At 64.1% G+C, this 54950-nt stretch carries 63 protein-coding genes (2 of these 63 only partly in view); 34 read left to right on the forward strand and 29 right to left on the reverse strand.

All coding sequences use genetic code 11. From position 1 onward, the window contains the following. On the reverse strand, positions 1–64 hold the start of the coding sequence (pyrC, locus tag P8R33_RS01395; protein ID WP_278327197.1) for a dihydroorotase. The gene continues 974 nt to the left of window position 1, outside the view; 64 of the gene's 1038 nt are visible here — the first part of the coding sequence; its start codon is at positions 62–64; its stop codon lies off the left edge, out of view. A gap of 10 nt (positions 65–74) precedes the next feature. Next, positions 75–899 carry a patatin-like phospholipase family protein gene (locus P8R33_RS01400; protein ID WP_278327198.1) on the reverse strand — a complete coding sequence of 275 codons (825 nt, stop codon included), beginning with the start codon at positions 897–899 and terminating at the stop codon, positions 75–77. A gap of 38 nt (positions 900–937) precedes the next feature. On the opposite strand from P8R33_RS01400, the gene ygfZ reads away from it, so the two are divergent. Further along, complete coding sequence (gene ygfZ / locus P8R33_RS01405; protein ID WP_278327199.1) at positions 938–1678, forward strand: CAF17-like 4Fe-4S cluster assembly/insertion protein YgfZ; 741 nt, start codon at positions 938–940, stop codon at positions 1676–1678. Here ygfZ and P8R33_RS01410 read toward each other — a convergent pair. Continuing rightward, on the reverse strand, positions 1662–2261 hold the full coding sequence (locus tag P8R33_RS01410; protein WP_278327200.1) for a TetR/AcrR family transcriptional regulator: 600 nt from the start codon (positions 2259–2261) through the stop codon (positions 1662–1664). The two genes, ygfZ and P8R33_RS01410, sit on opposite strands and share 17 nt — an antisense overlap. 115 nt (positions 2262–2376) lie before the next feature. On the opposite strand from P8R33_RS01410, the gene P8R33_RS01415 reads away from it, so the two are divergent. After that, complete coding sequence (locus P8R33_RS01415) at positions 2377–3255, forward strand: metal-dependent hydrolase (RefSeq protein WP_278327201.1); 879 nt, start codon at positions 2377–2379, stop codon at positions 3253–3255. A gap of 58 nt (positions 3256–3313) precedes the next feature. On the opposite strand, the gene P8R33_RS01420 is transcribed toward P8R33_RS01415, so the two are convergent. The 3 genes from P8R33_RS01420 to rplU form a co-directional block, all read right to left on the reverse strand. After that, positions 3314–3853, reverse strand: coding sequence for a GNAT family N-acetyltransferase (locus P8R33_RS01420; RefSeq protein WP_278327202.1), 540 nt, complete (start codon positions 3851–3853; stop codon positions 3314–3316). A 217-nt stretch (positions 3854–4070) separates the two neighbouring features. Beyond that, entirely contained in the window at positions 4071–4340 is a 270-nt protein-coding gene (gene rpmA / locus P8R33_RS01425) for a 50S ribosomal protein L27 (RefSeq protein WP_278327203.1), read from the reverse strand. Positions 4341–4352: 12 nt separating this feature from the next. After that, complete coding sequence (gene rplU / locus P8R33_RS01430; protein WP_278327204.1) at positions 4353–4865, reverse strand: 50S ribosomal protein L21; 513 nt, start codon at positions 4863–4865, stop codon at positions 4353–4355. Between the two features lie 177 nt (positions 4866–5042). On the opposite strand from rplU, the gene P8R33_RS01435 reads away from it, so the two are divergent. After that, positions 5043–5573, forward strand: coding sequence for a hypothetical protein (locus tag P8R33_RS01435; protein WP_278327205.1), 531 nt, complete (start codon positions 5043–5045; stop codon positions 5571–5573). After that, on the forward strand, positions 5570–6250 hold the full coding sequence (locus P8R33_RS01440) for a Crp/Fnr family transcriptional regulator (protein ID WP_278327206.1): 681 nt from the start codon (positions 5570–5572) through the stop codon (positions 6248–6250). The genes P8R33_RS01435 and P8R33_RS01440 overlap by 4 nt, the downstream gene beginning before the upstream one ends. Before the next feature lie 6 nt (positions 6251–6256). Here P8R33_RS01440 and P8R33_RS01445 read toward each other — a convergent pair whose 3' ends face one another. The 15 genes from P8R33_RS01445 to coxB all read right to left on the reverse strand — a co-directional run bounded on the left by P8R33_RS01445 (position 6257) and on the right by coxB (position 17621). Further along, positions 6257–6682 carry a hypothetical protein gene (locus tag P8R33_RS01445; RefSeq protein ID WP_278327207.1) on the reverse strand — a complete coding sequence of 142 codons (426 nt, stop codon included), beginning with the start codon at positions 6680–6682 and terminating at the stop codon, positions 6257–6259. A 74-nt stretch (positions 6683–6756) separates the two neighbouring features. Then, entirely contained in the window at positions 6757–7224 is a 468-nt protein-coding gene (locus P8R33_RS01450) for a molybdenum cofactor biosynthesis protein MoaE (protein ID WP_278327208.1), read from the reverse strand. After that, a complete protein-coding gene (locus P8R33_RS01455) occupies positions 7217–7459 on the reverse strand; it encodes a MoaD/ThiS family protein (RefSeq protein WP_278327209.1) in 243 nt (80 codons plus the stop codon). The genes P8R33_RS01450 and P8R33_RS01455 overlap by 8 nt, the downstream gene beginning before the upstream one ends. Before the next feature lie 3 nt (positions 7460–7462). Beyond that, positions 7463–7762: a Rossmann fold domain-containing protein gene (locus tag P8R33_RS01460; protein ID WP_278327210.1), complete on the reverse strand. Its 300-nt coding sequence runs from the start codon at positions 7760–7762 to the stop codon at positions 7463–7465. Then, positions 7759–8133, reverse strand: coding sequence for a dihydroneopterin aldolase (locus P8R33_RS01465; protein WP_278327211.1), 375 nt, complete (start codon positions 8131–8133; stop codon positions 7759–7761). Before P8R33_RS01465 ends, P8R33_RS01460 begins: the two co-directional genes overlap by 4 nt. Positions 8134–8143: 10 nt before the next feature. Next, positions 8144–9034 (reverse strand): RsmD family RNA methyltransferase, encoded by an 891-nt coding sequence (locus tag P8R33_RS01470; RefSeq protein ID WP_278327212.1) that lies wholly within the window; start codon positions 9032–9034, stop codon positions 8144–8146. Then, positions 9034–10425, reverse strand: coding sequence for a threonine synthase (gene thrC / locus P8R33_RS01475; RefSeq protein ID WP_278327213.1), 1392 nt, complete (start codon positions 10423–10425; stop codon positions 9034–9036). The genes P8R33_RS01470 and thrC overlap by 1 nt, the downstream gene beginning before the upstream one ends. 59 nt (positions 10426–10484) lie before the next feature. Then, the gene (locus P8R33_RS01480; RefSeq protein WP_278327214.1) at positions 10485–11111 is read right to left on the reverse strand and encodes an SURF1 family cytochrome oxidase biogenesis protein; all 627 of its coding nucleotides are present in this window, start codon (positions 11109–11111) and stop codon (positions 10485–10487) included. Positions 11112–11189: 78 nt separating this feature from the next. Continuing rightward, positions 11190–12011 (reverse strand): cytochrome c oxidase subunit 3, encoded by an 822-nt coding sequence (locus tag P8R33_RS01485; protein WP_278327215.1) that lies wholly within the window; start codon positions 12009–12011, stop codon positions 11190–11192. A gap of 67 nt (positions 12012–12078) precedes the next feature. Then, positions 12079–12651: a cytochrome c oxidase assembly protein gene (locus P8R33_RS01490; protein WP_278327216.1), complete on the reverse strand. Its 573-nt coding sequence runs from the start codon at positions 12649–12651 to the stop codon at positions 12079–12081. 7 nt (positions 12652–12658) lie between these two features. Continuing rightward, positions 12659–12778 carry a cytochrome c oxidase system small membrane protein gene (locus P8R33_RS14840; RefSeq protein ID WP_512700359.1) on the reverse strand — a complete coding sequence of 40 codons (120 nt, stop codon included), beginning with the start codon at positions 12776–12778 and terminating at the stop codon, positions 12659–12661. Beyond that, on the reverse strand, positions 12775–13692 hold the full coding sequence (locus P8R33_RS01495; protein ID WP_446532493.1) for a heme o synthase: 918 nt from the start codon (positions 13690–13692) through the stop codon (positions 12775–12777). Before P8R33_RS01495 ends, P8R33_RS14840 begins: the two co-directional genes overlap by 4 nt. A 23-nt stretch (positions 13693–13715) precedes the next feature. Then, positions 13716–14687, reverse strand: coding sequence for an alpha/beta fold hydrolase (locus P8R33_RS01500; protein ID WP_278327219.1), 972 nt, complete (start codon positions 14685–14687; stop codon positions 13716–13718). 76 nt (positions 14688–14763) lie between these two features. Next, positions 14764–16488, reverse strand: a complete 1725-nt coding sequence (ctaD, locus tag P8R33_RS01505) for a cytochrome c oxidase subunit I (RefSeq protein WP_278327220.1) — start codon at positions 16486–16488, stop codon at positions 14764–14766. Between the two features lie 35 nt (positions 16489–16523). Further along, positions 16524–17621: a cytochrome c oxidase subunit II gene (gene coxB / locus P8R33_RS01510; RefSeq protein ID WP_278327221.1), complete on the reverse strand. Its 1098-nt coding sequence runs from the start codon at positions 17619–17621 to the stop codon at positions 16524–16526. Positions 17622–17843: 222 nt separating this feature from the next. Here coxB and pyrE point away from each other — a divergent pair, with 222 nt between their 5' ends. Genes pyrE through P8R33_RS01555 form a run of 9 tightly spaced genes read left to right on the forward strand, consistent with a single transcriptional unit; the run spans position 17844 to position 24224 of the window. After that, a complete protein-coding gene (pyrE, locus tag P8R33_RS01515) occupies positions 17844–18425 on the forward strand; it encodes an orotate phosphoribosyltransferase (protein WP_278327222.1) in 582 nt (193 codons plus the stop codon). Further along, positions 18425–19180 carry a pyridoxine 5'-phosphate synthase gene (locus P8R33_RS01520; protein WP_278327223.1) on the forward strand — a complete coding sequence of 252 codons (756 nt, stop codon included), beginning with the start codon at positions 18425–18427 and terminating at the stop codon, positions 19178–19180. The genes pyrE and P8R33_RS01520 overlap by 1 nt, the downstream gene beginning before the upstream one ends. Next, positions 19177–19578, forward strand: a complete 402-nt coding sequence (gene acpS, locus P8R33_RS01525; protein ID WP_278327224.1) for a holo-ACP synthase — start codon at positions 19177–19179, stop codon at positions 19576–19578. Before P8R33_RS01520 ends, acpS begins: the two co-directional genes overlap by 4 nt. Then, a complete protein-coding gene (gene lepB, locus P8R33_RS01530) occupies positions 19575–20459 on the forward strand; it encodes a signal peptidase I (protein ID WP_278327225.1) in 885 nt (294 codons plus the stop codon). Before acpS ends, lepB begins: the two co-directional genes overlap by 4 nt. Before the next feature lie 26 nt (positions 20460–20485). Beyond that, on the forward strand, positions 20486–21589 hold the full coding sequence (locus P8R33_RS01535) for an AI-2E family transporter (RefSeq protein WP_278327226.1): 1104 nt from the start codon (positions 20486–20488) through the stop codon (positions 21587–21589). Positions 21590–21593: 4 nt separating this feature from the next. After that, on the forward strand, positions 21594–22835 hold the full coding sequence (locus tag P8R33_RS01540) for a DUF3089 domain-containing protein (RefSeq protein WP_278327227.1): 1242 nt from the start codon (positions 21594–21596) through the stop codon (positions 22833–22835). Continuing rightward, complete coding sequence (gene ruvX, locus P8R33_RS01545) at positions 22814–23299, forward strand: Holliday junction resolvase RuvX (RefSeq protein ID WP_278327228.1); 486 nt, start codon at positions 22814–22816, stop codon at positions 23297–23299. Before P8R33_RS01540 ends, ruvX begins: the two co-directional genes overlap by 22 nt. Before the next feature lie 57 nt (positions 23300–23356). Beyond that, positions 23357–23815, forward strand: coding sequence for a PaaI family thioesterase (locus P8R33_RS01550; RefSeq protein ID WP_278327229.1), 459 nt, complete (start codon positions 23357–23359; stop codon positions 23813–23815). Then, entirely contained in the window at positions 23808–24224 is a 417-nt protein-coding gene (locus P8R33_RS01555) for a PaaI family thioesterase (RefSeq protein ID WP_278327230.1), read from the forward strand. Before P8R33_RS01550 ends, P8R33_RS01555 begins: the two co-directional genes overlap by 8 nt. On the opposite strand, the gene P8R33_RS01560 is transcribed toward P8R33_RS01555, so the two are convergent. Next, positions 24221–26446 (reverse strand): transglycosylase domain-containing protein, encoded by a 2226-nt coding sequence (locus P8R33_RS01560; protein WP_278327231.1) that lies wholly within the window; start codon positions 26444–26446, stop codon positions 24221–24223. The two genes, P8R33_RS01555 and P8R33_RS01560, sit on opposite strands and share 4 nt — an antisense overlap. 49 nt (positions 26447–26495) lie before the next feature. Beyond that, positions 26496–27488: a cobaltochelatase subunit CobS gene (cobS, locus tag P8R33_RS01565; protein WP_278327232.1), complete on the reverse strand. Its 993-nt coding sequence runs from the start codon at positions 27486–27488 to the stop codon at positions 26496–26498. Positions 27489–27543: 55 nt separating this feature from the next. On the opposite strand from cobS, the gene P8R33_RS01570 reads away from it, so the two are divergent. Continuing rightward, positions 27544–28389 (forward strand): oxygenase MpaB family protein, encoded by an 846-nt coding sequence (locus P8R33_RS01570; protein WP_278327233.1) that lies wholly within the window; start codon positions 27544–27546, stop codon positions 28387–28389. On the opposite strand, the gene P8R33_RS01575 is transcribed toward P8R33_RS01570, so the two are convergent. Further along, entirely contained in the window at positions 28386–29078 is a 693-nt protein-coding gene (locus tag P8R33_RS01575; RefSeq protein WP_278327234.1) for a winged helix-turn-helix transcriptional regulator, read from the reverse strand. The two genes, P8R33_RS01570 and P8R33_RS01575, sit on opposite strands and share 4 nt — an antisense overlap. An 83-nt stretch (positions 29079–29161) precedes the next feature. Between P8R33_RS01575 and P8R33_RS01580 the strand changes: the two genes are divergently transcribed. From P8R33_RS01580 to P8R33_RS01590, 3 genes are read left to right on the forward strand one after another with little or no spacing between them, the layout of a single operon-like run. Further along, a complete protein-coding gene (locus tag P8R33_RS01580; protein ID WP_278327235.1) occupies positions 29162–29524 on the forward strand; it encodes a DUF1428 domain-containing protein in 363 nt (120 codons plus the stop codon). 3 nt (positions 29525–29527) lie between these two features. Continuing rightward, entirely contained in the window at positions 29528–30160 is a 633-nt protein-coding gene (locus tag P8R33_RS01585) for a glutathione S-transferase family protein (protein WP_278327236.1), read from the forward strand. Between the two features lie 17 nt (positions 30161–30177). Then, positions 30178–30618: an SRPBCC family protein gene (locus P8R33_RS01590; RefSeq protein WP_278327237.1), complete on the forward strand. Its 441-nt coding sequence runs from the start codon at positions 30178–30180 to the stop codon at positions 30616–30618. Here the strand turns inward: P8R33_RS01590 and P8R33_RS01595 are convergent, their stop codons facing one another. After that, positions 30619–31212: a J domain-containing protein gene (locus P8R33_RS01595; RefSeq protein ID WP_278327238.1), complete on the reverse strand. Its 594-nt coding sequence runs from the start codon at positions 31210–31212 to the stop codon at positions 30619–30621. It abuts the gene before it with no gap. A gap of 60 nt (positions 31213–31272) precedes the next feature. Between P8R33_RS01595 and P8R33_RS01600 the strand changes: the two genes are divergently transcribed. From P8R33_RS01600 to P8R33_RS01620, 5 genes are read left to right on the forward strand one after another with little or no spacing between them, the layout of a single operon-like run. Further along, on the forward strand, positions 31273–31545 hold the full coding sequence (locus P8R33_RS01600) for a BolA family protein (protein ID WP_278327239.1): 273 nt from the start codon (positions 31273–31275) through the stop codon (positions 31543–31545). Then, positions 31542–32273, forward strand: coding sequence for a glutathione S-transferase (locus P8R33_RS01605; protein WP_278327240.1), 732 nt, complete (start codon positions 31542–31544; stop codon positions 32271–32273). The genes P8R33_RS01600 and P8R33_RS01605 overlap by 4 nt, the downstream gene beginning before the upstream one ends. After that, positions 32270–33160, forward strand: coding sequence for a pirin family protein (locus tag P8R33_RS01610; RefSeq protein WP_278327241.1), 891 nt, complete (start codon positions 32270–32272; stop codon positions 33158–33160). Before P8R33_RS01605 ends, P8R33_RS01610 begins: the two co-directional genes overlap by 4 nt. 10 nt (positions 33161–33170) lie before the next feature. Beyond that, positions 33171–33983, forward strand: a complete 813-nt coding sequence (locus P8R33_RS01615; RefSeq protein WP_278327242.1) for an SDR family NAD(P)-dependent oxidoreductase — start codon at positions 33171–33173, stop codon at positions 33981–33983. Further along, on the forward strand, positions 33983–34891 hold the full coding sequence (locus P8R33_RS01620) for an alpha/beta fold hydrolase (protein WP_278327243.1): 909 nt from the start codon (positions 33983–33985) through the stop codon (positions 34889–34891). The genes P8R33_RS01615 and P8R33_RS01620 overlap by 1 nt, the downstream gene beginning before the upstream one ends. Here P8R33_RS01620 and P8R33_RS01625 read toward each other — a convergent pair. Next, positions 34888–35952 (reverse strand): DUF2332 domain-containing protein, encoded by a 1065-nt coding sequence (locus P8R33_RS01625; protein WP_278327244.1) that lies wholly within the window; start codon positions 35950–35952, stop codon positions 34888–34890. The two genes, P8R33_RS01620 and P8R33_RS01625, sit on opposite strands and share 4 nt — an antisense overlap. Before the next feature lie 41 nt (positions 35953–35993). Here P8R33_RS01625 and hisG point away from each other — a divergent pair, with 41 nt between their 5' ends. The 11 genes from hisG to P8R33_RS01680 all read left to right on the forward strand — a co-directional run bounded on the left by hisG (position 35994) and on the right by P8R33_RS01680 (position 50777). Next, entirely contained in the window at positions 35994–36650 is a 657-nt protein-coding gene (gene hisG / locus P8R33_RS01630; protein WP_278327245.1) for an ATP phosphoribosyltransferase, read from the forward strand. Beyond that, positions 36650–37942: a histidinol dehydrogenase gene (gene hisD, locus P8R33_RS01635; protein WP_278327246.1), complete on the forward strand. Its 1293-nt coding sequence runs from the start codon at positions 36650–36652 to the stop codon at positions 37940–37942. Before hisG ends, hisD begins: the two co-directional genes overlap by 1 nt. Continuing rightward, positions 37939–38391 (forward strand): transcription antitermination factor NusB, encoded by a 453-nt coding sequence (gene nusB / locus P8R33_RS01640; protein WP_278327247.1) that lies wholly within the window; start codon positions 37939–37941, stop codon positions 38389–38391. The genes hisD and nusB overlap by 4 nt, the downstream gene beginning before the upstream one ends. 61 nt (positions 38392–38452) lie before the next feature. Then, positions 38453–38953 carry a tetratricopeptide repeat protein gene (locus P8R33_RS01645; protein WP_278327248.1) on the forward strand — a complete coding sequence of 167 codons (501 nt, stop codon included), beginning with the start codon at positions 38453–38455 and terminating at the stop codon, positions 38951–38953. 53 nt (positions 38954–39006) lie between these two features. Further along, the gene (thiL, locus tag P8R33_RS01650) at positions 39007–39864 is read left to right on the forward strand and encodes a thiamine-phosphate kinase (RefSeq protein WP_278327249.1); all 858 of its coding nucleotides are present in this window, start codon (positions 39007–39009) and stop codon (positions 39862–39864) included. Between the two features lie 151 nt (positions 39865–40015). Continuing rightward, the gene (locus P8R33_RS01655; protein ID WP_278327250.1) at positions 40016–42172 is read left to right on the forward strand and encodes a sodium-translocating pyrophosphatase; all 2157 of its coding nucleotides are present in this window, start codon (positions 40016–40018) and stop codon (positions 42170–42172) included. A 181-nt stretch (positions 42173–42353) separates the two neighbouring features. Continuing rightward, complete coding sequence (locus P8R33_RS01660; RefSeq protein ID WP_278327251.1) at positions 42354–44420, forward strand: alpha/beta hydrolase family protein; 2067 nt, start codon at positions 42354–42356, stop codon at positions 44418–44420. A gap of 180 nt (positions 44421–44600) precedes the next feature. Continuing rightward, entirely contained in the window at positions 44601–45770 is a 1170-nt protein-coding gene (locus P8R33_RS01665) for a GNAT family N-acetyltransferase (protein WP_278327252.1), read from the forward strand. Then, on the forward strand, positions 45767–46642 hold the full coding sequence (locus tag P8R33_RS01670) for a cupin domain-containing protein (protein ID WP_278327253.1): 876 nt from the start codon (positions 45767–45769) through the stop codon (positions 46640–46642). Before P8R33_RS01665 ends, P8R33_RS01670 begins: the two co-directional genes overlap by 4 nt. Positions 46643–46663: 21 nt before the next feature. Beyond that, complete coding sequence (locus tag P8R33_RS01675; RefSeq protein ID WP_278327254.1) at positions 46664–47566, forward strand: acyl-CoA thioesterase; 903 nt, start codon at positions 46664–46666, stop codon at positions 47564–47566. Between the two features lie 328 nt (positions 47567–47894). Further along, positions 47895–50777: a DUF8508 domain-containing protein gene (locus P8R33_RS01680; RefSeq protein WP_278327255.1), complete on the forward strand. Its 2883-nt coding sequence runs from the start codon at positions 47895–47897 to the stop codon at positions 50775–50777. 107 nt (positions 50778–50884) lie between these two features. Here P8R33_RS01680 and P8R33_RS01685 read toward each other — a convergent pair whose 3' ends face one another. The 3 genes from P8R33_RS01685 to P8R33_RS01695 all read right to left on the reverse strand — a co-directional run bounded on the left by P8R33_RS01685 (position 50885) and on the right by P8R33_RS01695 (position 54534). Then, entirely contained in the window at positions 50885–53050 is a 2166-nt protein-coding gene (locus P8R33_RS01685; protein ID WP_278327256.1) for a hypothetical protein, read from the reverse strand. Between the two features lie 229 nt (positions 53051–53279). Further along, positions 53280–54023, reverse strand: coding sequence for an anti-sigma factor (locus tag P8R33_RS01690; protein ID WP_278327257.1), 744 nt, complete (start codon positions 54021–54023; stop codon positions 53280–53282). Then, on the reverse strand, positions 54016–54534 hold the full coding sequence (locus P8R33_RS01695; RefSeq protein WP_278327258.1) for a sigma-70 family RNA polymerase sigma factor: 519 nt from the start codon (positions 54532–54534) through the stop codon (positions 54016–54018). The genes P8R33_RS01690 and P8R33_RS01695 overlap by 8 nt, the downstream gene beginning before the upstream one ends. A 219-nt stretch (positions 54535–54753) precedes the next feature. On the opposite strand from P8R33_RS01695, the gene P8R33_RS01700 reads away from it, so the two are divergent. Then, positions 54754–54950 carry the 5' end (the start) of a DEAD/DEAH box helicase gene (locus P8R33_RS01700; protein WP_278327259.1) on the forward strand. Its footprint extends 1591 nt past the window's final position, so 197 of the gene's 1788 nt are visible here — the first part of the coding sequence; it begins with the start codon at positions 54754–54756; the stop codon falls past the right edge of the window.

The raw sequence follows: 54950 nt of genomic DNA on the forward strand, positions 1-54950 counted from the left end.
TATCGCCGTCGCGGAAATGCAGGTGCCAGTCGTCAGGCCGGCGGATAGTAAGCGTCTTTGTCATTGTGCGCGCCTTAGCCACACTGCCTGCGGTCTACCAGCCATTGCCGCGCGTCCGCTTCGCCCTGCTCCCAGGTGCGGGTTACTTTGCTCGCGTCGGAAAAATCGATCTTGTCCGCCGCGACCTCGCGGGTCGGCTGGATGTACGTGCACCGATCGGTCTGCGGAAGATTTTCGTAAATGCTGGTCATCAGCACGAGCGTTTTCCCGTGGTCGGTTTGCGGCAAAGGCGCCTTGTCTAGCATCCCGCCGTCGAGCACCCGGTCCCCCTCCCATTCCGGCACATCGAAGACGGGCGGGATGGTCGCAGCGGCGCAGATCAGATCGACGAGTTTGCCGTCGCGCGCGGCCTGGCGCGCATCGACACACAGTTCGCCCAATCCCGCCCGACGCGGCAAGATCAGGTGCGGGGTCGATCGCACGGCCTGATCGAGTTTATACAGAATTCCGTAGAAAACCGCGCTCAACCGGGCCGACACATGTTTGGGCGGGCAAGACAGCGACACTTCGTATTCTGGCCCTTCGGCGATTGCCTCGATCGCGGCGTCGTCCAGGGTCGTTTCGACCACGGCGCGGTAGATTTCCTGATGCGGGGTGAAATTGCTGCGCCTGCGGTCGTAATTCGCATCGTTGATACGGAACGCCTCGGTCATCAGCATCTTGAGATCCCGCTCGCGCCCACCGATCCACGCAGCGGCGCTCAGCGCGCCGCCCGACGCGCCACTCACCCGTTGCGGGGCGAGCTTCGCCTTGTCGCCCAATCCGGACAGGAAACCGCCATGCCAGAAGCAGCGGATACCACCACCGGAAAACACCAATTGCTCGATATCGCTGAACATCGCTTTGCCTATGGGCGGTCGCAACCTATCTGTCACCCATGACTGCGACACGATTGTTCGAGCGGGCGGTGATCCGCCTTTCGCCCCGCAATGCCGAAGAGGATGTGGTCGGCTTCCTTCAAGGCCTGGTCACCAACGATGTGGCAGGCCGGCTGCCGGTTTATGCGGGCTTGCTGACGCCGCAGGGCAAGACGATGTTCGATTTCCTCGTCTGGCCGGGCTCGAAAGGCGAACTGCTGATCGATTGCGAGGCCGATGCGGCGGAGGAGCTTGCGAAACGCCTGTCGCTCTACCGCCTGCGCCGTGCGATCGACATCGAGGTCGATCCTGCGGTCGGTGTGCATTGGCAGCGCGAGATGGGCGACGGCGGAGCGGCCGATCCCCGGCTTGGTGCGCTCGGCCAGCGCTGGCTTTCGCCTGTCGACGATGACGACGAAGCAGCCGACGACGCATGGCGCGCGCACCGGCTGTCGCTTGGTGTTCCCGAAGGACGCGCGGAACTGGGCGACATCCTCTGGCTCGAAACCAATGCAGTCGAATTGCATGGCGTGAGCTTCAACAAGGGCTGCTATGTCGGGCAGGAGAATACCGCCCGGATGAATTGGCGCAGCAAGGTCAACCGTCGGCTGCTTGTAGTGCCGCTCGAGTCATCGGAGGAAAAGCGGCGCAAGGTTGCGCACGAAGACCTCGAACTCGCGGTCGATCACCTGCGGCTGGGCGCGATCGACACAGATCGCACCCCGGACTGGATGAAGCCCGGGCTTACTGCGGCAGATTGAGCGCCGCGATCGAATTGACCAGCATCCGCTCCGCCCGGTCGCGAGCGGCGGTCTCGGGCAAGCCCAGCGAGCGCGAAAGCGCGCTGCCGATCAGCGCGTCGCCCATCGCCATCAGGACCAGCGCCAGAGTTTCCTCGTGAACCTGCATAGGGTCGCCGCCATGCTCGGCCTCCTCCGGTGCGATCTCGTCGACGAGATTGTGGATCGTCTCCACGATCGGTGTGAGGGCGTCCTCGTTGCCGGTGAGGATCATCCAGCTGGCCAGCGCTCCTGCCCCTTCCTTGTCGAAGGCATCGAAGGCGAGATCGACCACTTCGCGAGGAGAGCCAAGACCGGCGCGGCTGGCGCGTACGGCGTCTATGATCGTGTCGCACACTGTCCCGGCAAGATGCCCGGCAAGCGCCTTTTGCAGTCCTGCCGCCGAGCCGAAGTGATGAAGCAGGTTCGCATGCGTCCGCCCGATCCGGGCGGCGACAGCCTTGAGCGTCACCGCCTGGGGCCCTGCTTCGATCAATAACGCCCGCGCCGCTTCGAGTGCAGCGAGGCGGGATTCTTCGGGGGAAAGTCTCTTGCGCGTGGCCATGCGATGAAGCGTTAACCCAAAGCGGCGAGCGCGCAAAGCCGTTTACCGATCGTTATTGACATCAATGTAAGCAAGCGCTACTTACATCAATGTCAGTTAAACTCGGAGCTTTCCCATGAACGCCCCCGTCACCATCGATACCGATACCCGCACTTCCGCCCCCACCCCGGCAGATCTTACCCTCACCGTGCGCGACGAGCGTTTCAATCGCGACACCACGCCGCGCCGTTGGTGGGCGGGCGATGCGTTCGGTACCGCATGGCACAACGCCCTGTCGGCCACTTTCCCGCGCGGCGAGGCATTTTTCATCGAAGCCGTGAAAGCGCATCGCGATGGTGCCGATCCGAAGCTCGCGGAAGAGATCCGCGCCTTCGTGAAGCAGGAAATCAACCACACACGCGAACACATCGCGTTCAACCGCCTTGCCGAAGACCACGGTTACGACATCAAGGCGATCGACAAGCGCGTGGGCGAGATGCTCGCGCTGACGAAGGATCGCCCGGTCATCGTCAACCTCGCCGCGACCATGGCGCTGGAGCACTACACTGCGATGATGGCGCAGGAATTCCTCGCCAATCCGAACCACTTCAAGGATGCCGATTCGGAGGTGCGCGCGATGTGGGAATGGCATTCGGTCGAGGAGATCGAGCACAAGGGCGTCGCCTTCGACACCTGGAACCACGCGACCCGCGACTGGACGCCGTTCCGTCGCTGGAAACTGCGCAGCCTGATGATGCTGATCGTCAGCTTCAACTTTTTCCGCAACCGCTGGACCGACACGCTGGAGCTGCTGGCGCAGGACGGCATCACCGGCTGGAAGGCCAAGTGGGGCCTGTTCAAATATCTTACCGTAAAGCCGGGCGTCGTGCGCCGTATCTTCCCGGCGTGGCTGAGCTACTTCAAGCCGGGCTTCCACCCGTGGGATCACGACGATCGCCACCTGATCGGCAAATACGAAGGCGAATTCGAAGCGGCGCTGATGCCCGCGGAGTAAGTCTAACGAAGCAAAACAGGAAAGGCCCCGCAATCGCTTGCGGGGCCTTTCGTTTGGGTCACGCGGCTTTCGGGGCGGCGACCTCGTCTTCGGACAGGTCGAGGCGGTACATCATGCAATCAGCTTCTTCGCCGCGTCCGCAACTATGCCGCGACACGGTCTTGCCGGTTGGCCGGAAGCCGAGTTTACGCAACACGCGACCTGAGGCCGGGTTGTCGGTGAAATGTCCGGCAATGAGCTCTTCGTGGCCGAGCAGTCTTGCGATATCGATCACGCCGCGCGCAGCTTCCGTCGCGTATCCGTGTCCCCAGTATTCTCGAGAAATCCAGTAACCGAGCTCGACCGATCCTTCGCCCGCATCGATCCCGATGCAGCCGATCAGTTCAGAGCCATTCTCGCCCGGTCGCGTAATTAGAAAACGTGGATAGCGCGGTTCACGCTTCAGCATGACGAATTGGCGGGCATGTTCGGGACGATAGGGCCACGGTGCGCGCGCGAGGTTGCGGACGACGCCCTCGTCGGCGATCCCGCCGAACAGCGCTTCTGCATCTTCGGGCCAGGCAGGCCGCAACAGCAGCCTCTCGGTAACATGGAACATCGGTATTCTCCCCATATCCACGCTCCGGGCTCCTAGGCCGGACGCGTGACAGTTGCGTGGCGGCGAAAGGATATTTCGCCAGACTGAGAGGGAGAAACGACAAGAGGGAGACGGGCCCCCTGACTTAACAGGAAAGTCCCATCTCCCTCTTCGGTTGCCGGTGGTTATCCCGGCTGGGACCGTCCCGTCTGGACGATCCCGTTATCGGAGCGTCCGATTATTCGGCGGCTTCCGCCAGCATGTCGACCGAGACGAATTTGCGGTCGAGCTTGCCCTTGTGGAAGCGCACAATACCGTCGGTTAGGGCGAACAGCGTGTGGTCCTTGCCCATGCCGACATTGGTGCCCGGATAGAACTTGGTGCCGCGCTGGCGCACGATGATGTTGCCGGCGACGACGTTCTCGCTGCCGAACTTCTTCACACCGAGGCGACGACCGGCTGAGTCGCGACCATTGCGCGATGAACCGCCTGCTTTCTTATGTGCCATCGTCCGTAATCCTTACTTCTTGTCTTCGGTCTTCTTGGCGGCCTTCTTCGGCGCTGCCTTCTTGGCCGGAGCCTTTTCCTCGACGGCGCCCTTCTTGGGGGCAGCCTTCTTCGCGGCCGGCTTCTTGGCGTCTGCCTTCTTGGTCTCGGCCTTCGGCGAGTCGTCCGTCTTGGCTTCGGCCTTCGGAGCCGCTTCCTTCTTCGGCGCAGCCTTCTTCTCGGCCTTCGAATCGCCGACGGCGGTGATGCGCAGCAGGGTCATCTGCTGGCGATGGCCGTTCTTGCGGCGATAGTTGTGGCGGCGGCGCTTCTTGAAGACGATCACCTTCTCGCTCTTCGCCTGGGCGATGATTTCCGCGGACACGGTCACCTTGCCGGCGTCTTCGAGCTTTTCACCTTCACCGGCGAGCAGGACGTCGCCCAGCGTGATGGTATCACCGGCTTCGCCAGCCAGCTTTTCAACGGCGATCTTGTCTCCGGCGGCAACCCGGTATTGCTTGCCGCCCGTGCGCACTACTGCGAACATGGTGGTTATCTCTCAATCAATTAGCTTTGCCGCATCCTTGCGAATATACGGCGCACCCGTCAGGCCACCGAATGGCAGCCCCGGAAAGAAGCGTGCCGTTAGGCGAATGGCGGGCCCAAGTCAACGGCCAGAGCGACGATTTTTGCATCCTCGCTGGCGACTTTCGGCCTGCATGATATGGAGAGCGCGATGACGTATCGCAAGCTCTCTCTCGCCGCCTGTCCGGCGCTCCTGCTGGCCGGATGCGCGACTCCCGCCGATAGCGATTACCCGTCGCTTGCCGTCCGGGACATCGAGCGGGCCGAAGGACAGTTCGATGTCGGCCCTCCGCAGACGATCGAGGTGCCCGCAGTGGAGACCCCACTCAGCGGCCCCCTCCCCGAACAGCTTGCAACTCTCGTCGCCCGGGCGACAGACGCCCATCGCGCCTTCACGAGCGCCCTTCCCACAGCCGAGCGCCGGGTGGCGGCAGCTTCGGGCGCTGCAATCGGCAGCGACAGCTGGGCCGCTGCGCAAGTCGCGCTCGCCGATCTCGATTCTAGCCGCAGCCTGGCCTCGGTGCCGCTCGGCGATCTCGACATACTGTACGCCGCAGCATCGGTGCAGGCGGAGGAGACGGCAGCAATCGAGGCCGCGCGCGCCCAGGTCATCGCAATGGTCGCGGAAGAGGACGCAGCGCTGGAGCGACTGCGCGCGCGCGTTCGATGAGCCTCGCCTGCGCGACGTGTCCGGTGCGCGACCGCGCGGCCTGCGCCGTGCTCGACGAGGCCGAACGTGACGAGCTGGCAAAGGCCGGGCGCACGCGAAGGCTTGCGAAGGGCGAGACACTGTTCTCGGCTGGCTTGAGCGATGCGGCCTGCGCCACGCTTGTCAGCGGTGCCCTGAAAATCACCTCGACGGACAGCGACGGCCGCGAACGCATCCTGTCGCTCGTGCACCCCAGCGGCTTTGTCGGCGAGATGTTCGGGCCCTATGTCCAGCACGATGTCGTGGCGCTGGGCGAAAGCGAGGTCTGCGTGTTCTCCGGTCCCGCTTTCGAGCGGGCGATCGAACGCTACCCGCGGCTCGGCACGGCGCTTTTGCGGCGCACGCAGGAAGATCTCTATGCCAGCCGCGAGTTGCTGTCGCTGACCGGAAATGCCTCGGCCGAACGCCGCGTGGCGGGCGCAATCCTGTCGCTGGCCCGATCGGCGAGCGATTCGCCCTGTCATCCGGCGCGGCGCTTCGACCTGCCGCTTTCACGAAGCGAGCTTGCCGATATGCTGGGCTTGACCATCGAAACCGTCAGCCGGACGCTCACCCGCTTCGAACGCGCCGGGGCGATCCGACGCGACGGAAAACGCGGGATCGAATTGCTCGACCCCGCGCTCCTCCCCGACACCTGAATTCGATCAGCGGACCAGGGCCGCAATCGTCACGGTCGTCACGCCCCAGCAGAAGATGATGACCGGCAGGATGAGCATCTGGACGCTTGCATCCTTGGCCGTGAGCCGCCCGGTCAGTGTGGCGATGCCATCGCGGCGCAGCTTGGCGTAGCTCATCGGGCGCGAAGCGGTTCCGGGTGCCAGCCTGGTCCAGATCGCCGGGACGCCGAAGCCGGCCACGACGAACAAGGTGAAGATGGCCATCGGAATGATCAGGCCGGGGGTCGATAGCCCCGCCGCCATTACGGCAAGGAACCCGAGGTAAAGCGCCACGGTCGCGGCATAGAGGCCCTTGGGCAGCTCGAACGTGCGATCGACCTCGTGGCGGAATTTCGGCGCAGGAACGATGGCGGCCTGCCGGGCAACGAGTTCGCGAGTAAGATGCTTGGACATGTTCGGTCTCCTTGTTGGAGACCTTTTGGCCGGAGCCGGAGATCGATTCCTTGATCGAGATCAAACCACGCGAATTACTCCCAGCGCGCGATATCCTCGTGGTCTTGTCCGCGCGGCTCGATCCAGTGCCAGCCGTCGGCGCGCTTTTCGCGCTTCCACAGCCATGCTGCGCTCTTGAGGTGGTCCATCAGATAGTCGGCGGCGGCAAAGGCGTCGCGGCGATGGCGGGCTGCCGTGGCGACGAGCACAATGGCCTCTCCCGGCGTCATGACGCCGATGCGATGCCAGACCAAGGCTCCGTCGAGTGCGAATTGGTCGCGGGCTGTTTCCGTCAGCTCCCGCATCGCCGGCAGGGTCAGCGGTTCGTAATGCGACAGCTCGAGCGCGCGGACATCGCCATCGGGCCTGACCTTGCCAAGAAACGATACGACACCGCCCGCCTCGCCATGTGCGGCGTTGAACGCGGCCAGCGCCTCTCCGACCGACAGCCCCTTGTCGAGCAGCCGGACATCGAGCGGCGTGTCGATGGTGATCCTAGCCACCACTCACCGGCGGTAGCAGCGCGACCTCGTCGCCATCAAAGGCGTTGAGCCGTGTCTTGTCGGCAAGGACCTTGCCTGCGCAGGCCACATTGACGCGCTGCGCTGCCAATTGCTCCGCGACTTGCGGGCCTACCGCCCCCAGCAGGCCGGACCAGTCCAGCGGCGCCTGGACTTCAAGCGCCTGTTTCCCTGCCAGATCGCGCAACGGGCCGAGAAAGAGGATCGTCACGGCCATGCCTCAGGTCTCCAGATATTGGCCGGTAACGCCAGGAGCGCTGGCGAGATAAGAGACGGTCGCATCGAGCGCAGCGCCTTCGCCGGCCACCATGTTCACCCGGCGAGGCGTATGTTTGCGCGCGAGGCCGGCGGTGATGGCCCTGCGCCAGTCGCGGTGTGTATGGTCAGCCGCCGGTACCGTGATGACCACATCGAGACCGTCCTCCAGCTGATGCTCGATATGGCTGAGCCAGTGCTGGTGGAACAGGCTCGCAGCGGCGAGCGGGTCCTTGGGCAGGTCGTCCACCGCGATGCACTTCATTCGCGTCGCTCGCGGTGCAGCGTGATGCCGATTTTCTCGCCCGCCTCGGCTATGGCCAGCTTCACGATCTTGACCGTCACCGCCTCCACCCTCCTGTCCTGCAGGAACAGCGTCTCGCACACATGGTCCGCAACCGCCTCGATCAGCTTGAAATGCACGCCCTCGGGTAGTGCCTCGGAGGCGGCAAACTTCAGGTCCATGTAGTTCTTCGATTCGTCCAGCGAAGTGTCCGCATCGTAATGGCGCAGCGGCTTCATCCGAACCTGGATGGTAAAGCGCAACGGCTGCGGCTTGCCCGTCTCTTCTGAATAGATGCCGGTAAGCACGTCGTGCTCGAAATCGGCCACTTCGAGGATCAGCGAATCGTCCATGCCTTGTTCTCTAGCTTGGATTGGACCAGCGCGCGAAGATCGCAGTGGGCAGGAGGCGACCCGAGGTATCTTCCTGCACGGCAAGGTCGCCATGCTCGATCATGCCGGGCAGGTCTGCGAAAACCTCCTCCAGCAAGCCGCCGAGCGCGAGGCTGCTCATGCGAACGGCGTAGACGGTGAGGAACAGGAACCGGCTGTCGCCATCAAGCAATTGGCGGCAATCGGAGACGAGATCGGGCAGGCCCTGCTCCAGCCGCCACACCTCGCCATCGGGTCCGCGCCCGAACTTGGGCGGATCGAGGATGATCCCGTCGTAACGTCGCCCGCGCCGCACTTCGCGCGCGGTATATTTCATCGCATCCTCGACCAGCCAGCGGATCGGACGATCCTCCAGCCCGGCCAGCGCCGCGTTCTCGCGCGCCTGGGCGACGGACTTCTTGCTCGCATCGACATGGGTGACGCGGCCGTATTTGCTCAGCGCCTGCGTGCCGACGCCGGTATAGCCGAACAGGTTCATCGTCTCGGCATCGCGGGCCTCGCCGAGTTGTCCGCCCATCCAGTCCCACACGGGTGCCATGTCGGGGAAGAAGCCGAGATGGCGGAAGGGCGTGCATTGCGCGGTGAAGCGCGCCTCCTCGCCCCAGCCCAATTCCCAGCCGTTCTCCCGCACATCCTTGGCATACTGCCAGCGGCCGCCGCCATCCTCGTCGCTGCCGGGAACGAATTCGCCATGCGCGTCCCAGTCGTCGAGACGGGGCGTCCACATCGCCTGCGGTTCGGGGCGGATGAAGCGGTACGGGCCGTATTCCTCGAACTTGCGACCATGGCCGCTGTCGAGCAGGCGGTAGGCATCCCAGCCCTCGCCCACCATCAACACGGGATCGCGGCGCAGCTCTGCCATCAGGCGGCGTGCTCGAGGATGTGGTCGCGCACCGCTTCATAGGTCCCGGGAAGCTCGATGTAGGCCTCCTCGCGCGCGAACAGGTCGCCAACGCGATTGGGGAGAGCGGGACGAATGCCGGTGGCTCGTTCGACCGCATCGCTGAATTTCGCCGGATGAGCCGTCGCCAGTGTCACAACCGGGACCTGCGGCGCGAGGTCGGCGCGACGTGCGGCGTGAAGACCGATGGCGGTGTGGGGATCGATGATCTCGCCCCAGTTTTCGTAGGCTTGGCGAATCGACGCCGCCGTTTCGTCCTCGTCCACCCGAGCACTGGCAAACAGGCCCGCGGCTCCCTCGCGCTGGGCATTGCTGAGCATCATCGCGCGGCTGCCTTCGAACCCGCGCATTTGGTCTCCAAGGGCGCCCCCGTCGCGGCCGCCGACATCGAACAGCAGCCGTTCGAAGTTCGAGCTCACCTGGATGTCCATGCTCGGCGCGGCGGTGGGGGTCACGTTGCCTGCGGAATAGTCCCCGCTGCTCAGCGCGCGGTGGAGGATGTCGTTGACGTTTGTGGCAACGATCAGCCGCTCGATCGGCAGGCCCATGCGCGCGGCGACATGGCCGGCGAACACATCGCCGAAATTGCCGGTCGGCACGCTGAAGGCGAGTTTGCGGTTGGGCCCGCCCAATTGAAGCGAGGCGGCGAAGTAGTAGACCACCTGCGCCATCAACCGCGCCCAGTTGATCGAATTGACCGCGCCGATGCGATGCCGCGCGGTAACGCTCTCGTCGGCGAAGATGCGCTTCACCATCGCCTGGGCGTCGTCGAAGCTCCCTTCGATGGCGATATTGTGCACGTTCGGCGCGCGCACGGTGGTCATTTGGCGGCGTTGGACGTCGCTCACCCGGCCCTGGGGGTGGAGCATGAAGATCTCGACATTGTCACGGCCCGCCACAGCGTCGATCGCGGCGCTGCCGGTATCCCCGCTGGTCGCGCCGACGATGGTCAGGCGGCTGTCCTCGCGGGCGAGAAACTCCTCGAAGAGCAGCCCGAGCAATTGCAACGCGACATCCTTGAACGCCAGCGTCGGGCCATGGAACAGTTCGAGCAGCCATTGTCGCTCGTCCAACTGGACCAGCGGCGTAACGGCGGTGTGGGCGAAGCGGCTGTAGGCTTCCCCGGTCAATTCGCTGAGGCGGTCCGGCGTGAGGCTATCGCCGACGAAGGGCGCCATTACCCGCGCGGCGAGTTCGGCATAGGGCAAACCGCGCATCTCGCGGATTTCGTCCATGCCGAATTGCGGCCAGCTTTCCGGCACATAGAGGCCGCCATCGGACGCGAGCCCGGCCAGCGTGACCTCGGCAAAGTCGAGCGCAGGAGCGCTGCCACGGGTGGAGACGTATTTCATCGGCTCACGCGGTTAGCGGCGGCGGCGCGCACGGGCAAGCAAGGCGGACTTTAGCCTGCCTAAGCGTCCCTGCCCCGGCGGCGAAGCACGAGGATGTAGATCACGAGCGCCGTCAGCGCGAAGAAGAACCACTGGCCCGCGTAGCCCCAGGATGTGTTCTCATACTCCTCGGGCCGTGACGGCGCCGAAGGGAGGAGCCCCGCTTTCGGCTCATCGGCGACGATCATCAGCGGCCGTTCGGGGCTTTGAAAGGTCAGTCGCTCCCAAAACCCGCGTTCGTCCGGCGCAAGCATGGCGACGCCCTCGACCTCTCCGCCCGCCCATTGCGCCACCGCATCGGGCCTCTCGGCCACTCCGATCTGGGCCTGGAACGGGCGCCCGGATGGCGACAGGCAGGTAGCGATCTGTTTCCAGCCGGTCCGCCCCGAAGCATCCCGGCCGCCGGCGACCTGCATGTCGACGACCTCGGCACACGTCGCGCTCAGCCGACGATAGAGCAAGGCTTCGCTCTGCGGGTCGGCAAAGGGATAGTCCGCGACCGGCATGGAGGGGCGATCGATCATCGATTGCTTCAGCTGATCCCGCTCCGCCGCGCGGTCGAGCTGCCAGAAGCCGAGCGCGATCATCGTCGCGATAGCCACCGCGACCACGATTGTCGGAATGATCGGGACGTCCTTGGTCGTCATCTCATTCGTCCGATGCGAGAAGGGCAGCCGCGGCATGGCCGGGCTGCCCTTTGCTTGTTTCGGTCTTGCCGGATGGCATCAGTGGACGGCAGCGCCCCAGCCGCCCCAGACGTAGACGACGACGAAGAGGAACAGCCACACCACGTCGACGAAGTGCCAGTACCAGGCAGCCGCTTCGAAGCCGAAGTGCTGGCGCGGGGTGAAGTGGCCCTTGTAGGTGCGCGCGAGGCAGACGATCAGGAAGATCGTTCCGACCAACACGTGGAAACCGTGGAAGCCGGTCGCCATGTAGAAGGCGGAACTGTAGGTGTTGCCGCCGAATTCGAACGGAGCCGCCGCATACTCGTAAGCCTGGATGGCAGTGAAGACTGCGCCAAGCAGGATCGTCGCCCACAGGCCCTTCTTGAGGCCATCGCGATCGCCGTTGATCAGCGAGTGGTGCGCCCAGGTCACCGTGGTGCCGGAGCACAGCAGGATCAGCGTGTTGAGCAGCGGCAGGCTGAACGGATCGATGACATACTCGATCGCGGCAGGCGGGAACGTCCCGCCGATGACTTCGGAAATCTCCGAGGGAAACAGGGCGAAGTCGAACCAACTCCAGAACCAGCCGACGAAGAACATCACCTCCGAAGCGATGAACAGGATCATGCCGTAACGCATGTGGAGCTGCACGACCGGCGTGTGATCGCCCCGCTCCGCTTCCTTCACGATATTGCCGAACCACGCGAAGAAGGTAGCGATCAAGCCAGCGATGCCGAGGCCGAGCACGAGGTGCGCGCTAGCCATTTCGTGCATGTAGAGCACCATGCCGCTGGTGAAGGTAAGCGCCGACAGCGAGCCGAGGAAGGGCCAGATGTCGGGTTCGAGAATGTGATATTCGTGATTGACGTTGCCAGCCATGTGTCCCTGGTCCTGTATTCGCTATGCGCGCCTGCCCTTAAAGCGCCGAGGCGCGCGGGTCTAGGCCCTAGTCGGCAGATTCTATCGCCCGGTGGAAAGTGTAGGACAAGGTGATCTGCTCCACCCCGTCCATATTGGGATCGTCCAGCGCCTTCGGGTCGACGAAATAGAGCACGGGCATGCGCACCTGCTCGCCGGGCTGCAAGGTCTGCTCGGTAAAGCAGAAGCACTGGATCTTGTTGAAATAGGCCCCGGCCTGCTCCGGCTCGACATTGAAGGTCGCGGTACCGGTGATCGGCTGGTCGGAATTGTTGGTGGCGAGATAGATCGCCATATCGCGCTGGCCGATCGTCACCGTGTCGGTCGATTGCTCCGGTCGGAAGTTCCACGGAACGTCGCGGGCGGTCGAACCGTCGAACCGGATCGAGATCGTCCGCCCGCCAGCCGCCGCACCGAGGCGCTCCGCAGTGGCGGCCTCGCTCTCGCTGGCGCGCTGGGTCGTGCCGCCGAAGCCTGTGACCTGGCAGAACAGCTCGTAGAGCGGCACGGCGGCATAGCCGAGGCCGAGCATTGCCAGCGCGCCGCCGAATGCCAGCAGCGCCGTACGGGTCTTGCGGGTTTCGAGCGTAGCGGTGGTCACGATATCCTCACATCCGGGCGATGGTGATGAAATAGAAAAGGAAAGCCATGAACAGCAGGATCCCGCCGAGCACGAGGTTCCGGCTCTTCTGGCGACGCTTGAATTCGGCTTCTTCTTCGGGGGTCATGTCAGCAATCCGTTATAGGCGAGTACCCGGTCCACCACGAGCACTGCGAACAGCGCGAAAAGGTAGACGATGGAGAACGCGAAGAGGCGCTTCTCCGGCTTCATCGTGTCGTCGGCCTGCTTTTCGCGGAATGCGACCGGGATCGAAAGCGCAAGGAATGCAAGCGACAGCGCGAGCGCTGCAACGCCGTAGATCGGCCCGGTTCCGCCGATGAACCATGGGGTTGCCGCAAGCGGAACGATCAGCACGGAATAGATGAGTATCTGGCGCCGGGTCGACTTTTCGCCGCGCACATTGGGCATCATCGGAATGCCGACGTTCTCGTAATCGGTCTTCACGAACAGCGCGAGCGCCCAGAAATGCGGCGGGGTCCACATGAAGATGATCGCGAACAGCAGGACCGGCATCAGCGTGATGTCGCCGGTCACCGCGACCCAGCCGATCATCGGCGGAAAAGCCCCTGCCCCGCCGCCGATCACAATGTTCTGCGGCGTGCGCGGTTTCAGCCACATGGTATAGATGACCGCGTAATAGACGATCGCGACGGCAAGAATGATTGCGGCCAGCCAATGGATCGCGACGCCCATGATGAGGACCGAGGCGACCGACATCACGATGCCGAAATCGCGCGCATCCTCGCGCCGCATCCGCCCGGTGGGCAAGGGGCGCTGGGCAGTGCGCTTCATCCCGCGGTCGATGTCGGCTTCCCACCACTGATTGAGCACGGCCGAACCGCCCGCGCCCATCGCGATGCACAGGATCGCGGTGAAGCCGAGGATCGGGTTGATGCTGCCCGGCGCGGCGAGCAGGCCGCACAGGCCGGTGAAGATCACCAGCGTCATCACGCGCGGCTTCGTCAGCGCAAAGAAATCGCGCCATTCCGCGGGGAGCTGGGTGGTGGTTGCCTGGGTCATCGGATGGTCGGGCATATAGGGGCTCAGAGCCGTTTTAGCCAGTCGATCAGCAGGCGGTTCACCGCATCGGGCGCCTCCTGTTGGGTCCAATGGCCGATACCGTCGAGGATGTGTCCTTCGACCTGGGGCGCGAACATGCGCATCAGCGCAACCGGATCCTCGACCGCGCCGAACAGGAAGGTCGCCGGATCGCGCGTGCCGCCGATGAAAAGCGCTGGCTGTTCGATGCGTTTGCCGCTCCAGCCCTGGAGCCATTCGTAATCGGCGACGTGGTTGCGATAGCGGTTGAGCGGCCCGCGGAAGCCCGAAGCCTTGAACTCGGCTTCGTAGAAATCGAGGTCATCCTCCGTCAGCCAGCCTACCGGCTGCGGATCGGGCAAGCCTTCTAGGAAAGTCGCGCCATAGGGCTTGGACCAGTAATCGCCCGGCGGCACATCGCCACTGATCGAGTACATCATGCACTGGACGAAATCGCGCGGGTCCGCCTCGGCTTCGGCTTCGGCGACGCCTTCGGCCTGGAAATATTCCTGGTAGAAGAACTTGCCCTTGCTGGTGAAGTGTTCGTGGAAGACCTCGGTGAAGGGGCGGCTCGGCACGCCTGCGAAAGGGACCGACATGCCCGCCACCGCCCGGAAGTGTTCGGGGTGGGTGAGCGCGCTGTTCCAGACGATCGGCGCACCCCAGTCGTGTCCGATCAGAACGGCGGGCGCATCGGGGGAGAGCGCCTGCCGCAGGCCGACGAGATCGCCGACGATCCGCTCCATCGCATAGGCTTCGACCGGCTGCGGCTTGTCGGAGCCGCCATAGCCCCGCACATCGATCGCGCAGGCGGTGAACCCCGCATCGGCGACCGGGCCGAGCTGGTGGCGCCAGCTGTACCAGCTTTCCGGAAAGCCGTGGACCATGATGGCGAGCGGCGCGGTGCCGGCCTTGGGCCCCTCGATCGCACAACGCAGTGAGACGTCGCCGACATCGATAGTGCGCATTTCAGGCATCGAAAGTCCTTTCGCCGGATGTGCGAACGGCCGACCCGCTGGGGGCCGGCCGCTGCTTTGCCTCAGGGACCCGCCCTTACGCCGAGGCGGGCTTCTGGTCGCCGATGGGCATATGGTTGTGGTGGTCGTGGTGGTCCTCGATCACCGGCAGCTCGCTGAACTGGTGGAACGGCGGCGGGCTCGACAGCGTCCATTCGAGCGTCGTCGCGCCTTCGCCCCAGTAGTTCGCCCCGACCTTGCGACCGGCGACGAAAGCATAGGCGATGTTCACGAAGAACAGGACCATCGATGCGGCCATGATGTGATAGCCGAACGAGCTGATCTCGTTCCAGTAGGTGTAGGCTTCCGCGTAGTCCGGATAGCGGCGCGGCATGCCCTGCCAGCCCAGGAAGTGCTGCGGGAAGAAGATCACGTTCACGCCGATGAAGAAGCCCCAGAAGTGCAGGTGCGCGAGCAGTTCGGAGTGCATCCGACCGCTCATCTTCGGGAACCAGTAGTAGAAACCGGCGAACAGCGAGAACACCGCGCCCATCGACAGCACGTAGTGGAAGTGCGCGACCACGAAGTAGGTGTCGTGCACCACGTCATCCACACCGCCATTGGCGAGGTAGACGCCGGTCACGCCGCCGACGGTGAACAGGAAAATGAAGCCCAGCGCCCAGACCATCGGGCTCTTGAACTCGATCGAGCCGCCCCACATCGTAGCGATCCAGCTGAAGATCTTTACGCCGGTCGGCACCGCGATGACCATGGTGGCCGCGGTGAAATACATCTTCGTATTCACGTCGAGGCCGACGGTATACATGTGGTGCGCCCACACGACGAAGCCGACGACACCGATCGCGACCATGGCGTAGGCCATGCCGAGATAGCCGAACACCGGCTTGCGGCTGAAGGTTGCGACGATCTGCGAAACCATACCGAAGCCCGGCAGGATCATGATGTAGACTTCGGGGTGACCGAAGAACCAGAACAGGTGCTGGTAGAGGATCGGGTCGCCGCCGCCTGCCGGGTCGAAGAAGGTGGTGCCGAAGTTGCGGTCCGTAATCAGCATGGTGATCGCGGCTGCAAGTACCGGCAGGGCCAGCAGCAGCAGGAAGGCGGTAACCAGCACCGACCACACGAACAGCGGCATCTTGTGCAGGGTCATGCCAGGAGCGCGCATGTTGAAAATGGTGGTGATGAAGTTGGTCGCACCAAGGATCGAGCCGGCACCGGCGAGGTGCAGCGAGAAGATCGCGAAGTCGACCGCCGGGCCTTGCGAACCGGAGGTCGAAAGCGGGGCATAGACGGTCCAGCCCGTACCTGCGCCCGGCCCCGTGCCGCCGGGCACGAAGAGCGAGAACAGCAGCGACACGAAACCCGCCACGGTCAACCAGAACGAAATGTTGTTCATGCGCGGGAAGGCCATGTCCGGCGCACCGATCATCAGCGGCACGAACCAGTTGCCGAAGCCGCCGATCATCGCCGGCATGACCATGAAGAACACCATGATCAGGCCATGGGCGGTGATGAACACGTTCCACATGTGCAGCGAGGTATCGAAGTCCGCACTGCCGCCCATGAACTCGGCCCAGAACTGGAGATACTGAATACCCGGTTCGGCCAGCTCTGCACGCATGATGCCCGAGATGCCGCCGCCGATGATACCGGCGATGATCGCGAAGATCAGGTAGAGCGTACCGATGTCCTTGTGGTTGGTGGACATGAACCAGCGCGCGAAAAAGCCGGGCTTGTGATCGGCGTGATCGTGCGCGTGGTCGTCGGTATGAGCCTGGAAGCTGTCGGCGGTAGTGGCCATCGTGCTAATCTCTCGAGTCTATCTTCAAGTCTGGCTTACGTGGTTGCGTCTTCGACCGGCGGTGCGCCGGCGCCCGGAGCGCTCGGTTCGGCGCTTTCGGGCTCCTGCACGGCCGGCAGCGACGGATCGGCTTCGATGCCCGCCTCTTCTTCACCGGCGACGGTGCCGCCCTGGGCGCGAACCCAGGCGTTGAACTGGTCGAGCGGCAGCGCCTCGATCGCGATCGGCATATAGCCATGGCGCGCGCCGCACAGTTCCGAACACTGGCCATAATACACGCCCGGCTCGTTGATGGTGAGCATCTTCTCGTTGAGGCGGCCCGGCACGGCGTCGAGCTTGAACCACAGGCTCGGCACGGCGAAGGAGTGGATTACGTCTGCAGCGGTCGTCTGCAGGCGGATCGGAACGCCGACCGGCAGTACCATGCGATTGTCGACGGCCAGCTGGTGCGGTTCGCCGCGCGCTTCAGCTTCATCCTCGTCGAGCATGTTGGACACGATCTCGAAATCGCCATTGTCGGGATAGGCATAGCCCCAGTACCACTGGTAGCCGATCGCCTTGACCGTGATCGCGTCCTTGGGCGGGGTTTCGTATTGCTTGGCGATGAGCGTGATCGAGGGGATCGCGATGCCGAGCAGAATGAGTGCCGGGACCACCGTCCAGATCACTTCGATCGTCGTGTTGTGGCTCGTCTTCGATGGCACGGGGTTGGCGCCCTTGCGGAAGCGGACCACGACGTAGACCATCAGAGCGAGCACGAAGAGACTGATCGCGACCATCACCCAGATGAGGCCGACGTGCAGCCCGCTGGCATATTCGCCGGTCGGCGAGAACTGCGGCTGTACGTCCCAGCCGGCCTGCACCGGCATGCCCTTGCCTTCAGTCGGAGCCATCGGCGTATAAGCGTCGCTGCCGGCCGAGACGGCCTCCGGATCGGCGACGTCCGCCGCTTCTGCCGGATCGACACCTTCCAGCGCCGAAGCAGGCGTCTGCTCGGGAGCCGGAGCGACGAGATCGTCCTGCGTCAGACCTTCCTGCGCCAGCCCCGCCTGCGGAGCCACGGCCAGCATGCCAGCCATCGCCAGACCGGCCATGGTGCGGTTCAAACCCTTGAAGAAGCCAGGAAAATTCATCGTCTGGACGCTCTTTCGTATTTCGTTTTCAGCTCGGCCCGGTGATTTTTAGAAGGACCATCGAGAATCGGCCACCCATGGTACAACGACCCGGAAATGGGCGGGATTTGGGCTGCCCTATAGGCAGGGATGGCCTGTGCCTCAAGCGCCCAACGGACAAAATTATGCATTATCCTTTGCCTCTTGCGCAATCGCGCGTAAAACGCTTTGAGCCGGGGCGGTATGACCGAAGACGAAATCCTCTCCGAATTCCGCGCCAGCGAAGCCCTGCTCGAAGGCCATTTCAAGCTCAGCAGCGGGCGGCACAGCGGGCATTATCTGCAATGCGCCAGAGTGCTGATGAACCCGGAACGCGCAGGAAACCTCGCCCGGGCGCTGGCACAAAAAATTCCCCGCGAAATCCGCAATGAGGTCGATGTGGTGGTCAGCCCGGCGATGGGCGGCCTCATCATAGGCCACGAAATGGGCCGGGCCCTGGGCAAGGACGCCATGTTTCTCGAGCGCCCCGAGGGCGAGTTCCACCTGCGCCGCGGGTTCCGCCTCGATCCGGGCATCAAGGTGCTGATGGTGGAGGATGTGGTGACCACCGGCCTATCCAGCCGCGAAGCGATTGCGGCAGTCGGCCGCGAAGGTGGTGAAGTGATCGCCGAATGCGCGCTGGTCGACCGCAGCAACGGATCTGCCGATCTGGGCGTGCCCTTCTTCCCGCTGATCGACATTACCTTCCCGAGCTATGCGGAGGACGAGGTGCCGGACGAACTTGCTGCCATACCCGTGACAAAGCCGGGGAGCCGCGCCGCTTGATGCGCGCTCTTCGCCCAAGTCCACTCCGCCTCGGCGTGAACATCGATCACGTCGCCACCATCCGGAATGCGCGCGGCGGCGACCATCCCGATCCGGTACGTGCGGCGGAGATCGTCGCAAGCGTCGGCGGTGACGGGATTACGGCGCACTTGCGTGAGGACCGGCGGCATATTCGCGACGCGGACCTTCGGCGCATTCAGCAGGCCACCGACCTGCCTCTGAACCTGGAAATGGCGGCGACCGAGGAAATGCTCGCCATAGCTCTTGCCCACAAACCGCATGCGGCCTGCATCGTGCCCGAAAAGCGCGAGGAGCGTACGACCGAAGGCGGGCTGGATGCAGCGGGACTACACAACACGCTGACGCCGATCGTGTGGAAGTTGAAGGACAACGGCATCCGCGTCTCGCTGTTCATCGAGGCGGACGAGCGGCAGCTGGACGCTGCCCAGCGCCTCGGCGTGCCGGTGGTCGAATTTCACACCGGCGAGTACGCCCATGCCGGACTTGATGGCGATACGGAGCGCGAGGAGCGCGAGCTGGAGCGCATTGCAAAGATGTCCGCCGCCGCGCGCAGTGTCGGAATCGAACCGCATGCGGGGCATGGACTGACCTATGAAAACGTGAAGCCGATCGCAGCCATTCCGGAGCTCGCCGAGCTGAACATCGGCCATTATCTCGTTGGTGAAGCTGTATTCGTGGGACTGGAAGAAGCTGTACGCCGGATGCGCATGTTGATGGATGAGTCTCGCATATGATTATCGGCCTCGGCTCCGACCTCTGCAATATCGAGCGAATCCAGAACTCTCTCGACCGTTTTGGAGAGCGGTTCGAGAACCGCGTCTTTACCGAAATCGAACGCAGCAAGGCGCGGCGGAGGCCGTTCACCATCGCGGGCACCTATGCCAAGCGGTTCGCGGCCAAGGAGGCCTTCTCCAAGGCCGTCGGCACGGGCTTCCGGCGCGGCGTCTTCATGAAGGACATCGGCGTCGTGAACGCCCAATCCGGTGCGCCCACGCTCGCCCTGAGCGGCGGCGCTGCAATCCGGCTTGCGGAAATGGTGCCGGAGGGCCATGAGGCGCGCATTCATCTCACCCTCACGGACGATCACCCATGGGCGCAGGCCTATGTGATCATCGAGGCCCTTCCCGCATGAGTACCGGCACACCGGCAATGAACGACATCGCCAAGTCTTCCGACAGCAAGGACGAAAAGGTCGACTGGCTCGCGGAAATTCGCGGTCTTGCGCTGATGCTCCTGGCCGTCTTCGCGTTCCACAGCTTCATTGCCAAGCCCTTCTACATCCCGTCGGAATCGATGATGCCGAACCTGTTGGTCGGGGATCGGCTGATCGTCAGCAAATATCCCTATGGATGGAACTGGTCCTCGATCAGCTTCCACCTTGCCCCGCGCGGTGACTGGCGGGTGATGGGCGACACACCCGAATACGGCGACATCGTCATCCCCGTGCACCCGGAGCGCGACGAGGATTACATCAAGCGCGTGGTCGCCCTGCCCGGCGACCGGATCGCTGTGCGCGGAGGGCAGATCATCCTGAACGGGACGCCGGTCGAACAGCGGGTGGAGCCTGCGCTCGACCTTCCGCTGGATGCCAATTCGCGCTGCGACGGCTTCAACCTCGACAATTTCCGCGCGCGCAACGAGGCCGGAGAACTGGTGTGCCGCGTGCCAGTGATGCGCGAGACGCTGCCCAATGGCGCGACCTATCTGGTGATCGACCACACTCGTACGGCGCTCGATAATTTCCCCGAGATCACCGTGCCGGAAGGCGAGGTCTTCGTGATGGGCGACAATCGCGATCATTCCTCCGACAGCCGTGAGCTGGCTAGCTCGCGCGGCCTGCTCGGGCCGATCCCGCTGGAGAATATCGGCGGGCGCGCGGAGTTTATCACCTTCTCGCTCGATGGCACGACCACGCTCAACCCGGTGACCTGGTGGACCAGCCTGCGCGAAGGGCGCGCCTGGTCGACGCTGCGTCCTGCGGTGGTGGAACGCCGAAGCGCCACGGCGAGTTGATCCCTTCGAACAGGGGAGCAAACAAGATGTCTGACAGCGAGCGCGGCGACCTCGGCAGGAGCCCGACCCGGATCGACAGCAGGGCACTGCGCCTCGAGATCGGGAAGGCCTTTACCTGGGGGATCGTGATCGGCCTGCTGGTACTGGCGGTTTACATTTCGCAGTCGCTGCTCGTGATCTTCGGTGCCATGGTGTTCGGCGCGCTGATCGATGGCGGAGCGCGCCTCTTGGCTCGCATCCTGCCGATTGCTCGCGGTTTCCGCATCGCCATCGTGTTGTTGCTGACCGCGGCATTTCTCATCTGGCTCGGCTATTTCGCGGGTTCTCAGATCTCGCAGCAGGCGGCGCAGTTCCCCGATATCGTCACCGAGCAGATCGGCCGCACCATCGGCTGGCTGCAGTCGAAGGGATTTGCGGTCGAGTCCGGCGATATTCGCAGCTTCGCGGGATCGCTGGCAAGCGGCGTGGGGACGGTAACGCAGGCCATCGGCGGCGTCGTCGGCGGGCTGACGACGCTGTTCCTTATCATGATCATCGGCATCTATTTCGCCGTCGATCCCGACATCTACGAGCGCGGAGCGGCCTGGATGATCCCGGCGCGCCACCGCGATGCCTTTTACGACACCTTCAGCCACATGGCGAAGACCCTGCGCCGCCTGCTGGCAGGGCGCTTGCTCGGCATGCTGTTCGAGGGGTTCTTCACCTGGATCATGCTGGCGTTCGGCGGCATGCTGATCGGCATTGATCCGGTGCCGATGGCCGCCCTGCTCGGCCTGCTGACCGGCCTGCTCGCCTTCATTCCCAACATCGGCGCGATCGTATCGGGCGTGCTGATGGTGCTGGTCGGCTTTTCGGGCGGGACCGATATGGGGCTCTATACGATCTTCGTCTATTTTCTGGTCCAGAACTTCGACGGCTACGTCATCATTCCGATGATCGCGAAAAAGACCGTCGATCTCGCCCCCGCGCTCGTCTTGTCGGCACAGCTGATCTTCGGGGTGTTGTTCGGAATTCTCGGGATCGCGCTCGCCGATCCGCTGCTGGCGATGATCAAGACCGCCTTGCAGCGCCGCTCTGCTCGGATGGAGGACGGGGACGACGTGAAGACATTCGAACCTAAGGACGCCTGAACGCATGGTCCGCAAGTTTCTCTACATCGTCTCGTTCCTGATCGTGCTGGTCATCGTCGGCGGGATCGCGCTGTCCATCTGGTCGCGCGAGGCGACCGAGATCGCCTTCGTGCCGCGCGGCGATTTTGTCGAGCAAGAGCCGCTGGACCAGAACGCGTATCAGGACCCGGCGATGTGGTATTCACGCCCAGGTCTAGGCGCGAACGATCCGGCGCGCTACCAGCCGGCGGTCGCGGAGACTTCTCCCGATCCGGCGGAGCGCACGCCATCCCCGGATGCGCCCGCCGCAGAGCAAAGCCTCGACCGCGGCGCGCCTCAGGTGGGTATCAATTCGCAGTCCGGCGAGGTCGCAAACCCGCGCGAGCTGCCCGATTTCGCGGTCTTCTTCGTGCCCCCAACCAGCTACACCAAGGGCGCCCTGGGTGACTGGAACGCGCCGCTGAACGATGCCGATACCGACCAGCTTGCCCGCGTTTTCCTGCGCGGCCTCGCCAGTCCCTTCAACCGCGCCGACGAGGTGTGGGCACCGAAGTACCGCCAGGCCGCGGTTGGTGCTTTCCTGACCGACCGCGAGGAAGCGACGCGCGCCATCGATGCGGCTTATGCCGATGTCGAGCAGGCGTTTCGTTATTTCGTCGAGAGCGTGGGACCGGACAAACCGATCGTGCTCGCCGGCCATAGCCAGGGTGCGGCCCATGTGCTGCGCCTGCTGCGCGATGTCGTTGCCGGAACCGACCTAGAGCCGCGCATTGCCGCCGTCTACGCTCCCGGCTGGCCGATTTCGCTGGCGCACGACCTGCCTGCCCTGCCCCTCCCCGCCTGCGCATCGCCCGGCCAGTCCGCTTGCATCGTCAGCTACCTCAGCTTCGCGGACGATGGCGATCCGGGCCAGTTGCTCACGCGCTACAGCCAGATGCCGGGCCTCGATGGTCAGCCACGCGGTACGGAAGACCCGGTGCTCTGTGTCAATCCCCTGACCGGCATGACCGGCGGCTCCGCACCTTCCAGCGCCAATCTCGGCACGCTGGTGCCGGAAGACAGCTTGGCCACGGCGGAGCTGGTAGCCGGGGCCGTCGGCGCGCGCTGTGGCGAGAACGGCATCCTCTACATCGGCGATCCGCCCGAGCTGGGCCAGGGCGTATTGCCGGGCGGGAATTATCACGTTTACGACATTCCGCTGTTCTGGAAGAACTTGCAGGATGACGTAGTGCGGCGGGTGACGGCATGGACGCCCGCGCAATCGTAACCGACAACGCGCTGGAATATGGCGACGCGCTGCCCGATGGCGGCGCATTGCTGGGGCTCGATGTCGGCACCAAGACCGTCGGCATCGCGACCTGCGACCGCGAGTGGCGCTTCGCGACGGCGGGCAAGACGCTGCAACGCGGCAAGTTCGGCAAAGACAGCGAGAGCCTGCGCGCACTGGCGAGCGAGCGCGGCATCAAGGGCGTCGTCATCGGCCTGCCGCGCAATATGGACGGCAGCGAAGGGCCGCGCGCGCAGGCAAGCCGCGCCTATGCCCGCAACATCGCGCTGGCGCTCGGCCTGCCGGTGCTGCTGTGGGACGAGCGCTGGTCGACCGCCAGTGCCGAAGGCGCGATGATCGCGCAGGACATGAGCCGCGCCAAGCGCGCCGCACGCATCGACAGCCACGCCGCCGCCATCATCCTGCAAAGCGCGATCGACACGCTGGCCGGCGGCGGGTTCTAGGCCGATTGGGCATGAAATCAATTGATGCGGAATGATAGCGCGCTATTGGGCAGCGCGATGACCGGCAAAACGCGCAAATTCGATCCCGCGGAGGCGACCAAGTTCTTCACCGCTCGCGGGCATTCGGGCTGGCTGGGCCTCACCTATTCCGACCATGGCGACGACTGGGTGGAGCTGGAGCTGCCTTGGCGCGAGGACCTGCTCGGCGAAGAGGGGCAGCGGGTGCTCGCTTCCGGCCCGATCCTCAGCCTGATGGATATGGCCAGCGGCATGGCGATCTGGCGCACGATGGACGAATTCAGCGCCATCGCAACGCTCGACCTCAGAGTGGATTACGTGCGCCCCGCTCGCGAAGGGGCCAGCGTTTTTGGTCGCTCGCAATGCTATCGTCTGACTCGCAGCGCCGCCTTCGTCCGGGGCCTTGCCCATGACGGCGATGCCGAGGATCCGGTCGCGCATATCCAGGCTGTTTTCATGAAGATTGCGCCGCAAGGTCCGGTGGTGCCCAATGGCTGAACCGACCGATATGGATGCGCTGACACCCTATGCGCGCTCCCTCGGCATCCGGCTGGAGCGCCGGGAGGACGACGGCACGCCCGTCATGCGGGTGGAGTTCGACGAGACCGTCGAAGGTCGCCCTGGACACTATCACGGCGGGGCGACCGGGGGATTGCTGGAAACGGCGGGCTATGCTCTGCTCCGGACAGAGCTGGAGCGCCGGGATCGCTCGGCCCTGCTCAAGCCGATCAACATTACGGTGCAGTATCTGGCGGCGGGCAAGAGCCAGGCGACATACGCCAAAGCCCGGATCACCAAGCTGGGTCGGCGCAGCGCGAACTTAACGGTCGATGCGTGGCAGGACGATCCGCAGCGCCCGATTGCCACAGCGGTCATGAATGTGCTGATGGCGGAGCCGCAAGGCTAGAAGCGAGCATCCTCCAGATCTCGCAGGCGTTCGTCGCGCTGGCGCCTGATTTCCTCGTAGCGCTCCTCGGCCTCGATCTGGCGTTCTTCCGCCCGGCGACGTGCCTCTTCGATCGCCTGGTCGTCGATCCCGATCCCGTCTTCGCCAATCTGGATATCGATCGGAATGCCGTCGACCTCGGTCGAGAACACCGCCTCGCCGTCGCGTATCCGGATACGCGAATTGCCATCGCCGACCGGGATATCGCCGATGTCGGGCACATCGAGCGGCTCGACGGGCGTGCCCGGGTCGCTCTGCTCGCGCGGCGCAGGCTGGCCGGTCGCCTGTACGCCGAGTGCGCGGTTCATGAAGTCGCGCCAGATGCGCGCCGGCAGGCCACCGCCGGAAATCCCGTCGAGCGGCGAATTATCGTCGTTGCCGATCCATACGCCGACCACCAGATCGCCGGCATAGCCGACGAACAGCGCGTCGCGATTGTCCTGCGTCGTGCCGGTCTTGCCGAAGTTCGGACCGCTCAGCATCGCCGCACGGCCGGTCCCCTCGTTGATCGCTGCCCGCAGCATCCGCTGCATCTCGTCACGCGTCGATGACGAGAAACTGGACGGCCCATCCCAGAGGTTCTCGAAGAACCCGCGCTCCGGCTTCGCGAAAGCGTGAGCCTCTGCCGGATAAGCATTGCCGGCCACGGCGGCATAGGCGGAGGTGAGCTCGAGCAGGCTCATCGTATTGGTACCCAGCGCCAGACTGGGATCGCCCTTGGCAAGCGGCGAGGTGACGCCGAGGTCGCGCGCCAGCTGGATCACTTTCTCGCTACCTACCTCTTCGAACAGGCGCACCGCGGCGACATTGCTGGACTGCGCGAACGCCTCTTCCAGCGTGAGGCTTTCCGAATAGCGATCGCGAGAATTCTTGGGGCGATAGCTGCCGTGGGTGAACGCGGTATTGGCGATGCGATCGTCGGGGTCCCACCCGGCCCGCAGCGCGGCGAGATAGACGAACAGCTTGAAGGTCGATCCCGGCTGGCGCTTGGCCTGCGTCGCTCGGTTGAACGGCGACTTCTCGTAATCCTTGCCGCCGATCATCGCCACGACTTCGCCATTGGGCCGCATCGCGACGAGCGCCACCTGCGCAGAACCGAGCGGCGCACGGTTCGTCACATCGCGCGCGATCGCTTGGAGGCGGCTGTCGAGCGTGGTCGTCAGCGTTTGCCGGGCATAGCCACCGTCCGCCTCCTTGCGCGCTTCGGGCAGTGCCCAGTCGGCGAAGTAAGTGCCGGTCGGCAAGTCGCTCTTGAGCCGCACATCGAGCGCCGGGGGCGTCATCCCACGCGCCTCGGCCTCGGTGATATATCCTGCCGCCACCATCGACTTCACCACCAGCCCCATGCGCTGCTCCGCGCGGTCGTAATGCTTGGTGGGGGCATAGCGGGATGGTGCCTGGAGCAAGCCAGCCAGCATGGCCGCCTGGTTGGGCTTCAGGTTTTCCGGCTTGCGGTAGAAATAGTGCATGCTCGCCGCGCGCAGGCCATAGACATTGTCGCCGAAATAGGCGTTCGAAAGGTAGCGTTCGAGGATTTCGTCCTTGGTCAGCCAGCTTTCCAGCCAGAACGCGATCAGCGCCTCGCGCGCCTTGCGGGTCAGCGTGCGTTCGGGCGTTAGAAAGGTGAACTTCGCCAGCTGCTGGGTAATCGTGCTGCCGCCGCCCGTACCGGTAAAGATCGCCCGCCCGATCCCGCGCGGATCGACGCCCCAATGGTCGTAGAAGCGCCGATCCTCGATCGCGAGGAAGGCCTCCACCACATGCGGCGGCAGGGTGTCCACGTCGACCGGTTCGTCGACAATGGCCCCGTTGCGCGCAATCGGCGTTCCGTCGGCAGCCAGCAATGTGATCTGCGGCGGGGCAATCGGTTCGAGCGACTTGGACAGCGGCGCGGTGATCGCCAGCCAGCCGACCAGCAGGATGAACAGCGCGAAAAGCCCCAGCACGATGCGCCCGGCCCACCAGCGCTTGCGGCGGCCGAGCCAATAGGCCCGCTGCCACCAGCGCAGACGGCGGCGCTCTTCGGCTTCGATCGCATCATCGATACTGGAGAGCCGGTCGTCCCAATCGTCGTAGGGCGACTGGCCGTAATCGAACGCGTCATGAGTCGCGTAATAGCCGCTATGGCCCGGCGGCTCGGGCTCGGCTTGCGGCTTGCGTCTGAAGGAATCGAATACGCCCATTGTCTACTGTGTTAAACGAATAACACAGTTATGGATAGAGGGTGCAGCCTTAACCCTTGCCAACGACGCTTTCCGGCAGGTCCTCGCCGAAGACCCGCTGGTAATATTCCGCGACCAGCATCCGCTCTTCCTCGTCGCACTTGTTGAGGAAGGACAGGCGGAAGGAAAAGCCGACGTCCTTGAAGATCGCATAGTTCTGCGCCCAGGTGATCACGGTACGCGGGCTCATGACGGTCGAAATATCGCCGTTGATGAAGCCCTGGCGCGAAAGGTCCGCGACCTTGATCATGTCCGCCAGCACCTTGGGATCGATGTCCGGGTTCTTCGCCTCGACGATGTTTTGCTCGGTCTCGGCAGGCAGGTAGTTGAGGCCGACAACGATGTTCCAGCGGTCCATCTGGCCCTGGTTGATCTGCTGTGTGCCGTGATAAAGCCCGCTCGTATCGCCCAGCCCGACCGTGTTCGCGGTGGCGAACAGGCGGAAGTTGGCATCGGGGCGGATCACGCGGTTCTGATCGAGCAGGGTAAGCTTGCCCTGCTGCTCCAGCACGCGCTGGATCACGAACATCACGTCCGGACGGCCGGCGTCGTATTCGTCGAACACCAGCGCCACCGGATGCTGCAAGGCCCAGGGCAGCAGGCCTTCGCGGAACTCGGTGACCTGCAAGCCATCGCGCAGGACGATCGCGTCGCGCCCGACCAAATCGATACGGCTGATATGCGCGTCGAGATTGATGCGGATGCAGGGCCAGTTGAGGCGCGCGGCGACCTGTTCGATATGCGTGGATTTTCCGGTGCCGTGATAGCCCTGGACCATAACGCGGCGGTCGTGGGCGAAACCGGCCAGGATGGCGAGCGTGGTGTCCGGATCGAAAACGTAATTCTCGTCGAGATCCGGCGTGCGCTCGTCCGGCTTGGAGAAGGCCGGGACTTTCCAGTCGATATCGATCCCGAAGGTTTCGCGCACATCGACTTCGGTATCGGGCGCGGCAAGCACCGTCTTGGCGGCGGCATCGAAGCTCTTGTCGGTCATGTCGTTCATCGCCTGCGCGACCTAGGCATTTATATCCGCTGCGCCAAGCCTATATTGGCTGGCGATGCCGCAAGACCCCCTTTCAGAGAAGCTGCGCCTCAAACTGGTCGAGCGGGTGCGCGGCGTGTTCAACGATGTCGAGGGCGGCGAACAGCCGGTGCCGGTTTCGGACGAGGCATTGTTCGAGAAGGATTCGCCGATCCGCCTGGTGCATGCGGACATCGTCGGCATGATGGTGGGCGGAATTCGCGGGCTGCTGCTGCAGATGCTGCACCCCCACGCGCTGCAGGGCGTGCTCGACCATTCGAATTTCCGAGCCGACATGCACGGGCGCCTGCGCCGCACCGCGCGATTTATCGCCCTCACCACTTTCGGTCACCGCGACGACGCCATGGCGGCGATCGAGCGGGTCAATCGCATCCACGCAAAGGTCGGCGGAACGCTGCCCGACGGAACGCCCTATGAGGCGACCAATCCGCGCACCCTCGCCTGGGTTCATGTGGCCGAGGCGACCAGTTTCCTCGCCGGCTACCTGCGCCATGTTCGCCCCGACATGCCGGGCAGCGAGCAGGACGAATATTATCGCCAGTTTGCCGTCATCGCCCGCGCGCTGGGAGCCGATCCGGTGCCGCTGGACCGGCGCGAGGCGGAGGCGCTGTTCCGCGGATTGCGCGGCGACTTGCAGACCTCGCCAGCGGCGCGAGAGGTGGCGCAACTGGTATTGACGCAAAAGCCCGAGGGTTCGCCGCCTGCCGTTCAGGCGATGCTGGGCGCAGAAGCAGTCGCGCTCCTGCCGCCCTTCGCCCGCTCCATGCTAGGCCTCGAGCGCCCCGGCCTCGCCAGCATCCCCGCTCGTGCGGCGACCTGGGGCATGGGGCGGACGTTGCGTTGGGCTTTCCGGCAGAACTAGGCGAGCTTGTCCGGCAGCTCGAAGATATCGGCATAGGCAAGCGCCCGCTCCCGGTTACCTTCGATAATTAGGCCCTGTCTCTCTAGCTGCGAGACCGGCACCCCTGCGTACAGCAAAGCGGCCATGACCGGTGCGGCAGGGGCGCGAAAAACCGCATCCGCCTCTCGCACCTCGCCCCGCGAGATTTGAAGCGCGCCCTTACGCAGCGCCGCTACGAATTGCTCGCCCGCGATGTCGAACCCGATCTTCGAATCCATGCCTTGCGCCTTCGCCCCGTCGAACATGGTGCGCATCGATAGCATCAGCGAGACCGGCGACAGCGGCAACGTCGGATCGTGCTGCGCGGACATTGCGGCCCATCGACCAAGTTCCTGTATCAGCGGCTCGGCCGCATATCCCCACTCGGTAAGTTCGTAGACCTGAGCGGAAACGGGTGGCGGGAGCTTGCGCCGTTTCAGGACCCCCGCATCTGACAGGCCAGCCAGCCGCTCGGTCAGAACCTTGGCCGATACGCCGGGCAGACTGGCACGCAGATCCGAGAAGCGCCGCGAGCCAAACATCAGTTCACGGATGATGAGCAGCGACCAGCGCTCACCGATGAGTTCCATCGCGAAGGCCGTCCCGCAAGCATCGTCATACCAGCGACCATGAACGCCCAGACCCGACTTAGTTTCTTTTGGTAACTTCATTGTTGCTTTTTGTAACCCAAAGGAGGATGTCTGGCAAATGGCGAGTCGCAGCCGGCTCGCATGTTGGATGAGGAGAGTTTTGAATGACCTATGTCAGCGGCTTTGTGCAGCCAGTACCCGACAGCAACCGAAAGGCGTACATCGCTGCAGCCGAAGCCGGCTGGGTCCTATTCAAGGAGTACGGCGCCTTGTCGATGATGGAAAACTGGGGCGACGATGTTCCCGAGGGAAAGCAGACCGACCTTCGCCGGGCCGTCTCTCTCGACGAGGGAGAAAGCGTGGTCTTCAGCTGGATCGTCTGGCCCGACAAGGCGACGGCCGACGCCTGTTTCGCCACGATGGAAACGGACGAGCGCTGGCAAGAACTCGACATGCCGTTCGACGGCAAGCGGATGATCTTCGGCGGGTTCGAAACCATCTTTTCCGCGACAGCAAAGACAGCCTGAGCCATGGCGCAATATACCTTCTTCACCAACCCAATGAGCCGCGGGCAGATCGCGCGTTGGGCGTTACACGAGGTCGGCGCGGATTACGAAACCGAGCTGGTCGACTGGGAGAACAAGCCGGACGCACTGTTAAGTGCCAATCCGATGGGCAAGGTCCCCACTTTGGTTCATCACGACGGCGATCACATCCATGTCGTCAGTGAGGCTGCTGCCATCTGCCACTATCTTGGCGAGATGCATCCCGAGCGCGGCTTTCTGCCCGAGCATCATGAAAAGGCGGATTACTTCCGCATGCTGTTCTTCGCCGCCGGCCCCGTCGAACAGGCGGTGACGAGCAAGGCGATGGGCTGGGAAATTGCGGACGAACACACTGGCATGGCCGGCTTCGGCACTTTCGACCGGGCCATGGACGCACTCGAAACGCTACTTTCGGATCGCGACTATGTTTGCGGCGATCGGTTCACCATGGCCGATATCTATGTCGGCAGCCAGTGCGCCTGGGGCCTTGAGTTCGGCACCATGCCGAAGCGCGATGTCTTCGCCCGCTATGCCGAGCGCGTGACCAGTCGCGACGCCTGCCGCGAAGCCCGTGCCATTGACATGGACCTGATCGCGCAATCGCAAGCTAACGATTGATTTCAAGGATGCCTGCCATGCACGAACTCTCGATCACCCGCAGAATTAACGCAGCGCCCGAGAAGGTGTGGGACGTCCTCGCCAACCGGCAGGAGGAATGGTGGTGCCCCAAGCCCTGGACGATCGAGATGGTCGCGCAGGAAAGGCGGCCTGGAGGGCGCAGCGCGATGATCATGCGCGGTCCCGACGGCGAGGAAATCCCGCAGGAGGGCATTTTCCTCGCATGGGACGAGGGCCGTCGCTTCGTGACGACCGACGCCGTAAAATCTGACTTCGAACCCTCCGATCCCTTCATGATCGGAATCTGGGTGATCGAGGCCGATGGCGACGGCACCCGCTACACCGCCCGTGCGCGTCACTGGACCGAAGAAGCGATGAAGCAGCATGCGGACATGGGCTTCGAGGAAGGCTGGAGTGCCTGCGCGGATCAGCTCAAGGCCTTGTGCGAGGCGGACTGATTACGCGATCGCGCGCGATTTCCTGAGCAACTGGTAGGCTTCCACCACCCGGCCAAGCCGCGCTTCGTGGCGCCGGTCCCCGCCGTTACGATCCGGGTGGTAACGGCGCACCAACTCGGAGTAGCGGCGGCGCAGCCGTTGGCGGTCGATGTTCGTGCCGAGACCCATGGTCTCCAGCGCTTCGGCCTCTTCGCGGCTGAAGCGCCCATCCATCGCCATCTCCGCTTCGCGCCGCGCGCGGCTGCGGATACCTGCCGCCCGCGCGGAGATTGCGTCCAGCGGATCGTCGTAATCGGCCCAGCGCGGCATGCCGTCGACACCGGCGGTCGGGCGGTACGCCGGTTGTTCGGTCCGCCAGCCCGCACCCGGAGCCTGCGCGTGGTAGATTTCCTCCGCGCTCATGCCTTCGAACCAGTCGTATCCCGCGTTGAATTCGCGCACGTGATCGAGGCACAGCCATTGCCACTCGCCAGGTCCGTCGAAACCGTGCCCGCGGCCACCGGGGGCGCGAAATTCGCCGGGCTCCTCGCAAGTGGGGTGGGCGCAGACCCTGCCGGTATCTTCGTATCGTCCGTGGAACCTCGTCTGGCGCATTCGTTGTAGAATGGGGAGCGATGCTCGCCATGCAAACCCCGCAAGAGGAGAAATTGCCCAATGGCCGGAAAAGTACAGCAAGAAATGGAAGCGCTTCTGACGGAGGCTTTCGAGCCCACGCGGCTGGAAGTGATCAACGACAGCGCCAAGCACCACGGGCATTCGGGCGACGACGGCAGCGGCGAGTCGCACTTTACCATCGTCATCGAGGCGGCGGCCTTCGCCGAGAAGTCCCGGCTCGAACGCCAGCGGATGGTCAACAAGGCGCTGGGCGACATTCCTGGCGAGCGGGTTCATGCGCTCGCCATTCAGGCCTCGGCGCCGACGCCATGACGTCGCCCGCCTACGATCTCTGGTATTGGCCATCGATCCAGGGACGCGGCGAGTTCGTGCGTCTATTCATGGCAGCCGCCGGGATTCCATACCGCGACCGGGCGCGAACCGGTGATGCGCGGGCGCTGGTCGAAGATATGGAGGCGCGCGAAAAGAGCGGCCAGTTCGCGCCTTATGCGCCGCCGTATCTGGTCGAGCGGGAGAGCGGCTTCGCTATCGCTCAGGTCGCGCATATTCTCACCTGGCTGACCGACAAGCACGATCTGGGTACCAGCGATCCGGCGACCGATCTCCACCTGATCCAGTTGCAGCTCACGATCACGGATATCGTCGCCGAGGTGCACGACACTCATCACCCTGTGGCGAGCGGCCTGTATTTCGACGACCAGAAGGATGCGGCAAAGCGTGCCGCCAAGGCATTTCGCGAAGAGCGCGTTCCGAAATACCTCGATCATTTCGAAGCGGCCCTGTCCGTCAAACCGGAACCTTTCATGGCGGGCGCAAAATGGAGCCACGTCGACACCTCACTGTTCCAGCTGGTCGAAGGTCTGCGCTATGCTTTCCCGCTCCGGATGGCCGCCGTCAACGACGACTACCCAAAGCTCATGGCCTGCCGCGACGCGGTGGCAGAAATCGAAGGCGTAGCAAGCTATCTGGACAGCGAGGCGCGTATCCCCTTCAATGAGGATGGCATCTTCCGCCATTACGAGGAGCTGGACGCCGCATGAGCCAGATCACCGAGACCCTGACCCCAACCACTCACGATCTCGGCCAGTTCAAGGTGCGCCGCGTGCTTCCGGCGAAGGCACGATCGATGGTCGGCCCCTTCATTTTCGTCGACCAGTTCGGGCCGGCACAACTCGACCTTGGTAGCGGGATGGACGTGCGCCCACATCCGCATATCAACCTCGCAACCGTCACCTGGCTGTTCGAAGGCGCGATCGACCACCGCGACAGCATCGGCAGTTTCTCGACCATCCGGCCGGGTCAGGTAAACCTGATGACGGCGGGCAAGGGTATTGTTCATTCGGAACGCTCGCCCGAAGAGGAACGCCGCGCAGGACCGAAGCTCTACGGCATGCAGACCTGGCTCGCCCTGCCTGACGGACGCGAAGAGATCGACCCGGCTTTCGAAGCCATGAAGGATCTTCCCGTAATTGAAGATGGCCGCGCGAAGGCCGTGGTGATCATGGGCGAATTGTGGGGCGAACGAGCTGCCACGACGACCTATGCAGACACGATCTACGCAGAAATCGTGCTCGAAGCAGGCGGCGCGATCCCCATCGAGGACGAGGCGGACGAACGCGCCGTCATGCTGGTGGGCGGCGAGGCGGAACTCGATGGGCACAAGCTCGATAAGTTTGCGCTGAACGTTCTTCAGCCGGGGCGCGATATGACCCTCGAAAGCAAGTCCGGCGGGCGGGTCATGCTGCTCGGTGGCGAGGCGTTCGAAACGCAACGCCATGCGTGGTGGAACTTCGTCAGCTCCAGCCGCGACCGTATTCAGCAGGCCAAGGAAGACTGGCGCGAAGGACGCTTCGCCGACGTGCCGGGCGATAGCGAAGAGCGAATTCCGCTGCCCGATGGCGCACCGAAAACCGTAACCTATCCTTGAGGGGGATTATATGAACTTCGAAGGCAAGACCGCCTGGATCACGGGCGCGAGCAGCGGCATCGGCGCAGCACTGGCGCGCGAATGGGGACACCGGGGCGCGCGGGTTATTCTCTCGGGTCGCGACGAGGCGCGGCTGGCCGAGGTCGCGGACAGCATCTCTACCGAGACGCTCATTCTGCCCTTCGACGTGCGCGACGATGACGCCATGAAGGACGCGACCGACAAAGCTGCAGCCTGGAACGGCGTCGATATCTTCGTGGCAAATGCCGGCGTGTCCCAGCGCAGCGCGGCAGTCGACACCGACATGCAGGTCTATCGCGAGATCATCGACATCGACCTCACGGCGCAGATTGCCGCGACACAGGCACTGCTGCCGCATGTGACCGAGCGCGGCAGCGGGCACCTGCTGTTCATCAGTTCGATCGCCGGCAAGGTCGGCGTGCCGATGCGAACGGCCTATTGCGCGGCGAAATTCGGGCTTGCGGGATATGCGGACGCGCTGCGCGCCGAACTCTCGCAGAGCGATGTGCAGGTCCATGTCATCTACCCCGGATCGGTTGCCACCGATGTCAGCCGCAATGCCCTCACCTCAGACGGCAGCAAGCGCGGGCGCTCGGATTCGGTGATCGACAACGGCATTCCGCCGGGCGAGGCCGCAAAGTGGATCGTCGATGCCGTAGCCAAGGGCGAGCGCGAAGTGATCGTGGCACAGGGCATGGAACAGGCGATGGGCGAGGCGCGCCGTACCCCGGAGCAGTTGCTCGACCAGGTCGCGGCAATGGTTGCGAGCGGCTACATGGAAAAGATGAAGGCCGAGGGCTGATGACCGGGCTGGAGCAGAAGCGCGTCACACTTGCCAACGGAATCGAGCTGGACGTCGTCGATAAGGGGCCACGCGACGCCCCGGCGCTGATCTTCCTCCACGGCTTTCCCGAAAGCCATCGAACCTGGCGCAACCAGATCCCGGCATTCTCCGACCGCTATCGCTGCATCGCGCCCGATCAGCGTGGCTATCGTGGTTCGTCCAAACCGCAGGAAGTCGAGGCCTACACACCGGACAAGCTGATCGGTGACGTCTTCGCGCTCGCCGATGTGATGGAGATCGACCGCTTCACCATCGTCGGCCACGATTGGGGCGGCGCGATCGCCTGGGGCGTCGCCTATGCCGGGATGATGAACGGCCGCGTGACGCGCGCGGCAATCGCCAATGCACCGCATCCCGTGCTGTTTCCGAAACTGCTCTACACTAACCGGGCACAGCGGGAGGCCAGCCAGTATTTCTCGACGTTCCGCGACACAGCCAACGATCCGCTGATCCGCGAGCATGGCCTCCTCCCCGTCCTGATGAAGGCTTTCGAAGGCCGCGAGGTCGCCTCCACCATGGAGCCCGAAGAGCAGGCCCGGCTGCTACAGGACTGGTCCGATCCCGATGCGGCGATGGGGATGCTGAATTATTATCGCGCTAGTCCGATGGAGGTCCTCCCGCTCGATGCCCCATACGAGCTACCAGCAGACTACCAGCCCTTCCCCCTGGCCAAGCTGACGATTCCCACGCTGGTCATCTGGGCGATGGACGATCAGGCACTGCCGCCCGCTAATCTCGACGATCTCGATACCGTCATCGACAATCCCGAGATCGTCCGCATTCCGGACTGCGGCCATTTCGTACAGTGGGAAGCGCCCGAGGCCTATAATCGGGCGCTGGCCGAGTTTCTCGAACGGACCGACTAGCCGAGCCACTCCACCCATTCGCCATGCGCATGGGCATTGGCGAGATGAATTGCCTCCTCGCCACCGGGCCAGTAACGCACATGCAACTCATGCGCGAAAGTCTCGCGATTTGTTTCGAGCGACAGCCAGGCGAGCGGGCGGTCGGCGTCGGCAGCAGCTCCTGCTTGTTCCATCGCAGCAGTGATCCGCTCTTGCGTGAAATCGGGCAGATATTGCCACATGATCGAATGCGTCAGCACGCGAGTGACGCCCTCGTCCTGCGGCTTGGTCAGCTCCTGCTCGACCCAGTCGCCCGCGTCCATCCGCTCGATCTCCGGCGACATTCGCTCGGCCAGGGCAATGGCGGTATCGATCCGCGCCATGCGCTGGAACGCCTCGGGCCAGACGTAGCTCTTGAGGCGCAGCGCCTGCGCTTCGTCAGAGAGATCGACTGGAGCGATATCGCTGCCGCGCGCATCGACGAATGCAGGCTCGCTCTCCGGCGGCGGCGATCCGCGCCAGTCCGGCTCGATGACCATCCTGCTCGCCGAAGGCCCCACCCGAACACCGCCGAGATCGTAGCGATAGCGCCCCATCATTGTGTTGATGCCCGCGCTCGCGCCGATCTCCAGCAGCTCGAATTGCGGCGCGACCCGGCCATCGGTCAGCCACAGCAGCCCCGCCATCAGGCTCGCAGAACGGCCCGCCTCGTTCGTCTGCGGCGGCCCGTCCAGCCACGGCATCAGCCGCGCATCGTAAGTCTCGACCAGTTCGCGCACCAGCGTATCGACCTGCCCCTGGTCGCTCATCCGACCAGCATAGACATCCTCGAGCCGCGGCTCCTCGCCCGTCAGCAGGAGGTTGTGAATGCCGCCCGCGATCCGCAGCGGCATGGCGTCGCGCAGGCTCAGCCCTTGCCAGCCGTTAATACGGCGCGCGGTCGCAGCCTGGCTGTCCTCCAGCGCGAGCAGGGCGCGGACGATCCGCGCCGTTCCGGGGGCACCGTTCTTTTCCGCATGTTCGGCCTGCCACGCAATCGCTTGCGGAACCGAAACGATATCCATGACCGCCTGGTCTGCCATTCGTGTTGCCCTTTGTCCCTTCGCTGCCTATCTGCGCGGCCATGAGCGACAGCCTGACCTTTGCCGTGCCCAAGGGGCGGATACTCGACGAGGCCCTGCCCGTCATGGCGCGCGCCGGCGTGGTGCCCGAAGAGGCGTTCCACGACAAGGCCAACCGCTCGCTCACCTTCGGCACGACCCGCGACGACATGCGCCTGATCCGCGTGCGCGCCTTCGATGTGGCGACGTTCGTGGCGCATGGCGCGGCGCAGATGGGCATCGTCGGCTCCGACGTGATCGAGGAATTCGACTACGCCGATCTCTATGCGCCGGTCGATCTCGACATCGGTCACTGCCATTTGGCGGTTGCCGAGCCGAAGGAAGGTGCGGCAAGTGTCGACGGGGCCAGCCACGTTAGGGTCGCGACGAAATATCCCAACCTTACCCGTCGCTTTTTCGAGCGACAGGGAGTGCAGGCCGAATGCGTCAAGCTCAACGGCGCGATGGAAATCGCCCCGTGGCTCGGCCTCTGCGGCCGGATCGTCGACCTCGTCTCGTCGGGCCAGACGCTCAAGGAGAACGGGCTGGTCGAGACCGGGCACATCATCGACATCACCGCCCGCCTTATCGTCAATCGCGCCGCGCTCAAGACCGACCCGCGGGTCGCCGCACTTGTCGAGGCATTTCGCCGCGACGCCAGCGAGCGCAAGGCCGCCTGATGCAGTTGCTCCGCACCTCCGACGCCGATTTCGAGGCGAAGTTCGACAAGGTCGTGCGCGACCGGCGCGAGAGCGACAGCAACGTCGCCCGCGATGTCGCGAATATCCTCAACGAAGTGAAAGAACGCGGCGATGCGGCGCTGGTGGATTATACCGCCCGCTTCGACCAGCACCGGTTGACCAGCGATAGCGACTGGCGCATTTCCACCGAGGATTGCAAGGCGGCCTACGACGCGCTCGATGGCGAGCTGCGCGACGCGCTCGAACTCGCAGCCGATCGCATCCGTGCCTATCACGAAAGCCAGCTGCCCGAAGACCGCGACTATACCGACGACATCGGCATGCGCCTCGGCGCGCGCTGGTTGCCGGTCGATGCCGCGGGGCTTTACGTGCCGGGCGGCCGCGCGGCTTATCCATCCTCGCTGCTGATGAATGCCGTTCCTGCGAAGGTCGCGGGAGTGGAGCGGCTCGTGGTCGTCACGCCGACACCCAAGGGCGAGAGCAATACGCTTGTTCTTGCCGCAGCCCATATCGCGGGCGTGGACGAGGTCTGGCGCGTCGGCGGCGCGCAGGCCGTGGGCGCCCTCGCCTACGGCACGCAACGCATCGGCAAGGTCGATGTCATCACCGGTCCCGGCAATGCCTGGGTCGCGGAAGCCAAGCGCCAGCTCTTCGGCGTTGTCGGCATCGACATGGTCGCAGGTCCAAGCGAGATCCTCGTCATCGCCGACAAGGACAACGACCCGGACTGGATCGCCGCCGACCTGCTGAGCCAGGCGGAGCACGATCCGACCAGCCAGTCGATCCTCATCACCGACGACGCGCCGCTCGCAGGCATGGTCCGCGACAGTATCGACCGCGCGCTCCTCTCGCTACCCACCGGCAAGACCGCGCGCGCCAGCTGGGATGCGCATGGTCTGATCGTCATCGTCGACAGTCTCGATCAGGCCCCTGCCCTCGCCGATCGCCTCGCCGCCGAGCATGCGGAACTGATGGTCGCCGATCCGCAGGCGATGTTCGACAAGCTGCGGCATGCCGGCAGCGTCTTCCTCGGCAAGCATACACCCGAAGCGGTCGGCGATTATGTCGCCGGCCCCAACCACGTCCTTCCCACCGGGCGCCGCGCGCGATTTGCCAGCGGGCTGTCGGTGCTCGACTTCATGAAGCGCACCAGCTTCATCGACGCCTCCGACGCGGCGCTGGCCGCCATCGGCCCCGCCGCCGTCAAGCTGGCCGAGGCCGAAGGCCTGCCAGCGCACGGCCTTTCGATTTCCGTGAGACTGAACAAGTGACCCAGACCAAACGCAGCCAGGCCCGCAGCGCCGCCCGCCTCGGCGCCGTGCAGGCGCTCTACCAGCAGCAGATGGAGGGCACGAAGCTCGCCAAGCTGCTCGACGAGTTTCACCAGCACCGCCTCGGCCGCGTGATCGAAGACGACGAGTACGCCGAGGCGGACGTCGACTTCTTCGACGATGTCGTGGCCGGTGTGGATGCGCGGCGCGAGGAGGTCGACGGTTTGCTGACCGCCCGCCTCGCGCAAGGCTGGACGCTGGCGCGGCTCGACAAGACCATGCTCCAGATCCTGCGGGCCGGAACCTACGAACTGCTCGCCCGGCAGGATGTCGGCAAGGCTGTGTCGATCAGCGAATATGTCGACGTCGCCAAAGCCTTCTTCGACGACCGCGAGGCGAAGTTCGTGAACGGCATCCTCGATGCGGTTGCAAAAGAGGTCGGGCGCTAAATCTTGCTTTCAGTTCCGTTCCGTGGTCCCATTGCTTGGATCGCATTAACGAGGTGACCCGATGTTGAGAGCAGTCGCATTCCTTGCAGCATTCAGCGTTGCCTTTCTGCCGGACACCGGTTGGGGAAACACGCATTCGTCGAATGAAACCTCGACCATCTCGAATATTCGGCCGGGTAATGCCACAGAGCGTTACTCCTCGGACTCGTCGCTGCGACACAATATCGAAGCATGGTTGAGGCAAGGCGATTTCGACATTGCCATTCCTTCACTTCGCTCGCTGGCAGAAACTGGCGACACATGGGCGATGCGCGAGCTCGGCTGGCTGTCCGCCAATGGCAAAGGCGTAGCATATTCGCCTGCCGCTGCGATCGACTGGTTCACCAAAGCAGCAAATCGTGGCGACCACCGCTCGATGCTGCTTCTCGGCACCGCTTATGCTCGCGGGATCGGAGTGAAGGAGGACGGGAACATGGCTCGCAAATGGTTGCGCTTGGCAAGTGAATCCAACGAGTTGGACGTGGCAAGTCCCGCCATCGACGAGTTGAGAAGACTCCGTTGACCTCGCCCTGGCGAGCACTTTTAGCGAACGCCAAGCGCTGATTTCCAATAGAGATGTCAGCGGAAAACACCTTCATCGCCTCGCTTCGCGCATTGGCGAAAGCGCCCGAAGCTCGCGGTCTGGATGACGATGCTGCAGTCATCGAGTTCGGCAAGCAAACGCTTGTCATCACGCACGACACGATTGTCGAAGGCGTCCATGTGCGCGATACCGACGATCCGGCCGATATTGCGTGGAAGCTCATTGCGGTAAATCTCTCGGATCTTGCCGCAAAGGGCGCGCGCCCTTTGGGCGTCCTCGTATCGCACATGCTCGGCGAGGACGACGATCGCTTCGTTCTGGGACTGAGCGAAGTCCTTGCACATCACGACGTCTCCCTCTTCGGCGGCGATACCGTTGGCGGTACGGGAAGACGTGTGTGGGGCTGCACCGCGATTGGCAGTGCCGCCCACTGCCCAGTACCCGACAGGCGCGGTGCCAGGCCAAGCGATGCAATTTTCATTACGGGCGCACTCGGGAAAGCTATGCTCGGGTTCGAAGGTTTTGGAGGGTTCGAACACGCCTATCTCCGCCCGAAGCCATTGCTTGAGGAAGGTATCGCCCTCGCCCCGCATGTGAGCGCCATGATGGACGTGAGCGACGGCTTGCTACTGGACGCCGAGCGGATGTCCCGCGCCAGCCGTACGACGTTTGCCTTGGATAGCGCTCGCATCCCGGTCGCGGACAATGCTCGCTTCGAAGACTGCATACGCTGGGGCGACGACTACCAACTGCTCTTCACCGCATCTCCCGAAACCGCATTGCCCATCGCCGCCACGCGTATCGGGTCGGTTTTGGACAAGGGTTCGACACCCCTCCTGCTCGACGGTTTACCGCCCGATCCAAATCGGCCGCTCGGCTACCAGCATTAGAGACTTGCACGACCGGTAATCGACAGGCGCGGATTGCTGCGCTTTTCGGCCTTGTCACGCAAGACATGGCCCGTATACCTCTGCCTACAACCGCCCGCATTTCAAACGACGGGCGTCACAAGACATAAACAATCGGGAGGGGGAATTTTCCGTGGACCTAGTTCTCATATCGATCGGGTTGGGACTGCTTGCCGTCATTTACGGCTTCGTTACCAGCCGCCAGGTGCTCCGTTCGGGTGCCGGCAATGAAAAAATGCAGGAAATCGCCGGCGCCATCCAGGAGGGCGCGCAAGCCTATCTGAAGCGCCAGTACACAACCATCGGCATGGTCGGCGTGGTCGTCGCCGTGCTGGTGTTCGTGTTCCTCGGCCTGATGCCGGCGATCGGCTTCGTCATCGGTGCGGTGCTGTCGGGCGTTGCCGGCTTTATCGGGATGAATATCTCGGTGCGCTCCAATGTCCGCACTGCAGCAGCCGCGCAAAGCGGCTTGCAGCAGGGGCTGACGCTGGCGTTCCGCGCAGGTGCGATTACCGGCATGCTCGTTGCAGGCCTCGCCCTGCTCTCGATCGCGGTTTTCTTCTGGTATCTCGTCGGTCCGGCAGGCTTTGCTCCCGATAGCGACGAAGTGGTCTACGGCCTCGTTGGCCTTGCCTTCGGTGCCTCGCTGATCTCCATCTTCGCGCGTCTGGGCGGCGGTATCTTCACCAAGGCTGCCGACGTCGGTGCCGACCTCGTCGGCAAGGTCGAGGCGGGCATTCCCGAAGACGATCCGCGCAACCCCGCCGTGATTGCCGACAACGTGGGCGACAATGTCGGCGACTGCGCCGGCATGGCCGCCGATTTGTTCGAGACATATGTCGTCACCGTCGGTGTGACCATGGTGCTCACCGCGTTGCTGTTCAGCGATGTGCTGGGCGACCTGCTCTTGCCGATGATGGCGCTACCGCTGCTGATCGGCGGTGCGTGCATCCTGACGAGCATCGTCGGCACATATTTCGTGAAGCTCTCCAAGGGCGGCACGAATGTGATGGGCGCGATGTACAAAGGCTTCATCGTTTCCGCCGTGCTGGCGATCCCGCTGATCTACCTCGTCATCAGCTTCGCGCTAGGCGGGATCGGCACCGAAATCGGCGGTGCGGTGGCAGGCGTCGATCAGGGCGCTCCGCTGGCCGAGGAAGGCACGGCAGAGCAGGTCACTGCCTTCACCGGCATGGACCTGTTCATCTGCTCGGTGATCGGCCTGGCAATTACCGGCCTCATAATCTGGATCACCGAGTATTATACGGGCACCAACTACCGTCCGGTGCGCTCGATCGCCAAGAGCTCGGAAACGGGCCACGGCACCAATGTGATCCAGGGCCTCGCGATCAGCCTTGAATCGACTGCCCTGCCCACGCTTGTAATCGTGGCCGGCATCATCGCCACCTTCCAGCTCGCCGGACTCATGGGCATCGCCTATGCGGCCACCGCCATGCTGGCGCTGGCGGGCATGGTCGTGGCGCTCGACGCCTATGGCCCGGTGACGGACAATGCAGGCGGCATCGCCGAAATGGCCGGTCTTGACGACAGCGTTCGCGAGAAGACCGACATGCTCGACGCGGTCGGGAACACCACCAAGGCCGTGACCAAGGGCTACGCGATCGGTTCGGCGGGCCTCGGCGCGCTGGTGCTGTTCGCCGCCTACACGACCGACTTGGCGAAACTGTTCCCCGAGGCGGACGTCGATTTCAGCCTCGAGAACCCTTACGTCATCGTCGGCCTGCTGCTCGGCGCGGTGCTGCCGTATCTGTTCGGCGCCATGGGCATGACCGCCGTTGGCCGCGCAGCCGGTGACGTGGTGGTCGACGTGCGCGAACAGTTCGCCAACGACAAGGGCATCATGGCTGGCACCAGCAAGCCGAACTACGCCCGTACGGTGGACCTCGTGACGAAGGCTGCGATCAAGGAAATGATCCTGCCGTCGATGCTGCCCCTGCTGGCACCGATCGTGGTCTATTTCGCGATCCTGTTCCTGGCCGGCCAGGAGAACGCCTTTGCCGCCGTCGGGGCCCTGCTCCTCGGCGTGATTATCGGCGGTATCTTCGTGGCGCTGTCCATGACTGCCGGCGGCGGCGCATGGGACAATGCGAAGAAATACATCGAAGACGGAAACCACGGTGGCAAGGGCTCCGAAGCCCACAAGGCTGCCGTGACCGGAGATACTGTGGGCGATCCTTACAAGGACACCGCGGGCCCGGCCGTGAACCCGATGATCAAGATCACCAACATCGTCGCTTTGCTGCTGCTGGCAGCGCTCGCGGCAGGCTAATCACCTCCAATCTTCGTGGGAAAAGACCCCGTCCGGAGCGATCCGGGCGGGGTTTTCACTTGAAGTTCAGCCGCCGAATTGCATTATAGATAGTGGACAGGGGCGATCATTTCACGATCGAGCGAGGGGTTTGCTCAGGATCTCTGTCCTTGGGACTCACTTAGGGACGCAGGACTGCATCATGATTATTGCCAAGCTCGCTCTGCGCGCGTCGAGCGCCGTAGCGCTCGCGCTCGCCACCACTTCCATCGCGGTCGCACCGCAGGCCGCCGCTCAGGAAGCGGCTCCGCAGGTACCCGAACTCGTCGACGGTCGCATTCCGGTCGCCGAGTTCGTCAAGCAGGCTAATATGAGCGGCACGCGCATTTCGCCCGACGGCCGCCATCTGGCCTATCGTACCGGACAGGGTGGTCGTGAAGTCCTCGTGCTTCTCGATCTGGAGAACCTCGGCACCCCGCCGAAGCTGATCCTCGCCTCCGAAGAAGCGCGCGAGGCCGGCGAGCGGACGATGACCAGCTTCCGCTGGGTCGGCAACGATCACGTCGTCATGACGGTCATCAGCCGTGAAAACATGAACGGTCAATTGGCCGATTTCCGCCGCCTGGTCGCCTACGATATCAATAGCGGTGAAATGGTGCAGCAAGCCTGGCGCGACGCCGGCTTCGATGCAGGCCAGATACTGAACATCAATCACGATAACGGGACCTATCTGCTCCAGCGCGACAGCGTGGCCACCAGCACCGAGCGCTGGGGCATCCCCGAAGTCGTCGAAGTCGATGTGTCCGATGGCAGCTACAAAACCGTCCAGCGCACCAACCCGGTCGTCAGGGGCTGGGTGGCCGATGGCAATGGCATGGTCCGCGCCGGCTTCAACAGCGATAGCAAGAACGGCAAAGTGCGCATGCTCTACCGTTCGGAAAACGACGCGAATTTCAAAACCGTTTACAACGAGGCGGACGCCAGCTTCACCGGTACGCTGCCTAGCCCGCGCATGTTCATTCCCGGGACGGACGACGCGTATGTGATCAGCCGCGAGGATGGTTACGACAAGCTCTACCGCATGAACATGAACACCATGCAGCTTGGCGAGCCGATTTTCGAAGTCGAAGGCTACGACCTGCAGGGCATCATTACCAATCAGGACAACACCAAGGTCGTCGGTTACTACACCTTCGATGGCACCATGCGCCGCGTCTTTACCGATCCGACCCTGAAAGCGATCAAGGGCGGGCTGGAAGAGGTCTTTGGTCAGGACGAAGCGGTAATCGTCGATTACACGGACGATTTCAGCAAGGTCATCGTATACGGCGGCGGAATGCGGCGCGAAGGCGGCTACTATCTTTACGACACGCAGTCGGGTTCGCTGCGACTGTTGAACTGGACGCGGACCGCGCTCAAGGACGCGCCGCTCAATCCGGTCAAGGCGGAATGGTATACCGCCAGCGACGGTACCCGGATCCAGGCGATCGTGACCTATCCGCGCCATCGCATGGGCGAGAAGAACCTCCCCGTCGTGGTCATGCCCCATGGCGGCCCCTTCGGTGTGCAATCGGCCACAAACAGCACGGAGCCGTGGAACCAGCCGCTCGCCGAACAGGGCTATGTCGTCATTCAGCCGAACTATCGCGGCTCGGGCGGCTATGGCCGCGCTTTTGAAGAGATGGGCCGTGAGCCGGGCGGCTATGGCAAGCGTATGCAGGACGATCTCAACGACATCCTCACTGCCTATGGCGAGAAGGGCGTGATCGATCCGAACCGGGCCTGCATCATGGGCTGGTCCTATGGCGGCTATGCGGCCGCTCGCGGTGCCCAGCGCGATCCGAACGTCTGGAAATGCGCGATCGCCGGGGCCGGCGTCTACGACATGCCGCTGATGAACAAGTGGGACGCGCGGAACCTTGGCCGCTTCAACAGTGGCTTCCAAGCAACGTCCGAGGATCCCGAGGGCATTTCGTCCGCACGCAATACCGATGGCCCCTGGGCCCCGATCCTGATCGTGGCGGCAAAGCGCGACGCGCGAATCCCGATGGAACAGTCCGACACCCTGGTCGACAATCTGAAGAAGTCGGGGAAGGTCGAAGGCCGGGATTTCCGCTACATCGTACAGGAACAGGGGACCCACAACCTCCCCTATGACGACGTGCACATCCAGTGGATCGAAGAAGCCTACGCCTGGCTGGAGAAGTATAATCCGGCGTACATCCCCTCCGACGGGGACAGCGCACCGGCACTCGTCAGTTTCGACTGATCCGAAAAATCGGTAACTACGTTTGCCCCGTCCGGAGCGATCCGGGCGGGGCTTTCATATTCACCAGCGAGTTTGCCCCGTTGCGGTACGCTCCGAGTTCGCAAGCTGCATCTTAACTCCTCCCCTGATATGAACGGCCATCGACAAGCGGTCGCATGCGTGTCGAGGGAGGCGAAAACGATGCACAGGGGCGGCCTCGCACAGGCGAGCAAGCTCGGCACGATGCCGAGAGCCGCATCGTGCGGTCTTCCCGATCGGTTTCATCTGCTCGATTGGCGAAACGTGGATCTGGACGGGCTCCAGGCATCCTGGAGCCGGCTCGCCGACCATGCTTCCACTCCGAACGCGTTCTTTGAAGCGGGTTTCCTCGTGCCATCGCTCTCCATTTTCGATCCGGAGGGAGAGGTTTCGCTCGCCCTGCTGGTCGACGGCGGTCAACTTCGCGCGGTGATGCCGTCCACCTCGACAAGCGACTACCACGGTCGCCGACTTCCGCATTGTGCAAACTGGCTCCACGCCAATATGTTCTGCGGCGTTCCGCTCGTCGAAGCGGGCTATGAGGAGGCCTTCTGGACCGCCTATCTGGCAACCTGCGACCGGCAAGCTGGCACGTCGTGGTTCGCGCATTTCTCGCACCTGCCTGCCGACTGCGCGGTGACTCGCGCACTTCAGAAAGTCAGCCTTTCGCAGCATCGCCAAATGCAGATCGTGCACCGTGAGAGTCGGGCTGTTCTCAATCGCGGGAGCACGCCTGAAGCCCATCTGGCGCATGCCATGACGCCGAAAGCCCGCAAAGAGCTCCGTCGCCAGCGAAGGCGCCTAGAAGAGCTCGGCACAGTCGAAACCGTACGGTCGCGAGCGCAGGAAGGCCTGCAACGCTGGACCGAGGACTTTCTCTTGCTCGAGACCAAGGGCTGGAAAGGCGACAGCTGCTCCTCGCTGGCCTCGGACACTCACACGACCGCGCTGTTCATTCAGGCGCTCACCCGTGCTGCGGAGCTGGGCCGGCTCGAGCGCCTGTCGCTGACACTCGACGGCAAACCGATTGCAATGCTGGCCACTTTCCTCGCACATCCCGGCAGCTTCTCCTTCAAGACCGCGTTCGACGAAGAGTACGCGCGGTATTCGCCCGGCATGCAGCTCCAGGTCGAGAACCTGGCCCTGCTGGACGATCCGGAGCTCGCCTGGTGCGACAGCTGCGCAGCACCGGATCACCCGATGATAGAGCGGATCTGGCGAGACAAGCGCGAGATGGTCTCAATCACGGTCGAGGCCGGTCGCAGCTGGCGGCGACAATTGGGCAAGCTGTGGGCGCGGATCGAGGCTTGGCGGATGGAGCAGCGCCGGTGACGGTCCACGACCCCGATCTCGCGCATCAGCAAACGACGCAGGTCTTTCCCCAGGATACTCTGGCGACCTTCGCCGCCAACTATCCCGAGACCCCGCACACCCTCGCCCACCGCCTCCAGCTCGACGAGCGGCTGACGCTCGACGCGCTGACCTCGCTTGCCGGGCAGCTTCCCGACGCCAGCATCGAGTACAACCGCGGCAATCTTCCCGTCGGAGTCGACGGCAAGCCCGGCAGCAACGGCCTCACGATCGAGGAGACCATCCGCCACATCGCCACCAGCGACAGCTGGGCGGTGCTCAAGAACATCGAGCAGGTCCCCGAATACCGCGACCTGCTGATGGGCCTGCTGGAAGAGCTGCGCCCCGCCATCGAGGCGACGACCGGCCCGATGCTCACCCCGCAGGCCTTCGTCTTCATCTCCAGCCCCGACGCCGTCACGCCTTATCACTACGATCCGGAACACAACATTCTGCTCCAGCTGACCGGGTCCAAGACCATGACCCAGTTTCCCGCCGGCAACCCCCGCTTTGCGCCCGACACCTGCCACGAAAGCTACCACCGCGGCGGCGCGCGCGAACTGCCGTGGTCCGAAGACCTACTGGCCGGCGGCACCCCCTTCACCATCCACCCCGGCGAGGCGGTCTACGTCCCCGTCATGGCCCCGCATTTCGTCCGCAACGGGCCGGCGAGCTCTATTTCGCTCTCGATAACCTGGCGCAGCGGCTGGAGTTATGCCGAGGCCGAAACGCGTTGCTTCAACGCCGCGCTGCGCCGCATCGGCCTCAGCCCCCGCGCGCCCGGCCGGTGGCCCGCCGCCAACCGCGCCAAGTCGACCGGCTGGCGCATCATCCGCCGCTTGACGCGAGCGTAAGGTCCCCGCAAAGCCATGCGGGTGAGCGACACCCAGACCCCCGAGCAACTCGTCGCAGGCCTCGTCCGCCTGCTCACCGTCACCCGCGATGGCGAGGACGCGTTCAGCGCTCCGCAGCAGCCCGGCGGCGTCGGCCGCGTGTTCGGCGGCCAGGTCATCGCCCAGGCGCTGCAGGCCGCGCAAGCCACCGCGCCCGAGGGATTGGAGGCCCACTCGCTCCACGCCTACTTCCTGCGCGGCGGCAAGGAAGGCGTCGACATCGCCTATGCCACCGCGCGCGACTTCGACGGGCGCAGCTTCGCCAACCGCCGCGTGGTCGCCTCGCAGGAAGGCAAGCCGATCCTCAATCTCACCGCCAGCTTCCAGCGGCCCGAGGACGGCCTTGCCCACGACGACACCACCATGCCCGACGTGTTGCCGCCCGAAGAGCTCAAGCCCGACATGGAGCAGCGCCGCGCCATGGTGGAGCGGATGGGCGACCGCATGAGCGAGGACCAGCGCAAGTTCGTCCTGCGCCCGCGCCCGATCGACATGCGCACCAACGACAAGCTGCACTGGATGAACAGCGAACCGCGCCCGCCGCGCGCGCACAGCTGGTTCCGCACCTGCGCGCCCCTGCCCGACGATGCGGCGCTGCACCGCGCGGTGATCGCCTATGCCAGCGACTACACGCTGCTCGGCACCAGCGCCTTGCCCCATGGCCTCAGCTGGATGCGCGGCGAGCTGGTCGGCGCCAGCCTCGACCATGCGATCTGGTTCCACCGCCCGGCACGCGCGGACGAATGGCTCCTCTACGCCACCGACGCCCCGTGGAGCGGATCGGGCCGCGGCTACAACCGCGGCCGCATCTTCAACCGCGCCGGCGAGCTGGTAGCGAGCGTGGCACAGGAGGGGATGATGCGGAAGCGGGTGAAGAAGGCCTAGCCCCCGTGTAGGACGAATGTTGGACCGCCCGAGGGCGAGTACCCAAACATGGACCGCATGTTACACAGTCCAGGGCGGAAAAAACCTCAGGGTGCGCGAAAGGCATGCCGACGATGGGAAAGAGCGGCGCGGGGATAGCACTGGGCGAGGATGTAGGAAAACCGAGCAAATCGGCGCCCACGTGCAGGTACGAAAAATTAACCACACTCGCGCCTTAAATCTTAACCATCAAACCGTGAAATCCCTTGATTCTGCGGTTTTTGCGTAGTCCTTCGTTTACCTTTGCGTCGTAGAGCGGCAAGCCTGATCAACTATCCGGGCCCCGTCCATGTCGGAAATCGTAGCTTCGCGTTTTACCTATCTCGAGCGCACCACTTCGGCCTCTCGAACCTCGCCGATCGAGTCCGACGCCCCCGCTACATGGGGTGGCTATGACCTGATCGCGGCCGCCACGCTGCTCGGCAAACAGTCGGCCAGCCTCCAGGTGCCGACCCTTCCCTCTTTGGAAATTTACGAGATCCAAGGCGCAGGCCACGTATCTGCTCATGTGGGCGCGACGGTTTCGACCCAGGGTATCATCACCGCCATCGACCGCGGCGGCTTCTGGCTTCAATCGGCCGTGGGCGATGGCGACAGTGCCACCTCGGACGCAATCTTCGTTCGCCATTCTGTCGCCGGTGTAGCCGTCGGCGATGCGATCACGGTCACCGGAGTCGTGGGTGAGCAGGCGCGCGGTGCGGGCCTGACCATAACGGAGATTACCGCACAGACGGTCAATGTGCACAGCCACGGCAACGCTCTTCCCGAGGCAATCCTGATCGGTGTCAACGGCATTCTACCGCCGACCTCGGTCATCGAGGACGACTCGCTCGGTTCCTACGACCCGGAGACCGACGGCCTGGATTTCTGGGAATCGCTCGAAGGCATGGGCGTGACGCTGGAAACGCCGCAGGCGATTTCCAACACCAACAGCTATGGCGAGACCTACCTTGTCGCTTCGCATGGCGTCGGCGCGACCGGCATGACCATTCGCGGCGGACTTGCCATCGGCGAAGGCGACTGGAATCCCGAACAGATCCAGCTCGACGACCGGCTCTACGACCAGCCTTACCTGACCGTGGGAGATCAGCTGGCAAGCGTCACCGGCATCCTCGGCTATGGCTACAACCACTACGAGCTGGTTGCGACCGAGCGCGCCGTCGTTACGCGTGATGCCAGCCTCACTCGCGAGACCGCAGAATTCCGGGGCGATGCCAATCACCTGACCGTCGCGACCTACGATCTGTCGAACCTCGACCCCTACGATGCGCGCTTCGCTTCGGTCGCCAACGACATCGTAAACCGGCTGCAGTCCCCCGATGTCATCGCCGTCCAGCGCGTACAGGATGCCGATGGCCAAGGCACCGGAACCGATCTGTCGGGCCATGCGACCGCCGACCGCCTGATCGAAACGATCTTCCAGCAAACCGGCGTGCGATACGTCTATGTCGAGATCGCGCCGGACGAGATCAATTCGACCGCCGGGCAGGAAAACGGCAATGTCCGCAACGGCTATCTCTACCGGCCCGATCGCGTGGAACTGGTCGAAGGGAGCCTGCAGGTCATCGACCACGCCATCTTCGACGGCACGCGCAGCCCGCTAGTCGCGACCTGGAGCTTCAATGGCGAGGAAGTGACCACGATCAACGTCCACTTCACCACGCGATATGGCAGCGATCCGCTGTGGGGCGCGGTGCAGGATCCGTACCATGCGGGCACGATCATGCGGACCAACCAGATTGCTGCGGTGGACGAATATATCGAAGCGATGCTGGCAGCCGATCCGGACGCCAACGTCATGCTCACCGGTAGTTTCGGTGGTTATACGTGGGAAGCAGCGCAGCGGCAGCTGACGGACGACGGGTTGCTGACCAATCTTACGAACTGGCTCGATGCAGGCGACCGCTATACCTCCATCGTCGATGGCAATACGCAGCAATTGCACCACACGCTGCTGAGCGGTGGCCTGCTCTCACGCGGCGAGTACGATATCGTCCATCTCAACTCGGAGTTCGCCGGCCTCGGTCGCAACTCGGCCAACGATCCGCAAGTCACGCGGTTCTACATTCCGAATGCGCCGGATAACCTGCGCCTCGCGGGCAGCAGCGTGGTAGAGAATGCAGCCGCTGGTACGGTGGTCGGACGGCTCGTGGCCGACGATACACTCGGCGATCGGCTGACTTACGAACTGTTCGACGATGCAGGGGGCCTGTTCGCGATCAACGCAGCGACTGGCGTCATCACGACCACTGCTCCGCTGAATTTCGAAGAGCTGGCGCAGTACAGCCTCGAAGGCCGCGTGACGGACACGGCAGGTTTGACCACCTCGGGCAGCTTCACCGTGTCGGTGCTCGATGCCAACGAGGCACCAGTCGCGGCAAACGATAGCCTCTCGGTCGTCGAGGGCGGAGTCGCGAACGATCTTGCAGCATTGCTGCTCGGCAATGATGCGGATCCGGACGGCGGTGCCTTGCGTATCCTGTCGGTCGATACCGACGGAACGACCGGCAGGGTGGAATTCGATCCCGAGACCCAAAGCCTGCGCTATTTCGCGCGTGGCGGGGCGATCGACGAGCTCGCGCAGGGCGAAAGCCTGCTCGACACCTTTACCTATACCGTTGTCGACGCCAACGGCGCGACCCATACCGCACGCGTGACGATAACCGTCGATGGCGCGGTCGACGGGGTGACCCTGTATGGCGGGAACGGCAACGACGTGCTGCACGGCAGCGAAGGCGACGATTTTCTCTATGGCGGTAACGGCACCGACACGCTGATCGGCTACGGCGGAGACGACTGGCTAGAGGGTGGCCACGGCAACGACATCCTGACAGGCGGCGGAGGTTCGGATATTTTTGTGGTCGAAAAGGCCGGAGGCCACGACTTCGTCACGGATTTCGATATTCATGAGGACATGATCCACGACCGTGACGATCTGGGCCTGAAAGCCTGGTGGCTCGAGGATTACGACAACGACGGCACGCTCGACCTGACGCTGATGTTCGACAAGGGCGCGAAGATCACCCTCGCCAATGTCTGGGACATGGTTTTCCAGGGACAGGATGGCGCGGATGTCGATGCGCTGGTGAACCAGATCGTCTTCTACCACACGACCGATGCCGGCGTGGCCGGCTTCGACAATCTGGGTGCGGTCAACGAATTTACCGTCTGAGCGCGCTGCGCTCCATCTATCTTACAAACGAAAAAGGGGCGGAGCGCTTTTCGCGCCCCGCCCCTCCCTGCTGGTCCGCAGGGAAGCTTGCGGACCGGACCTGGGGCTTACCAGGAAGCCTGGAAGCCGGCCCGGGCGCCTACCTCGCCGGAGTCGAAGCCTACGCCGACGCCGCCGGTGAACACCGTGCTGTCGCTGATGCGGTAGCCGAAGCTGGCCGAACCCGCGACGCGTTCGTTGAAGTAGCCGAAGCCGCCGGCCACGCCGAAGGTCTTGCCGGGCATGATGATCGGCGATTCCATGGCGAGGGCCAGCGCGACACCTTCATTGGCGCGGCGGGCCTGGGTGTTGTTCTCGTCCGCCAGGTCGAACAGGATGCTCGTCTGGTTCTGAAGGTCCGAGATCGCTGCCGAATTGGCCGCGATGGTGCCGGTGTTGTTGGCGATCAGCATCGAGTTGGTCATGATCGCCGCCGAGTTTGCCTGCACGTCGCTGAAGCTGGCAAGATTGCTCAAGCCGTTGGAGCTGCTGACGCCGAGCGTGCCATTGGCATCTGCGGTGACGAAGGCGATCGGGCCGACCTGCGAACCGCTGCTCGCATCGAGTGAGGCGACGACGACCTGTCCGTCGTTCGTGGCGGTCGCGCCGTTGCCGATGGCGACCGAGTTCGCACCCGAGGCGACTGCTTCGTTACCCATGGCGACTGCGCCGTCGCCGCTGGCTGCGGCTGCTTCTCCGACCGCGACCGAGCGGACGCCCGATGCATTGGCGAGGTGGCCCAGCGCGGTGGCGCGTTCGGCTCCGGCGCTCGACTGCCAGCCATAGGCGGTTGCGCCCGGACCGGTGGCAACGCTCTCGCCGCCGACTGCGGTGGTCGAGTTGCCCATCGCCATGGCGGTGTCGCCGATGGCCAGTGCGTCGATGCCGTTGGCGACGGCTTCGTTACCGATGGCGGTGCTGAAGTCGGTCTGTGCATCGGCATTCTCGCCGACCGCTACCGAGCGGACACCCTGCGCCGTGGCGAGGTGGCCGACGGCAGTGGCACGCTCTGCACCGGCAACCGACTGCCAGCCGAAGGCACTCGCGCCCGGACCGGTGGCAACGCTCTCGCCGCCGATGGCCGAGGTCGAGTTACCCGTCGCCATTGCATCGGCACCAAGTGCCAGTGCGTCGACACCATCGGCTACCGAACCGTCGCCGTCGCCGTCGCCGTCGCTACCGATGGAAATCGCTCCGACGCCGCGCGCTTCGGCGTCGCCCCCAAGGGCAATGCCGGCATCGTCAGTCGCCAGCGCGCCGAATGCGCCGCCGTCGGTGTTGCCGCCGATGGCGATGCCGCCGCGACCCTGGGCCGCTGCCGCTTCACCCACGGCTACCGAAGCGAAGCCGTCGGACGTGGCGAGGTGACCCAGCGCGGTCGAGCGTTCCGCATTGGCGCGGGCCTGCCAGCCATAGGCCGAGGCGCCCGGACCGGTCGCGACACTCTCGCCGCCGACTGCGGTGGTGGAGTTGCCCATCGCTGTGGCGGTGTCGCCCACGGCCAGCGCGTCGATGCCGTTGGCGATCGATTCATTGCCGATGGCGGTGCTGAAGTCGGTCTGCGCATCAGCATTCTCGCCGATGGCAGTGGAGCGTTCGCCCTGTGCCGTGGCAAGGTGGCCCAGCGCGGTGGCGCGCTCTGCGGTGGCTTCGGCGCGCCAGCCGAAGGCGCTAGCGCCCGGACCGGTGGCAACGCTCTCGCCGCCGACGGCCGAGGTCGAGTTGCCCATGGCCATCGCGCTATCACCGACTGCGAGGGCGTCGATGCCGTTGGCTACCGATTCATTGCCGATTGCGGTGCTGAAATCGGACTGCGCGTCGGCATTCTCGCCGACTGCGGTCGAACGTTCGCCTTGCGCGGTGGCAAGGTGGCCGACAGCCGTGGCGCGCTCGCCGGTCGCTGCCGAACGCCAACCGATGGCGCTGGCGCCCGGACCTTCGGCGAAAGCTTCGCCGCCGATCGCGGTGGTGGACGGGCCGCGCGCCGTGGCGGGCGCGGTGCCCTCGTCGTCGCTGCCGACGGCGACGGCATCTGTGCCGTCCGCAATCGCGCCGGTACCGACGGCGACGCCGCCGTCGCCGGTCGCGGTCGCATCGGTGCCGCACTCGGTAGAGTTGGTGTTTGCGTCATTGCACTCTGGCGTGCCGTCGGCCTGTGCCGACGTTGCCATCGCAAACATCGCAGTGCCGGCGAGCAGCGCGGCGGCCAGGCGGGTGTTGGTTGTCTTGATCATATGCTTTCTTCCTATTCGGACCAGAAAGCCGATCTGCGCGGGTCATCCCCTCCCACAGTGGACGGCGATCACCATCCGGGCTGCGCGAAGACCTGCGGGTCTCGGCTGCCGTCCCGACCGGGACAGCGCGCGCAGCTACCCGGACGGTGCCCGATCGGATGCACCGTGGATGAACAAAGTTTTCAGATAAACGGTAAGTGGTTGTTTCTTAAAGAAAGAAAATGCAGCGTCAGACCCTGTCGAGCGCGCCGGCAATAAGGATCGGCGGTGTCGGAGCCTCATGCGGAATGCCCGTGTCCTCTTCGAACGTGACCGCAAGCGTCGAACCCGCCACCAGCAGCTCGGCCTCGCGTGCCGAGAGATCGCGCGCGAAGCTGCCGCTTTGCGGGATCGACCCGAGCGAGACCGGTGCGCCGCCCTCCGGAATGACCCAGAGTTCGGGTGCCTCGCCCTCGCCCGCCGTAAAGCCGTCGATCGACAGCGAGAGGCGGCGGTTCTGCGGATCTACCACGCCTGCAAGCCTGCGCCCGGCGTCCTCGTCCTGCAATTGCGCGACGAACTGTTCGCTCGGTGCAAGCGCCACGCCAGGCGGCAGCGTCTCGACCGTCTCGGGCGTGGAGAGGAACAGGACGAGCGCGGCAGCTGCCGCCCCCAGCCCGGCAATCGCCGTGGCGATGCTCCAGCCCGAGGGTCCGCGCGAAGCCTCCGGCATGGTCGCAACTGCCGTCTGCACTTCCGCATCGAGCCGCGCTTCGATCCCGGCCCAGACGGACGGTGAGGGCAGCATCCGACCCGCGGCCTCGCCCATCGCACCGAGGCGGCGCTCCCACCATGCTACGGCATCGGCGAAGTTTGCATCGCTCAGCATGGAGCGCTGCGCTGCGCTGCGTTCTTCGCCCTCGAGCACGCCGAGAGCATATTCGCCTGCGCGGACGAAGGGATCGTCTTCCACAATGGCGGTATCGTCAGCCACCCAGGCACCCTTTCAGCCCGGCAAGGCCGCGCCTGATCCAGCTCTTCATCGTGCCGAGCGGCACGTTGACCTTCTCCGCCAGTTCCGAATGCGAATAGCCTTCGAAAAACGCCAGCTTGATCGACCGGCGATGGTCGCCCTGCAATTTCTCGAGACATCGCGCCAGCGCGCGATTGTCTTCCATGTCGCATAGCCATTCGTCGGCGGGCTTGATGTCGTCGTCTTCCACCTCTGGCAGCGTGTCGCCCGCCAGTTCCTCCCCGCGCGCACTGCGGCGCAGATCGTTGAGCGCCGTGTTACGAGCAATCGTGCAAAGCCACGTGATGGGGCTGCCCTTGGCAGGGTCGAAGCGGGCGGCGCGTTTCCAGACCTTGACGTAAACGTCCTGCAGCAGGTCTTCGGCGCGCTCACGCTCCCGCACGATCCGCACGATCGTCGCGAACAGCTTGGCGGACGTCATTTCGTAGACGGTATGCAGCGCGGGCCGGTCGCCCTTGGCAACCCCCGACATGGCATCCAGCAATTGTGCGCGCCTGTCGATTAGGCTGGCTCCCCTGTTCCGGCGGAAACTGTTTGAGTCCAAGGGCTTTGTCAACAGCTGAAGCAAGCCTTCGCAATTGCACAAAAAACCACGAGCCAAACGCGTCGCCTTGCGCTATAGGGCCCGCACTACCCGCGCGCCCAGAGCCGTGCCCCATGCACCGCAGCGCCGGACAACACACGAGATTCCATGTCCTTCGAAACCCTTCCGCCGGTGATCGGCGATGCGCTCGCCGCACGCGGCTATGATGCGCCCACTTCCGTCCAGGCTGCCGTTATCGAACCCGAGGCCAAGGGCCGCGACCTCATCGTGTCGGCGCAAACCGGCAGCGGCAAGACCGTCGCCTTCGGCCTCGCGCTGGCAGACGAGCTGCTTGCCGAACTGGG

Origin of the sequence: Qipengyuania flavescens (assembly GCF_029688735.1) — a bacterium.
GTDB lineage: Bacteria > Pseudomonadota > Alphaproteobacteria > Sphingomonadales > Sphingomonadaceae > Qipengyuania.

Bases quoted from the DNA above. Each gene is read 5' to 3' on its own strand.
- P8R33_RS01400 (WP_278327198.1), bottom strand. From the start codon at position 899: ATGTTCAGCGATATCGAGCAATTGGTGTTTTCCGGTGGTGGTATCCGC.
- ygfZ (WP_278327199.1), top strand. From the start codon at position 938: ATGACTGCGACACGATTGTTCGAGCGGGCGGTGATCCGCCTTTCGCCC.
- P8R33_RS01410 (WP_278327200.1), bottom strand. From the start codon at position 2,261: ATGGCCACGCGCAAGAGACTTTCCCCCGAAGAATCCCGCCTCGCTGCA.
- P8R33_RS01415 (WP_278327201.1), top strand. From the start codon at position 2,377: ATGAACGCCCCCGTCACCATCGATACCGATACCCGCACTTCCGCCCCC.
- P8R33_RS01420 (WP_278327202.1), bottom strand. From the start codon at position 3,853: ATGTTCCATGTTACCGAGAGGCTGCTGTTGCGGCCTGCCTGGCCCGAA.
- rpmA (WP_278327203.1), bottom strand. From the start codon at position 4,340: ATGGCACATAAGAAAGCAGGCGGTTCATCGCGCAATGGTCGCGACTCA.
- rplU (WP_278327204.1), bottom strand. From the start codon at position 4,865: ATGTTCGCAGTAGTGCGCACGGGCGGCAAGCAATACCGGGTTGCCGCC.
- P8R33_RS01435 (WP_278327205.1), top strand. From the start codon at position 5,043: ATGGAGAGCGCGATGACGTATCGCAAGCTCTCTCTCGCCGCCTGTCCG.
- P8R33_RS01440 (WP_278327206.1), top strand. From the start codon at position 5,570: ATGAGCCTCGCCTGCGCGACGTGTCCGGTGCGCGACCGCGCGGCCTGC.
- P8R33_RS01445 (WP_278327207.1), bottom strand. From the start codon at position 6,682: ATGTCCAAGCATCTTACTCGCGAACTCGTTGCCCGGCAGGCCGCCATC.
- P8R33_RS01455 (WP_278327209.1), bottom strand. From the start codon at position 7,459: ATGGCCGTGACGATCCTCTTTCTCGGCCCGTTGCGCGATCTGGCAGGG.
- P8R33_RS01460 (WP_278327210.1), bottom strand. From the start codon at position 7,762: ATGAAGTGCATCGCGGTGGACGACCTGCCCAAGGACCCGCTCGCCGCT.
- P8R33_RS01465 (WP_278327211.1), bottom strand. From the start codon at position 8,133: ATGGACGATTCGCTGATCCTCGAAGTGGCCGATTTCGAGCACGACGTG.
- P8R33_RS01470 (WP_278327212.1), bottom strand. From the start codon at position 9,034: ATGGCAGAGCTGCGCCGCGATCCCGTGTTGATGGTGGGCGAGGGCTGG.
- thrC (WP_278327213.1), bottom strand. From the start codon at position 10,425: ATGAAATACGTCTCCACCCGTGGCAGCGCTCCTGCGCTCGACTTTGCC.
- P8R33_RS01480 (WP_278327214.1), bottom strand. From the start codon at position 11,111: ATGACGACCAAGGACGTCCCGATCATTCCGACAATCGTGGTCGCGGTG.
- P8R33_RS01485 (WP_278327215.1), bottom strand. From the start codon at position 12,011: ATGGCTGGCAACGTCAATCACGAATATCACATTCTCGAACCCGACATC.
- P8R33_RS14840 (WP_512700359.1), bottom strand. From the start codon at position 12,778: ATGACCCCCGAAGAAGAAGCCGAATTCAAGCGTCGCCAGAAGAGCCGG.
- P8R33_RS01495 (WP_446532493.1), bottom strand. From the start codon at position 13,692: ATGACCCAGGCAACCACCACCCAGCTCCCCGCGGAATGGCGCGATTTC.
- P8R33_RS01500 (WP_278327219.1), bottom strand. From the start codon at position 14,687: ATGCCTGAAATGCGCACTATCGATGTCGGCGACGTCTCACTGCGTTGT.
- ctaD (WP_278327220.1), bottom strand. From the start codon at position 16,488: ATGGCCACTACCGCCGACAGCTTCCAGGCTCATACCGACGACCACGCG.
- coxB (WP_278327221.1), bottom strand. From the start codon at position 17,621: ATGAATTTTCCTGGCTTCTTCAAGGGTTTGAACCGCACCATGGCCGGT.
- pyrE (WP_278327222.1), top strand. From the start codon at position 17,844: ATGACCGAAGACGAAATCCTCTCCGAATTCCGCGCCAGCGAAGCCCTG.
- P8R33_RS01520 (WP_278327223.1), top strand. From the start codon at position 18,425: ATGCGCGCTCTTCGCCCAAGTCCACTCCGCCTCGGCGTGAACATCGAT.
- acpS (WP_278327224.1), top strand. From the start codon at position 19,177: ATGATTATCGGCCTCGGCTCCGACCTCTGCAATATCGAGCGAATCCAG.
- lepB (WP_278327225.1), top strand. From the start codon at position 19,575: ATGAGTACCGGCACACCGGCAATGAACGACATCGCCAAGTCTTCCGAC.
- P8R33_RS01535 (WP_278327226.1), top strand. From the start codon at position 20,486: ATGTCTGACAGCGAGCGCGGCGACCTCGGCAGGAGCCCGACCCGGATC.
- P8R33_RS01540 (WP_278327227.1), top strand. From the start codon at position 21,594: ATGGTCCGCAAGTTTCTCTACATCGTCTCGTTCCTGATCGTGCTGGTC.
- ruvX (WP_278327228.1), top strand. From the start codon at position 22,814: ATGGACGCCCGCGCAATCGTAACCGACAACGCGCTGGAATATGGCGAC.
- P8R33_RS01550 (WP_278327229.1), top strand. From the start codon at position 23,357: ATGACCGGCAAAACGCGCAAATTCGATCCCGCGGAGGCGACCAAGTTC.
- P8R33_RS01555 (WP_278327230.1), top strand. From the start codon at position 23,808: ATGGCTGAACCGACCGATATGGATGCGCTGACACCCTATGCGCGCTCC.
- P8R33_RS01560 (WP_278327231.1), bottom strand. From the start codon at position 26,446: ATGGGCGTATTCGATTCCTTCAGACGCAAGCCGCAAGCCGAGCCCGAG.
- cobS (WP_278327232.1), bottom strand. From the start codon at position 27,488: ATGAACGACATGACCGACAAGAGCTTCGATGCCGCCGCCAAGACGGTG.
- P8R33_RS01570 (WP_278327233.1), top strand. From the start codon at position 27,544: ATGCCGCAAGACCCCCTTTCAGAGAAGCTGCGCCTCAAACTGGTCGAG.
- P8R33_RS01575 (WP_278327234.1), bottom strand. From the start codon at position 29,078: ATGAAGTTACCAAAAGAAACTAAGTCGGGTCTGGGCGTTCATGGTCGC.
- P8R33_RS01580 (WP_278327235.1), top strand. From the start codon at position 29,162: ATGACCTATGTCAGCGGCTTTGTGCAGCCAGTACCCGACAGCAACCGA.
- P8R33_RS01585 (WP_278327236.1), top strand. From the start codon at position 29,528: ATGGCGCAATATACCTTCTTCACCAACCCAATGAGCCGCGGGCAGATC.
- P8R33_RS01590 (WP_278327237.1), top strand. From the start codon at position 30,178: ATGCACGAACTCTCGATCACCCGCAGAATTAACGCAGCGCCCGAGAAG.
- P8R33_RS01595 (WP_278327238.1), bottom strand. From the start codon at position 31,212: ATGCGCCAGACGAGGTTCCACGGACGATACGAAGATACCGGCAGGGTC.
- P8R33_RS01600 (WP_278327239.1), top strand. From the start codon at position 31,273: ATGGCCGGAAAAGTACAGCAAGAAATGGAAGCGCTTCTGACGGAGGCT.
- P8R33_RS01605 (WP_278327240.1), top strand. From the start codon at position 31,542: ATGACGTCGCCCGCCTACGATCTCTGGTATTGGCCATCGATCCAGGGA.
- P8R33_RS01610 (WP_278327241.1), top strand. From the start codon at position 32,270: ATGAGCCAGATCACCGAGACCCTGACCCCAACCACTCACGATCTCGGC.
- P8R33_RS01615 (WP_278327242.1), top strand. From the start codon at position 33,171: ATGAACTTCGAAGGCAAGACCGCCTGGATCACGGGCGCGAGCAGCGGC.
- P8R33_RS01620 (WP_278327243.1), top strand. From the start codon at position 33,983: ATGACCGGGCTGGAGCAGAAGCGCGTCACACTTGCCAACGGAATCGAG.
- P8R33_RS01625 (WP_278327244.1), bottom strand. From the start codon at position 35,952: ATGGCAGACCAGGCGGTCATGGATATCGTTTCGGTTCCGCAAGCGATT.
- hisG (WP_278327245.1), top strand. From the start codon at position 35,994: ATGAGCGACAGCCTGACCTTTGCCGTGCCCAAGGGGCGGATACTCGAC.
- hisD (WP_278327246.1), top strand. From the start codon at position 36,650: ATGCAGTTGCTCCGCACCTCCGACGCCGATTTCGAGGCGAAGTTCGAC.
- P8R33_RS01645 (WP_278327248.1), top strand. From the start codon at position 38,453: ATGTTGAGAGCAGTCGCATTCCTTGCAGCATTCAGCGTTGCCTTTCTG.
- thiL (WP_278327249.1), top strand. From the start codon at position 39,007: ATGTCAGCGGAAAACACCTTCATCGCCTCGCTTCGCGCATTGGCGAAA.
- P8R33_RS01660 (WP_278327251.1), top strand. From the start codon at position 42,354: ATGATTATTGCCAAGCTCGCTCTGCGCGCGTCGAGCGCCGTAGCGCTC.
- P8R33_RS01665 (WP_278327252.1), top strand. From the start codon at position 44,601: ATGCACAGGGGCGGCCTCGCACAGGCGAGCAAGCTCGGCACGATGCCG.
- P8R33_RS01680 (WP_278327255.1), top strand. From the start codon at position 47,895: ATGTCGGAAATCGTAGCTTCGCGTTTTACCTATCTCGAGCGCACCACT.
- P8R33_RS01685 (WP_278327256.1), bottom strand. From the start codon at position 53,050: ATGATCAAGACAACCAACACCCGCCTGGCCGCCGCGCTGCTCGCCGGC.
- P8R33_RS01695 (WP_278327258.1), bottom strand. From the start codon at position 54,534: ATGTCGGGGGTTGCCAAGGGCGACCGGCCCGCGCTGCATACCGTCTAC.